We start from the raw sequence: 43,384 nt of genomic DNA on the forward strand, positions 1-43,384 counted from the left end.
CATAAAGCACAAACAAACTTAGAGTTGATTAAGTTTATCGCGACACTTATTGCTGCTGCCATACATCGCAATAGAGCCAATGAACAGCTTAAACTTTACAGTAAAGACATAGAAGACATCATCTTCGATCGGACTCAAAATTTACAAAAAAGTAATTTTAATTTACGCCAACAAGTTGAACAGCGCCGAAAAAGCGAACTTAAACTTTATTACGATGCTCACCACGATGCCTTAACTAAGCTGCCTAACAGAGCAATGTTTACTGATCGTTTAGAGCAATCGATTAAGCATCTTAAGCGCCATATTAACCATCGCTTTGGCGTGCTATTTATCGACATAGATCGCTTTAAAGTGATAAATGATACCTTAGGGCATCACGTTGGTGACGAGTTATTAATACAAATTGCTGACCGTATTTTAGAGTGCATTCGTAGTAACGATATTGTTTCTCGTTTAGGCGGGGATGAATTCGTAGTATTACTTGATACCCTGGCGCATTCTGATGATGCTGAAGATATTGCTAATCGTATTATTGAAACGATAAAACAACCATTTACTATTGATAACCAACAGCTATTTTCAAGTGCCAGTATTGGTATTGCCATTTGTGATCAACACTATAAACAAGCAAGCGATGTACTACGAGATGCTGATGCTGCCATGTACCAAGCTAAATCAATGGGTCGCGGCCGCTTCATGTTCTTTGATGAAAGTATGCGAGAAGAGCTATTGGCGAACCTTTCTCTTGAACAAGACCTGCGTCAAGCAGTAAATAACCAAGAGTTTATTCTGCACTATCAAAAAATTTCAGAATTAATTGGTTCAGATACTATTGGTTATGAAGCTTTATTGAGGTGGCAACACCCAACTAAGGGGTTAATGTCGCCCACCAGTTTTCTTGAACTAGCCGAAGAAACAGGCTTAATTATTGATATTGAAAACTGGGTTGTTGAAAGTGTAGCCAAACAGATAAAACTTTGGGATGAACAACCTGAAGACAAAGGCAGTTTTGTATCGATAAACCTGTCGGGAAAGCACATACTACAAACAAAACCAGTACAGCAGCTTAGCAAATTAATCCAACAGCACTTTAATGAGCCAGAACGATTAATTATTGAGTTTAATGAAAAAGCATTTAATGAACAGTCAGAGCGCTCATTAAAAAACTTAAAAATCCTCAAAAAAACCGGAGTTAAACTCGCTCTTGATGATTATGGTTCAGGTCAATCCTCGCTTAATTACTTAAATAACTACCCATTTGAGTTTATTAAACTGGAGCAAAATTTTGTTCGGTCATTTTCAACCAACATGAAAAACTGGGAGTTGGCAAAAAGCTTAGCTGCGCTAGGGGAGTCTTTTGGTTTTAGATTGGTTGCGGAAGGAATAGAATCCCAAGCTCAATTAGAAAAGGTAATTGCAGCTGGGTGTGAATATGGCCAAGGGTTCTACATTAGTAAACCAAAAGCGATCGAAGCCGACGAACCAGATAATGACGTAAATCATTGCGCGTAAAATACCTGCCTTTTACAACAAATTATATAATTTTTTACATTTAATTAGGCTCTAGCACCTGTCTTTTATATTGTTATGCGCTAATATAAATTAGCTTTTTAATGACCTAGTTGATTTATTTTATATGTCTATTTTTAAAATCATCAATACTGGCGCAGAATTTCAACCGTTTAATGTTGCCAATAAAATAAAAACCAACAACTGGATTACGGTAATTACCGTATTCATCTCAGCGACCTATACCCTTATGTATCTGTTAATTTTAAAAGAAAATGTCGTTGGTTTTTTAAACTTAGGCTTTACAATCGCTTACGCTCTTGGTTATTTGTTTATGCGTTTTAATGCCATAAAGAATGCCAAATTATGGTTTTTTTCGGTGTTAATGTTGCATTTATGGGCCTGTACGAATATTTTTGTCACTAAATTATCGGGGTTTCATTTATTCTACTTTTTAGTACCGGTTGGAGCATTTTTATTATTTGAATTACACCAACAAAAAGAAAAAGTAATACTCTCACTTATTGCTACCGCATTATTTTTCTATTGTGAAAACACCATCAATACCACGCCATTAATCCTCTTGTCACATGAAGCGAACAACACCATTTATCAATCAGTCGTATTTTTCACTATGATTGAATTAGTGGTAATTTCAGCGATGTTTAATCAACAAATATCTCATCATGAGGCACTAATAAACAATCGAGATAAAACAGATAAGCTAACCAATTGTTTGAATCGTAATTACTTTTTTGAAGCTGGCCAAGAGCAATTAGACATCGCAAACTCAAACAATAGACCGTTCTCTTTAATTTTAACTAATTTAGATAATTTCAAACGCATTAACGATAAGTACGGCTATTTAGTTGGTGATGACTATTTAATCCATTTAGCAACGTTATTAAAAAGCTTGTGTAATAAAGGTGAAATGATTGGTCGTATCAGCGGTGAAGAGTTTGTCATTACTCTACCAGAATACACTAGGCTGGAAGCTGAAAAGTTTGCTCAAAAGTTGAGTTATCAAATTGAAAATATGCCTTTTATCAGTGCTGACAAGCAAGCTATTTCCAACACCATGAGTATGGGGGTCGTTGTCCATAATTCGTGTGAAACGATTGGGGAGTTAGTATCGATTGCCGATACAGCCTTATATCAAGCCAAAATTATGGGTGCAGGTAGCATAGACTTTATTGAGCAAATGGCTTAATTAGAAACGAATTTCTTAAATAGAAACGAATCTCGAATACATTGCATTTCGAATTACGAAGTAGCTATCGAAGCGTCAGCATATTCGAAGGTGCAAAGCGCCGAGTTCGCACCTGTTGAACTTAGCTTTTAGCCTGCTTTTTAGCATCTAGCATGGCTCTTAGCCCAGCTACTCCTGCTTTGCCTTTATTTTGCGCTTCTTCTGCGCTCTGCTTACGTTGCCCGCCTTGCTCCCAGGCTAAATCATCTTGCGGCATTTCGTATAAAAATCTTGATGGCTCAGTTCGTATAACCTCACCGTATTGTCTGCGCTCTTGCGCATAAGTAAAAATTAACTCTTTCTGCGCTCTCGTTACACCTACGTAAGCCAACCGTCGCTCTTCTTCAATATTATCTTCATCAATACTGGTTTGATGTGGCAACATACCTTCTTCCATGCCAATAAGGAACACATAAGGAAATTCTAGGCCCTTTGATGCATGCAAGGTCATCAATTGTACTTGATCAGCTTCACCTTCTTCTTCATCTCTTTCCATCATGTCGCGCAAGGTTAAACGAGTAACAATTTGCGCCAATGTCATCGGCTCATTCTCATCATCGCCAGCAAGCATATCGGTAACCCAGCTAAACAGTTGTGTCACGTTCTTCATGCGCATTTCTGCTGCTTTGGCACTCGGAGATGTATCGTACAGGTAATCTTCGTAATTAATGCCTTGAATGAAGCCTCGAAGCACTGCAGCAGTATCACCACGGTTGGCGTTATCTTCTGTTTCGACAATTAAACGGGTAAAACGTTGTACGTGCGCTAAACCTCTACCCGTCAAATGTTGCTCCAAGCCTAATTCGAAACTGGCAGCAAACATGCTTATTTGGCGAATATTGGCGTACGTTCCGAGTTTTTCGAGTGTTGCAGGGCCTATTTCTCGTTTGGGTACATTAACAATGCGCAAAAAGGCATTATCATCATCCGGATTAACAATAACGCGTAAATACGCCATTATGTCTTTAATTTCTGCGCGCGAGAAAAACGAGGTGCCGCCACTTATTTTATAAGGAATGCGATTTTGCATTAACACTTTTTCGATCACTCTTGATTGAAAATTACCTCGATACAAAATGGCGTAATTTTTAAACTGGCTTTTGTTTAAAAAACGATGACCTAGTAATTCACCGGCTACCCGCTCAGCCTCATGATCTTCATTTTTTGTTTTGACCACTCTAAGCTCTGGACCGTAAGCTAATTCACTAAAAAGCGCTTTGTCATACACGTGCGGGTTATTGGCAATAAGAATATTTGCACACTTTAATATGCGGCCACTGGAGCGATAGTTTTGCTCTAATTTAATCAACTTTAATTGTGGAAAATCTTCACCAAGCAATACAAGATTTTGTGGCTTAGCACCACGCCAAGAATAAATAGACTGATCATCATCGCCAACCACAGTTACCCGTGCTCGCTCGCCTACTATATTCTTTACTAATTCATATTGGCTGGTATTGGTATCTTGATACTCATCCACTAACAAGTATTGAATTTTTCTTTGCCAACGCTGACGGACTTCTTCATAGTTTCGTAGTAGCAAGGTAGGGATCATGATCAAATCATCAAAATCTAGGGCATTATAAGCTCGCATATTTTGATGATAACGTTGATAAAACTCAGCAAACATGACTTCATCAGCGCCACGAGCTCGTTTTAATGCACCATCGGGTAACATTAAATCGTTTTTCCAGTTGGAAATCATACTTTGTAAACGGGACAATAGCTCTTTATCGCCATCAAGCTCTTTTTCTGTAAGCTCTTTTAATAATGACAATGTATCTTGGTCATCAAATAAGGTAAAACCTGGTTTAAAGCCCAAGGTTTTAATTTCTCGTCGCACAATATCAAGGCCCAATGAATGAAACGTTGATACCATCAACCCACGAGTCAAATCTTTGCCAAGCATTTTACCGACGCGCTCTTTCATTTCTCGAGCAGCTTTGTTGGTAAACGTTACGGCCGCTATATTGCGAGCTTTATAACCGCACTCTTGAATTAGGTATGAAATTTTCTGACAAATAACCCCCGTTTTACCACTACCAGCACCTGCCAGTACCAGGCATGGCCCACTAACGTAGTTTTTTGCTTCATTTTGTCCAGGGTTAAGTTTCATTTATGAGTAATTACTAGAAAATTTTAAAGTGGCAATTTTACCTGCTTTTTTCAACAATACCAATTCCATTAATTAGGTGATTAACTGAGAATGCTAGATAAAGTGTTATAACAATTGAAATTTGATAGAGATAGTTATTCATATCTTTATTAAATTTCAGGTAGTTAAAACGTTTTAGCTAGGTTCCCAACGGGTAGCATTTATGTCTTTTATAAATGTTACTCAGCAAGCAGGTAATTGTTGGAAGTGGTATAAAACTAATAAGTGTTAACAAATTTATTCAAAGCCTGTGCTTAACAAGCATTAGTAGGTATTATATGCGTTATATATGTACTGATTTAACGAGAACAATATGATTAACGCTAAAAAAATTGAAGATATCGCCAAACAAATTACTGAAGCAATTCCTCCAGGCGTAAAAAATGTGGCCACTGATTTCGAATCAAAAGCGAAGCAAGTATTACAAAGTAAACTATCTCAATTAGACGTAGTTAGCCGTGAAGAGTTTGATGTACAAACACAGGTATTAATCAAAACTAGAGCTAAATTAGATGAAATGGCAGGCAAAATCGCCGAACTTGAAGAGAAAATAAAAACAGAAAGCTAATATTAACTTATGCTTTTGGAATGCCCTGGTTCACATAAACATCAAAACGATTTTTCTTCATTTTGATACTCGTTGATGGTTTTTTACCATTTAACGGCTCTGCATAACTTGGGCGCTTCACCACGACTCTGTATTTTGCCAATGCTAATGCCTGATCCAATAAGTCATCAGCGTCAGGATCACTTCCCACCAATGTTTGAAATACCCGCATCTCCTTTTTAACGGCAGCAGACTTTTCTCGGTGTGGATACATTGGGTCAAGATAAACAACATCGATATCAGTAAGCTTGCTCATTGCATCAATTGAGGAAGCATTTATTAACGTTAAACGCTCAATGAGCCAATCACCAATATCAGCATCTACCTTACCACGCTCTAAACCATCATCCAGTAGCGCCGCAACAGGTAACTGGCGTTCCATCATGGTAACTTTGCAGCCTAAACTCGCTAATAAAAAAGCATCTCGACCAAGCCCCGCAGTTGCATCCAATACATTTGGCTCAAAGCCATGTTTTAAACCAATTGCTTTGGCAATATCTTGACCACGACCACCACCAAATTTACGACGATGAGCGACTGCACCACCAATAAAGTCAACAACAATACCGTCGAGCTTTGGCTCATCTGTTTTGTGCAATTCTAATTGATGATCGGTAGCTAATAAGTAAAAAGGGCTTTTTACTTTTTTTAAATCTCGTAATTCACCACCGTAAGGTAATCCCCATTTTTGTGCAGCATGCTCTGCTCGCATAATGTTGTTAAAACTATCAGCGAAAACTAAACAATGTGGTGATACGTTTGAGTCAGTCATTAATTTGTTGGTACTTGTTCTACATGAAAATGATTATCACCGGTACTTAAAGCAATAAGGCGGCTGATCTTCTTTAAACTATAACCGCTTTGCTCACGCCATTCATTAAAGCATTGTTGAATAGTGTTTAAGCTGGTCTTGCTGGTAAGTCCGCCGGTGATTAACTCATGATTACGAAAATAACTTTCTACATCGCGACTCAACAAGAAGGTGTCCTTCCCTAATGATCTAAGTGCATAAGGCCCGGTATTACCCCCTAAGCGCTGACCGTGCTTTTTAAGGTAACTCCATAAACCGATGATGTCACTTTCAGGCCAGGCAGCAATAAATTCACTAAAGCTGCCCTGCTCAAGTTCAACATCATGGATCATATGGGCATTAGCCTTTATGGTTTGCACTTTTTTGAAATTGCGAATTATTTTTGGATCTTGAGCTTTTCGTTCAAGCATCTCATCGGGCATCATTAATATTTTCTCAATATCAAAATTGAAAAAATGCTCCTCAAAACTAGGCCATTTATTTTCGACCACGCGCCAAACAAAGCCTGATTGAAATACTTTTTTGGTGAATTCAGCCAAAAACCTATCATTACCCAACATTGCTAATTCAGCATTTGAATTTGCTAAGGTTTGATAAGGCGAAAGTAGCAGTTCGACATTATCTGCACCGCCCTTGCGATCGATTGCTCGTTGGTAAATTGACTGAATTTTTTCCATAATTTAAGTTATTTAATCCAATTATTATGCATTAATGCCACTATGACGTAATAACGCATCTACTTGTGGCTCTCGACCACGGAATGCTTTAAATAACTCCATAGGCTCTTGTGAACCACCTTTTTCTAACACACACTCTAAAAAATCTTTGCCGGTACTTGCATTAAAAATACCTTCTTCTTCAAAGCGCGAATAAGCATCAGCAGATAACACTTCAGCCCATTTGTAAGAATAATAACCTGCGGCATAACCGCCGGCAAAGATATGACCAAAGCTGTGTTGAAAACGATTAAACTCTGGCGCCTTAACAACAGCATATTGAGCACGAACCTGATCAAGAATTTGTTGCACTTGATTGTCAGCTTTTGCATCAAAGTCAGCATGAATTTTAAAGTCAAAAATACTGAATTCAAGCTGTCGTAACATTTGCATTGCCGATTGGAAGTTTTTCGCCGCCAACATTTTATCCAACATTTCTTGTGGTAATGATTCACCAGTTTCAAAATGTGATGATAAAAACGCAAGGGCTTCAGGCTCCCAACACCAATTTTCTAAAAACTGGCTTGGTAATTCTACCGCATCCCATGGCACGCCATTAATACCAGCGACACCAGCGGCATTAATTTGAGTAAGCATATGGTGCAAGCCGTGACCAAATTCATGGAATAACGTTACCACTTCATCGTGAGTAAATAACGCCGGTTTATCACCTACAGGCTTGGTAAAGTTACAGGTTAAAAATGCTACCGGTAATTGCACGGTATTTTTGCTTAACTGGCGACGACCCACACAGTCGGCCATCCAGGCACCACCTCGCTTTTTATCACGAGCGTATAGATCTAAATAGAAGCTGCCTCGTAAGTTTTGGGTATTATCATAGACATCAAAAAAGCTAACATCTTTATGCCAAACATCAACGCCCGCTCGCTCTTTAATGGTTAAACCATATAAACGATGTACCACCTCAAACAAACCAGACACAACTTTATCTTCTGGGAAATATGGGCGTAGGTCTTCGTCTGATATAGAGTACTTAGCTTGTTTTAATTTCTCAGAATAATAAGCAAGATCCCATGGATTAAGTTGCTCAATATTAAGTTCGGTTTTAGCAAAGTCGGTCAATTGGTTGAGATCTTCACCACCTTGAGCTTTTGATTTACTAGCCAAGTCTTCTAAGAACCCTAGCACCTGCGTAGTGTTTTCTGCCATTTTAGTCGCAAGTGACTCTTCAGCGTAGTTAGTAAAACCTAAGAGTTGGGCAACTTCATGACGTAGTGCCAATGTTTCTGTGATTAATGCTGAGTTATCAAATTCGCCAGCATTTGGGCCTTTATCTGATGCACGAGTAACATAAGCTACATACATTTTCTCGCGTAACGCTGCATTATCAGCATACATCATTACAGGTAAATAACTTGGTATATCAAGCGTGAATAACCAGCCTTGCTTTTCTTGTGACTCGGCCAATTGTTTAGCGCCGGCTAATGCACTTTCAGGCAAGCCGGTTAACTCACCTTCATTGGTAATATTTATCGTGAATGCACCGGTTGCATCTAATACGTTATTACTAAAGTTAGAAGCAAGTTCTGACAATTTAGTTTGAATTTCACCGTAACGAGCTTTTTTATCATCTTCTAAAGCAATACCTGATAATTTGAAATCTCGTAATGCATTACTAATGACTTTTTGTTGTGCAGCATTCAACGTGGCAAATTCATCGCTATTGGCAAGTTGTTGGTAGGCATTGAATAAACCTTTATGTTGACCAACCCATGTGCCGTATTCAGACAACATGGCTAAACAGGAATCATAAGCATCACGTAGTTCATCACTGTTTACTACTGAGTTCATGTGTGACACTGGTGACCAAATTTTTTCAAGCTGATCATCAACCTCATCGATATAAGCTACCAGGTTGTCCCAGGTAAAAGGTCCATCACTGGCAACGACCTGCTCAATGGCTTTTTTACCATTAGCAATCGCTTGCTCTACTGCAGGTTTAATATGATCTGGTTTGATTTGGGAAAACTCAGGAAGGCCTGTTTGCTCTAGTAATGGATTGCTCATAATGCTGCTTATAATATTAGGGAGATAGTAATACTACTAGAGATAAGTACTTTTAGTTGATTATTCAAGTAACATTCAAAAAAAAGACGCCGTTGGCGTCTTTTCTTGTAGGTAATTAGTATGATGAGTTTAATTATTCTTGCACGAGTTTATTCATGATCACCGCACATACTGCATCACCAGTAATATTTAACGCTGTTCTGATCATGTCAAAAATTCTATCCAAGGCGAATAATAATGGTAAACCTTCAATTGGAATTCCAGCAGCAAGTAACACGGCAACAACGAGGAAGGATGGCCCAGGTACGCCTGCTTGTCCTATAGCACCAATAGTCGATGTAAAGATGATAGCCACATAAGCCCCCATGCTTAATTCAACACCGAACATTTGCGCGAAAAATACCGCTACTAATCCATAATAAATAGCATTACCGCTCATATTTATGGTGGCACCTAAGGGTAATACAAAAGATGCTACCGAGTTTTTCACTTGTAATTCTTCTTCACATACTTCCATCGTTACTGGCAAAGTGGCCATGCTTGAAGCAGTTGATAGTGCTACCGCCTGAGGTTTTTTCATCTTCGATATAAAGTCTTTTACTGGTACATCTGATAAAAACTTCACCATTAGGGGGTACACAATAAAGCCAAAGATAATTATCGCTAGTAAAAAAACCATAACCAACTTAACGATGATACCCAGTACATCAAAACCAAATGTGCCCACGGCATCAGCCATTAAACCAAACACGCCTATAGGGGCAATAATCATCACTTTGTTTATCATCCATACAAACGCGTCAATGATTGTTGTAATTCCCGCTAAAAACGGTTTTGCTCGCTCAACGCCAACCTTAGTAATAGCAATACCAAAAAACATGCAAAATACGATTATTTGTAGAATGTTACTTGAATTTAATGATTCAAAAATGTTTGTTGGGATCATCGCCAAAATGGTATCAAATACACCTGCCACTTCACCTTTATCAGCATAAGTATTGGCAAACATACTAGAAACCGCGGAAGTATCTACTCCTAATCCTGGCTTAAACAGTTCTCCTAGAAAAATAGCTAACAACACTGCAATTGCTGATGTAATCATGAAAAAAGCGATAGTACCAAAACCAACTTTCCCGGCAGAGGGACTAGCCCCTAAATTAGCTGCGCCAGAGATAATAGAAACGGCGACCAAGGGTACGACTAGCATAGTAATTAAATGAATGAAAATAGCCCCTAAAGGAGCAAAAACTGACGCGTCGGCTCCCATAAGTACACCAACAACAGCGCCAATCACCATAGCGATGACGACCTGTAATCCAATATTGTGCTTAAAGCCTTGTTTAACTGATGTCATAAATATCTCTTTGTTAATTTACGCTCGAGGGGAACCCTTAAATGCGCTATACATTTCAATACTGACAAATTTAACGCCCAGCAATTTGATCTAAATAGCTTTTATACATCTTAGATCAAGCTTCTACTATATAAAAACATATGTAATTAGGATGTTAAGTGTATCAACCCTCATAAGCATAGCTTATGCCTCGTTTTGCAACTGAGAAACAGTTCGTTGAAATAAAATCTATGAAACTTCACTCTTATAGTTGAAAAATGTGTTGTTGAGCACAATTATTAAAGCATCTATTTTATTTAGGAATTATTCATGAGCCAACATTTTGACTACATAGCCCTTGGCGCTGGCAGCGGCGGAATCGCATCAATAAACCGAGCAGCAATGCACGGCAAAAAGTGTGCATTAATAGAAGCAAAAGCATTAGGTGGTACTTGCGTAAACGTTGGATGTGTTCCTAAAAAAGTAATGTGGTATGCAGGGCAAATTGCTGACGCAGTACACTACTCTAAAGATTATGGTTTCGATTTAACTGCTGGAAAATTAAATTGGGAAAAACTTGTTGAGAGTCGACAAGCCTATATTTCTCGTATTCATCAGTCATATGACAATGGTTTGGCTAAAAATAACGTCACCGTTATCAATGGATTTGGTAAATTTATTGATAAAAATACCATTGAAGTAAATGGTGAAACCTATACAGCTGACAACATATTAATTGCCACTGGCGGTCGCCCTAGTGTGCCAAACATTCCAGGTGCGGAATATGGCATAACTTCAGATGGATTCTTTGCATTAAATGAACAACCTAAACGCGTAGCCGTGGTAGGCGCAGGCTATATTGCCGTTGAAATTGCCGGCGTATTAAACGCTCTAGGTAGTGAAACGACTTTATTAGTGCGTAAGCATAAACCATTACGTGATTTTGACGACATGATGTCAGATACCTTAGTTGAGATCATGGCGGCAGAAGGGCCAACCCTAAAAACACACTGCACGCCAAAAGAAGTCATTAAAAATAGCGACAACAGCTTAACGCTAGAACTAGAAAATGGTGAAGCTATTACCGTTGATGCAATTATTTGGGCCATTGGTCGCGAACCAGCTACAGATAACATTAATATTAAAGCAACAGGCATAGAATTAAATGCTCGTGGGTTTATCGATACAGACAAATATCAAAACACTAGCGTTGAAAATATTTATGCTGTTGGTGATAACACAGGACGAGCACAACTTACACCTGTTGCAGTCGCTGCAGGTCGTCGTTTATCAGAACGTTTATTTAATGGTAAAACCGATGAGCATCTAGATTACAATCTGATCCCAACGGTAGTATTTTCACACCCAACAATTGGCACTATCGGCTTAACTGAGCAACAAGCTATCGCTTCTTTTGGTGATGAAGACATCACTGTTTATACCTCTCAGTTTACTTCTATGTATACCGCGGTAACACAGCATAGACAACCATGTAGAATGAAGCTTATCTGTCAGGGTAAAAATGAAAAAATTGTGGGTATGCACTGTATCGGACTTGGCAGCGATGAAATGCTACAAGGCTTTGCTGTGGCCGTTAAAATGGGCGCTACCAAGGCTGACTTTGATAACACAATTGCAATACACCCAACAGCTGCCGAAGAGTTCGTTACTATGCGTTAACGGTATTATTCGACAATAAACACCAATACCGGCTTTGTTAAGTTGGTGGTGTGTGGAAAAATCAAATTCGTATCAGCTCAATGACTAGAATTAAATTCGGAAATTGAGCTTTTTTTTGTACTTTTTTTCTTGGCACTTTTGTTAATAAAAAGTGATGACTATAACCAAGTTAGCTGCAAGCCTTTATTTATCTGGGTAATCACTTTTTTACATTAAAAACAAAATTATCAATTGAATTAATTAGTTAATATATTGTTAAAAAACCGTTTGTTTTCGAAAATCTTTCTGCTAGTATCATTATCCCATTTAGGAAAAACTCTTTTCAATATTGTTTACCTTTTGGGATTTATGGAAAAATTATCCACATCTATTTTACCAATAATAATAAATAGAAACGGTCAGTTGTATCTTCCGAACATCATAAACATTAAGCCTTACAGGCATTTTACACTTGCTAATTTTCTTTATAGCAGGTGGACTTAGTAATTCCTTCAACAGACTTATCCACAGAAACGATCCTTTTCCACAGTTTTTCAATACCAAACTAGATCAATCTATGGCATGCTATTGCCAGTAATTTCAAAGATAATAAACTAATACCATGACTCAATCCTCCCCTTATATTCTCGTTGACGGTTCGTCTTACTTGTTTCGCGCTTATTACGTACCATATTTACAAGCACTTTCAACAAAAGATGGCCATCCTACCGGTGCGATCACCGGTGTATTAAATATGATCAAAAGTTTGCAAAAAGATTATCCGACAGGAAAGATCGTTGTTATTTTTGATGCCAAAGGTAAAACCTTTCGTAACGATTTATACCCAGAATATAAAGCAAATCGTCCTCCGATGCCTGATGATTTGCGCAGCCAAATAGCACCGCTGCATAAAATCATTAAAGCCATGGGATTACCATTATTAGTTATCGATGGTGTAGAGGCCGATGACGTTATCGGAACGCTGGCCGACCAAGCGAGTAAACTTGGTTTAGAAACAGTAATTTCAACCGGCGATAAAGATATGGCGCAGTTGGTTACCGAACATGTCACCTTAATCAATACCATGACTAATGTCGCTATGGATGTTGATGGCGTTATTGAAAAGTTTGGTGTTCGTCCCGATCAAATCATCGATTATTTAGCATTAATGGGCGACAAAGTAGATAACATTCCTGGCGTTGAAAAGTGTGGCCCTAAAACCGCAGTAAAATGGTTAACAGAACATGAAAATTTAGACAATGTTATTGCCAACGCTGACTCTGTAAAAGGCAAAATAGGCGAAAACCTTCGATCAGCACTTGATCAATTACCGCTTTCTTATGAGCTTGCAACGATAAAACTGGATGTTGAACTTGAGCAGCCAATTAATGAAATAGAAGCTGTTGATGCTGACACAGATACTTTACGAGAAATGTATACCGAGTTTGAACTTAAACGTTTACTCGCCGAGCTTGATAAAGGTAAGTCTGGCAGCGATACACCCGCAGCAACTGAAGCCCCAGATGCAGAAGAAGATGAAGAATTACCTGCTGCGATTGAAAGTTCATACGACATTATTTTAACCAAGGCTGAATTACAAACCTGGCTTGATAAATTAAATTCCTGTACTGAATTTGCCTTTGATACTGAAACTACCAGTGTCAATTATATGGAAGCTAAGTTAGTAGGGTTATCATTTGCTATTGAAGCTGGCAAAGCTGCTTATGTACCACTTACTCATGATTATATAGATGCACCTGAACAGTTAGATTTAGATTGGGTATTAGCGCAGTTTAAACCACTATTAGAAAGTACCAGCATTTTAAAAATAGGCCAAAACTTAAAATATGACGCTAATGTGCTTAGTCATTATGACATAACCATACAGGGTGTTGGTTTTGATACCATGCTTGAATCGTATTGTTTAAACAGTGTTTCCACTCGACATAATATGGATGCTCTGGCTGAAAAATACCTGGGTTATAAAACAGTGCATTTTGAAGACATCGCCGGAAAAGGAGCAAAGCAACTTACCTTCAATCAAATCGATGTTGAAAAGGCAGGACACTATGCTGCAGAAGATGCTGATATAACTCTGCGTTTACACCAAGCAATTTGGCCTAAACTGAACAAACTGGCAGAGCAAAAGCAAGTATTCTCAGAAATTGAGTTACCGCTTATGCCCGTACTTGCCCGTATGGAGCAAACAGGTGTGCTAATTGATTCTGAACTTCTAAATGAACAAAGTCATCAAATTGGCATGCGTTTAGATGAACTGGAGATTCAAGCACACAACGTGGCAGGTAAAAGCTTTAACTTGAGCTCACCAAAACAACTTCAAACAATTTTGTTTGAAGAGCAGGGCATTCCGGTGATCAAGAAAACTCCAAAAGGTGCTCCTTCAACAGCTGAAGAGGTATTACAAGAGTTAGCTTTAGACTACCCATTACCTAAGTTGATTATTGAGCATCGTGGTTTAAGTAAATTAAAATCAACCTATACTGACAAATTACCATTAATGGTGAGTGAAAAATCTGGTCGTGTGCATACTTCATACCATCAAGCTGTAACAGCGACCGGACGTTTATCTTCAACTGATCCTAACCTGCAAAATATCCCAATTCGCAGTGAAGAAGGTAAAAAAATCCGCCAAGCGTTCATCGCACCGCAAGGTTATAAAATATTGGCGATAGATTACTCGCAAATTGAATTACGCATTATGGCGCATTTGTCGAATGATAAGGGTCTATTAACTGCGTTTGCTGAAGGCCGAGATGTTCATCAGGCAACTGCCGCTGAAATATTCAATATAGAACTGGACCAAGTAACCTCAGATCACCGTCGTAGCGCAAAAGCGATTAACTTTGGCCTTATATATGGTATGTCTGCATTTGGTTTATCTAAGCAACTGGGCATTGCCCGTGGTAAAGCTCAAGATTATATGAATACATATTTTGAACGTTACCCTGGCGTATTAGAGTACATGGAAAATACTCGCCAATTAGCCTCTGAACAAGGCTATGTTGAAACAATATTTGGCCGCCGACTATTTTTACCTGAAATTAAGTCCAGAAATGGGGCAAGACGAAAAGCTGCTGAGCGCGCCGCAATAAATGCACCAATGCAAGGCACGGCCGCAGACATCATTAAAAAAGCTATGATTGCGGTCGATAAATGGCTCGTAGAAAGCAATGATCCACGCATAAAAATGACCATGCAGGTACACGATGAGCTCATTTTTGAGGTTGAAGAAAGCATAATTGTGGAAACAACCGAAAAATTAGTCGAAATAATGAACAATGCCGTGCAATTAAATGTGCCATTAATCTCTGAGGCCGGTACTGGCGACAACTGGCAGCAAGCGCACTAATTGAATATTAATGTAATAAAATTACAAAAGCATTCATTTGGTATAGAAAACACAACAATAAATTGCTATTTTTTTCACTTTTTTTACAAAAATGTAATAAAAATTAGAATAAATACTTTACAAGCTAGAGTTAACACTCTAATATAGCCTCATTCCTAACGGAATTCTTGTTGTAATAACTTTTGTTTTCTAGCTTCCCCATAAGCTTCTAACCAACGTCCTTGACGTTGGTTTTTTTTTGCCTGAAATAAATTTCCACGGTAAAGTTGCATTGCTTCATCCTGCTTTACAAATCTAATGTCATCCCTGACGATTTGCATTGCTTCATCCATGAAGCAAAAACAAAAAACTTGCTCCTCGATAACTGCTCCTGCGTTATTCTACCTACATACGTCCTTGTATTAGTGCATTTTTGTCATATAGGCCTTCCATGGCCAAAAAAAAAGAGCCGTGAGGCTCTTTTTAAGAAATGTGTTTCTAATTACTCGCTTTCTTCGAAAGCCTCATCATCTTCAGGCTCAACTAATTCTTGATGTTCGATATTAATAAACCAGTCACTAATTACAGCTGTTGCTTGTTCTAAACCAACTTTTGTTAATGATGAGAACGCCTGCACCTTTACATTATCATGCATTGCCAGGCATTTTTTGCGAACCTGTAATACTTCAGAGTTTCTTTTACCAGGCTTTAATTTATCTGCTTTAGTGAGTAAAACTAATGTTGGTAACTGACAATCGTTTGCCCAATTAATAAGGTCTACATCTAAGTCCTTCAAAGGGTGGCGAATATCCATTAATAAAACCAAGCCTTTTAAGCTCATGCGCTTTTCTAAATATTCAGCTAACGCTTTTTGCCACTTTTTCTTCATTTCTAAAGGAACTTTAGCAAAGCCGTAACCCGGCAAATCGATTAAGCGTCGATTTTCTCTAATATCAAACACGTTGATAAGCTGCGTACGACCAGGAGTTTTACTCGTTCGTGCCAGGGCTTTTTGATTAGTTAGGGTATTTAAAGCACTAGATTTACCCGCGTTAGAACGACCGGCAAAAGCAACCTCAATACCACTATCAGCTGGGAGGCGACGAATGTCGGGAGCACTTAGCTCAAATTTGGCAACATGTAAATTAACCATAGGAGTTGTCAAAACGGGATCCACCATAAATAAAGACGTAAAAATAAATTAAAATAACTTATTCAATTATATCCTGTTTTTAACATTTTGAGGCAGTGTTTTTTTGTAATCAGGGCTACAAAGGCAATTAATTAATCTTTTTATCGAAAATTAATCAATAACCATTACACGAACACGGGAATTGTGTAAAATAGCGTAAATTTTTATTACTCTGGGTAAAATAAAGCTAATAAACAGTGTTTATCGTTTTATATTATTCAGTAAAAAGCGCTTTTAAAGGGATTAATCAGTAGTAAAACTGAGGTCCATGGTATTAACAGGCAGAACATCTATGAAAAAAATCATTATTTCAGCAATTTTAGGTTTCGGGTTATTAGGCAACGCATTTGCCGCTGGCGATGCAACCGCTGGCAAAACTAAGGCAGCAGTTTGTGCTGGTTGTCACGGAGCAAATGGTATCGGTATCGCTGATGCATACCCTAACTTAGCTGGCCAACACGCTGATTACATTGCTAAGCAATTAAAAGCATTTAAAGATGGTTCTCGCAAAGACCCTGTTATGGCGCCTATGGCTGTTGGCTTATCTGATCAAGATATGAATGACGTAGCAGCTTACTTCGCAACATTCAGCCTTGCAGGTGAAAGTACACAGGCAGCAGCTGATTCTTCATCAGCAGATACTGCAGCAGCACCTGCACCTATCGCAGCACCTGCACCTATCGCAGCACCAACAATGGTAGCTGATGCAGCCGCAGGTAAAGGACTATATGAAAACGGCGATACTGCTCGAGGTATTACCGCGTGTGTTGATTGTCATGGTAAAGAAGGCAACTCAGACGTTCTGATTAACCCTAACCTTTCTAAACAACATCCTGAGTACATTGAAAAGCAATTAAATGCGTTTAAAGATGAATCTCGCACTAACGTTTCAATGAACGTTGTTGCTAAAAACTTAACAGAGCAAGACGTTGCTGATTTAGGTGCTTATTTTAAAGACCCAGCAGCTGTAGCAAGTGTTGTAGCTAAAAAGCCTTCAGCAGCAAAATTAACATTTGTTGGTGATGTTGAAGCAGGTAAAGCTAAAGCGGCGATGTGTGCTTCATGTCACGGCGCAGACGGTAATGCTTTAGTTGCAATGTACCCTAATTTAGCAGGCCAACATGAAAAATATCTAGCTAAGCAATTAGCTGATTTTAAAGCTGGTCCAGAAGGTCGTAACGACCCAGTAATGGCCGGTATGGTAGCAGCTTTATCGCCAACAGATATGCAAGACTTAGCTGCTTATTTTGCTAGCCAAAAGCCGAGAGCAACAACAACGGCAACGAACAACGTTGGCATGAAGCTATATCAAGGTGGTGATGCATCACGTGCAATTACTGCGTGTATCGCTTGTCATGGTACGGATGGTAAAGGTGCTGCATTGGCTGGTTTCCCTGCTGTTAGCAACCAAAGTGCAGATTACTTAGCATCACAACTTGCTAAATTCCGCGATGGTACTCGTCACAATGATATGAATTCAATGATGGCTAACATTGCTGCTAAACTAACTGATGCAGATATTGCCGCAGTAGCTGAATACATGTCTTCTTTAAAATAAGTTAAACTTATTTAAAGGTTTTAGACAGCCTTGAATTAACAGAATTTGTGCCATCCTTGGCAATTCTAAGTTAATTCATCCTTGAATTAAAAAAGCAGCTAAATAGCTGCTTTTTTTTCGTTTGGTGTAATACCAATTAATCTTCCGATGTTTCGGTAGTTTCTTGAGATTGTTCCTGTTCAGGTTTTTTCTCTTCGCCACCACAAGCGCCACAGCAACCCATAATATTCTCCAGTAAGTAAAAGTAGTCGTATATTACTTGATTAAATCAGTCGGGTATTTGATGAAAATCAAAGTCTTTGAATGTTAATTTTTTGTGACCACTCTCTTGACCCCTGTCAATATGTAAAAATTATTAGTAGGTATACTTGCTACTAATAATAAATCCAACATATAGAGGCCTTATGCCAAACAACAAACGTTTTTTACAAAAAGTTTCCACATTCTGCGCTAAGACTTGCTTCGTTATTGCTGCTATTGCAGGGGTAATATTAGTGCTTAATTCCGGCGAGGCAACTGAGGTGTACAAAGCAACTGTAGGTGCAACAACATTCTTTTTCTTTATGGTAGGCATTGTATTACATGCTATAGGTGCTACCGACATCCCCGATTTAAAAATTAGAAAAGATTGAATATTTAGCTAGATAACGCCATGTGCTAATGGAAACACTGATGATTCTGTCGTGTTACTGTATTGAAATTCTGTTTGGCTTTTACTTAGAGAAGAAAAATGGGGTGGCTAATGGGATTTGAACCTCATGGCAATCAAGAATGGAATCACAGGTGATTCTGTCGTGTTACTGTATTGAAATTCTGTTTGGCTTTTACTAAGAGAAGAAAAATGGGGTGGCTAATAGGATTTGAACCTCACGGTAATCAAGAATGGAATCACAGGTGATTCTGTTGTGTTACTGTATTGAAATTCTGTTTGGCTTTTACTTAGAGAAGAAAAATGGGGTGGCTAATGGGATTTGAACCCACGACAACCGGAATCACAATCCGGGGCTCTACCAACTGAGCTATAGCCACCACTGAGGTGTTGCGTGTATGAACTGTCTCAAGCTTTGAAACAGTGCGCGGATTGTATATTAGATAGCAGATTTCTTGCAAGTATTTTTGCAACTTTTTCCCCTAAAATTCAAATACCCCCCGCTAATTTAACCGTTAATTTACATTTGTTGCAAAAGTCTGATAGATTAACTTAAAACGATATTAATAATAAAAAAATTAAACATGGATGTATTGCTATTTAATTTAGAAATAAGCAATAACAGCAAACTGATTTTGCCTTAATGGAAATATTTACTTGAATAATAAAATTTTCAATAACCTGCTAAAAGTAATACTTCTTGCATTTATTTGTCTTACAACGTTGCCTAGCTTTAGTGCTTCAGCACAGCAGGTAATATTAGTTGATGGTTCTGAAAATGGTTCTTCAATTGAGGGTTCTGTTAAGTATTTACTTGATGAGCAATCTAGTCTAACAGCCGAGCAAGCTTGGCAAAAAGAAGACTTTTTTAAAGAAAGTGCTGAAGGTAATTCTTGGTTAGGTAATATTGCCGGTTCCGTTTGGAATAGATTCATTATTAAAAATAATGGTGATGCTGCAATAGTTATTCATATCGAGTACCCATATCATCAACCTTCGACCGTAGTACTGTATCAACGTACACTCGGCAGTGAAGAAAATTTCCATTCAACTAAAGATACCCTTTTTGAAAGCACTTCTGATCGCTCAATCGCTTTTCCACGAGTTGCTTTACCTCTTGAATTGAAACCATTGGAAAGTATCGAGGTATTGTTAGAAACATTCAGTGATGTGGCTACGCCTAGGTTTGTCGAGTTTAGAGTTTGGTCAACCAAGGCAATTGTGAAAGCGTCTAATATTGAGCATGTTATCTTTGCAATAGTTGTTAGTTTTATCATTATTTCAGCGTTGCTCAGCTTCGCGTTATTTAAGTTTTTACAAGAAAAATTCTTTCTCTGGTACAGTTTATTTGCTTTAAGCTCTTTACCTGTCCTAGGGTTAACCACTGGCATTTTAAACTTGTATGTTCCTAATTTGGACTATCACCCGCTTGGTACCATATCAATGATTGTGATGATGGCTGCAGGCTTACAATTTATGCGGGTTTATAGTAATGCCGCGTATCATTCAATAATCGCTGATAAAATTATGCATTTAACCTTAATGCTAGTACTCATTGCATTACCGGTTGCGATTATTGGCTTTCATGAACTGGCTATGCAAATTCAACAACTGGCAATTTTCACTTTCCCGGTAGCAATTATTGCCGCCATATATTGTGGTAGTTTAGGTGAGAAAAAAATCACCACTATGGTATTGGCTAAGTCTTTATTTTTCATCATATTACTAAGCACTAACTTACAAGCCTGGGGCTGGGTATCTCCTTCTTATGGTTTAGTGTTTTTACCCACTATGGGCATGCTCGCCCAGCTCATTTGCCTGCTTTGGGCAATGTACGGCAAAGCAACTACACATTATAAACATGGCTCAACAGAAGATTTAGATACCGTAAGCAATGCTTATGAAAAGGCGTATGCCTTACAGGAGCAAGTTAAGCAACAAAACCAAATGCTTAAGGCCGCGAAAGAACAGGCTGAATTTGAAGCCAGAACCGATATGCTCACTCACTTGCCGAACCGACGTGCATTTATGAATCTCGCTAAAATGGCTATCGCACAAGCTAATCGTCAAGAAAAACCATTGGCATTTATCGCCTTTGATATCGACAACTTCAAACTCATTAACGACCAATATGGTCACCCTGCTGGTGATCAAACATTAAAAGAAGTGGGTGATTTAACGCGCAGTATCATTCGTGCAAGTGACTTTTGTGGGCGAATAGGTGGGGAAGAATTTATGATCGGTTGTCATAATAACTCGTTAGGCGATGCCTATAACTTAGCCGAACGTATCAGAAAAGCGATAGAAGAGTGTGTGATCAAGTTTGATGGCCTGGAGTTTTCTACCACAGTAAGTTTAGGTCTTGCCCAAGTTGAAGAAGGTGATACGTTAGAATCGGTGATCAAGAAGGCCGATGAAGCAATGTACTTATCAAAAACTGAAGGCAAAAATAGAGTGTCTCATTACGCAGCGTAATATTTATTGCGCTAACATATCCACTATTCAATATTATCAACTGCTATACTTAAGCCAATTTTCAACACTTATAAACAGCAACCATGTCTTTAGAACACATTACAAAACAATTAACTGACCTTGAAGGTAAATTACCGCCAGTAGAACTATGGGATCCGCCGTATTGCGGTGAAATGCCAATGGAAATAAAAGCCGATGGTAGCTGGTTCTATATGGGCACTGTAATTAGCAGAGAGCGACTGGTAAAACTATTTTCGACGGTATTAAAAAAAGAACATGATGAGTATTATTTAGTAACCCCTGTTGAAAAAATTAAGCTTACCGTTGTTAATGAACCTTTTGTTATCACTCATTGGCGTTGGTTGGAAGATGTCAGCCCAGCGATAATCGAATTAACCACCAACATTGGCGATAAGCTATTACTCGATAACGAGCACCCGTTGGAAATAAATAAAGCTGGTGATTTAAAAGTGCGAGTAAGAAGAAATCTTTATGCATCTATTCATCGTAATGTATTTTATCAATGGGCAGAAATAGCAGAAATAGTTGAAGATAAAAAAAACCAGCACCTTGTATTAAACAGTGCTGGTATTAATCACATATTAGGAAAGATTTAATCGAAAATTAAATCACTCTGGAGAAGCGTTGCTGATGTATTTTTGATTTCAAATACGCATCAAAAGACATACAAATATTACGAATTAACAATCGGCCTTTTTCTGCAACAACAATCTCTTCAGCGCTATTTGTTAGTAAATCGTCATTGATGAATGTATCCAAACTTTGCAAGTCTTCAGCAAAATACTCATTAAAGTTAATATCAAACTGCTGCTCTATTAGTTGTTTCGACAAACTAAAATTACACATAAGCTCTTTAATCACTGTAGCTCTGATCACATCATCTTTTGTGGTCACAATTCCTTTTTCCAAGGCATGACCTTGCTCATCTACAGCTTGGTAATATTCTTTTAACGTTTTACTGTTTTGGCTAAAACTTTGGCCGATGGCACTTATAGAAGATACCCCCATGGCAAGTAAGTCGCAGTCACCTAAAGTTGTATAGCCTTGAAAATTGCGATGTAATTTACCCGCCTTTTGTGCGATAGATAATTCATCGCTAGGCTTGGCAAAGTGATCCATGCCAATAAAGTCATAGCCAAGATCAATTAATGACTCGATTGCATATTGCATAATGGCAAATTTTTGATCGGCATTAGGCATCCATTCATCTCTGATTTTTCGTTGTGCGGCAAAGCGGCTCGGCATATGTGCATAACTAAATAATGAAATTCTGTCTGGATCCATAATCTTCACAGCTGCTATCGTATTAGCGAATGTTTCAGGGCTTTGATGTGGTAATCCATAAATCAAATCGATATTTACCGAGTTGAAACCAACAGCCTTGGCGTGATGAATTAAATCAGTAACAAATTCTGTACTTTGCTCTCTGTTTATTGCCTTTTGAACTTTTGTATCAACATCCTGAACCCCAATACTTAATCGATTAAAGCCTTCGGCATATAAATGATCGACCAGATCCAGTTCAATTTCTCTAGGGTCAACTTCTATACCCAGCTCAGCTGAATCGGTGAAGTGAAATGATGATTTAAGCTTATTCACTAATCGGCTAATTTGGGATTTAGTTAAAAATGTTGGTGTGCCACCACCCCAATGCAATTGTTTCACTTGGTGATCTTTAAATAACTCGGCTCGAGAATCTATTTCTTTAAATAAATAGTTTAGGTATTCATCAGCTTTATCGCGATGACGGGTAACTATTTTATTACAACCACAGTAATAACAAAGACTATGGCAAAATGGAATGTGGATATATAAAGACAGATCATTTGTTGTTGAATTATTTACGGCTGTAACAAGATCAGCGTCAGTAAATTTTTCATTAAATTCCAACGCTGTAGGATACGATGTATAGCGCGGACCGCTAACATTATATTTAGCTAATAATTCTGGGGAGAACATTTGTGATGACATTAAAACAACCTATTTCTACTGATAGTAACTAGTATAAAAAAGATCAGATTAATTTATGTTGATCAAGCGCAATGTTTTAGCATTCAGTTAACAAATGACGACGATTTAAAGTTCTCTAAATCCGTTAGCTAGGTGTATTTATTTGGATGTGTATTATTCGGCACACTGAATACATTTAGTTGCTGCTGGTTGAACTTTTAAACGACCTGTAGCTATGTCTTCACCACATTCTGCACATATACCATACGAACCGTCTTCAATACGAGTGATTGCATTTGATAGTTGCTGAATTTCTATCTTAGCTTCTGATTCCAGCGCATTAAGCACTTCATCATTTTCTCGCTCGCAAGCTTGTTCGGCCCAATCGGCTGCACGACCATCGGCAAAGTCACCATGGATCGAATCTACGCGCGCCTGTAGGGCTATTATACGTTGGGTAAAATTTGCTATTAGCTGTTCAGACATAATTCAGCCTCGCTTTCTATTTTTTTTGTTGGTTTAGCTCTTTTTGCAGTGATTTAACAAATGGTAGTAAATCTGCTACATCCGAATATACAGCAGGCTCTAATTCTTGTTCAATTCCCATACGCTCAAGATCTAACGCTAACCTATCTTTCTTTGATAGTTGCTTGCGTGCTTCAAGTATCGGCATGTGACTAATTTTGCTGTATAACTTAAATATAGCAGGAAATTTGGTTTTTAACTCTTCACTATACTTCGGCAATGATTCCATCAACACCGAAAGGCGCCAGCAGCCTTCCGATATTTCACATTGCTTTTCACTAATAGCCTTAGTTATCAATACGATAGAATCAACAGCTTTCAAATCTCGAACAATTTGTTGCTGCTTATGTTGTTCTTCAATAAGCTTTGTTTTTATCGTTTGGCTGCGTAATTTAAACATCAAAAAAGAAGCATAACTCGCCAAAGCCAGAAGAAATAACGAAGCAAAAATAAGGAGTAAAAGGGTACTAACTGACACGATTAAATCTACTCTTTAAATTCAGAAAAATCAGTATCGTCTAATTTATCCCAAAGTTTATCTTCTGAGTCTTCTGATACTTCGTCTTCATATTCTTCATCGTCATCTTCGGTTTCAATGCCTAAAGCCTCTAACAGCTCTTCGTAGCGATCAAAACTATCAGATAAGGTCTGTGCTTCATTTTCAGTTAACTCTTCACCAGCTTCAGCTCTTGCGGCTAATATTTGCAGTTCTTCATTATCTTCAATGGCGAATAATTCTTTTTCTAAAAGCTCTATTTCCGTGGTATCCACTTCAACATCTTTAATCGGAGCAATTGGTTGTTGAACAACTTTAGCTTTTGGTTTGGCCTGTTTAACTGGAGTAGTTGGGGCACCAAGATCGATAGGCTTCTTACTGCCAATACGTGGATCTTTATCTTTTACATTTTCCGTTTGAGTGGTTTTGGTAAAAGCAACTTGTTGACGAGTTCCAGCTTTGTTACCTGAAGTTTTACGAGCTCTTGGCTCTTTCTCTTCGATAACCTTATTTCTTGGTTCGCTTATTGTTTTAGCGCGACCTGGCTTGCGAGATTTTTTAGTTCTGCTCATAGTGTTCTTAAATAAATAGTAATTATCTCTATTTTACGCGATCTGATACCAGTTAGCATAATTATTTGGTCTTTTAGTGATAATTAAATGGCTTATAGGCAAGGCATTAATTGCTGATAATGGTTATTCCCTTGTCAAAATTAATAACGCCGCTTATGGGCCATTTAAACTCACCCTTCGGGAGCGCTGTAACATCATGATAACGGCACAAGATTTCTTTAATGTACGAAAGCATGGATGCTGCAGATAGAGCGACGCAGGATGCCAAAGCCTAGAATGACTATATTTACAAAAATTTTATTTGTTCTAATGCCGTTACAGCGTTCTAAATAATCAGATAGTTAAGCTAAATGGTATACACATAAACTGTTAGTTTTTGAGCAAAAAAAAACGATAGTCTGATGACTATCGCTTTTCGACAAATACTTTTGTCATTGTTCTGGTTAATCCAGCCCTGAACCTATCCTTGAAATACTATCCCTATATTTGAATCGTTTCCGTACATTGTTTTTTATTTTCGGTCATCCTGACACCTTATTTGCTATCCATAAACCCTAAGGGTAAATCATCCAATGATAAATGATCTTCCTGATCAACTTAATAATCCATTAAGTATATCCCTGTAGCATCCTTACCAAATTTCCACTTCTTGATTTCTAACACGCTACATCCTGTAACTGATATAAAGTCTAAACCTTCACTTTATTATTACAATGCATTTACAAAACAAACTAGTGAACACTAAATAATCAAACCATATAAGTGATTGTTTTTACAATAGTAATTAAATTCAAGGTAAGACTTTTCCGTTAATGTCTATTGTAGGTATGGTCAATGTCGCACATAAATATAAGATTATTGAGTGATAGTTATTTTGACTTGGGAGAAGTTATTTTCTGTGATTTACTTTTAATGTTTTTTTATAAGCACGCTATAACCGAAAGTAGATCATTCAGCGGTCTGTGACTGAATTAAAACTAAACTCTTCTTAAATCTAAATTTCAGGCAACGCTTAACCTCATAGACGCCGACTTAAATGCCATCCATGGCAAGTCGGCATTCCATCATCCATGATGTAAAAAAAAGACACGCATTGCGTGTCTTTTTGTAGATAAGTAATTAGTTAAACTAACTATTATCTCTTATGTTTACTTGCTTCCTGGATAACACGTAATTGCGCTACCGCTCTGGCTAGCTCAGCAGCAACTTCAGCATAATCTACATCGCCTGAGGCGTTGTGAATATGATCTTCTGCACGTTGCTTGGCATCTAAAGCAGCTTGCTCATCCAAGTCATCGCCACGTACAGCCACATCGGCTAATACAGTAACGCTGTTTGGTTGAACTTCCAACATACCGCCGGAAAGGTAAATTACCTCTTCGCCGCCATGTTGTTTAACAATACGCGCCATTCCTGGTTTTAACGCAGTTAGTAATGGTGCATGGCCAGGCATAATACCTAGTTCACCTTCACTACCTGAAATTTGCAATGATTCGATGCGGCCAGAGAATAAACTCTCTTCTGCACTTACTACATCCAAATGTGTCGTCATGGCTGCCATATTAGTCTCCTGTACCTTTATAGGCCAAATTACATTTTGCTGGCTTTTTCAGCCGCTTCTTCGATTGCACCAACCATGTAGAACGCTTGTTCTGGTAGTTCATCGTAGTCACCCGCTAGGATGCCTTTGAAGCCTGCAATTGTATCTTTAAGAGATACGTACTTACCTGGAGAACCAGTGAATACTTCAGCAACGAAGAACGGTTGAGATAAGAAACGCTCAATCTTACGGGCACGGGCAACAGTTTGCTTATCTTCTTCAGAAAGCTCGTCCATACCTAAGATAGCGATGATATCTTTAAGTTCTTTATAACGTTGTAGAGTCGACTGTACGCCACGAGCAGTTTCATAGTGCTCAGCACCAACTACTAATGGATCAAGTTGACGTGAAGTAGAATCTAGTGGATCGATTGCAGGGTAAATACCTTGCGATGCGATATCACGAGAAAGTACAACAGTTGCATCTAAGTGAGCAAACGTAGTTGCTGGAGATGGATCCGTTAAATCATCCGCTGGTACGTATACCGCTTGGATTGATGTAATTGAACCATTCTTAGTAGATGTAATACGTTCTTGAAGTACACCCATCTCTTCTGCAAGAGTTGGTTGGTAACCTACCGCTGATGGCATACGACCTAGAAGTGCAGATACCTCAGTACCAGCAAGTGTGTAACGATAGATGTTATCTACGAAAAATAGTACATCACGACCTTCGTCACGGAACTTCTCTGCCATTGTAAGACCAGTCATGGCAACACGTAAACGGTTTCCAGGAGGCTCATTCATTTGACCGTATACTAACGCTACTTTATCAAGTACGTTTGATTCGCTCATCTCGTGGTAAAAATCGTTACCTTCACGAGTACGCTCACCAACACCAGCGAATACAGAATAACCACTGTGCTCGATAGCGATGTTACGGATAAGCTCCATCATGTTAACGGTTTTACCAACACCAGCACCACCGAATAAACCAACTTTACCACCCTTAGCGAATGGACAAACTAGGTCGATTACTTTGATACCTGTTTCTAGTAACTCATTTGATGCAGCTTGCTCTTCATATGACGGAGCTTCACGGTGGATAGTCCAACGCTCTTCTTCACCAATAGGACCTGCTTCATCAATAGGCTCACCCAATACGTTCATAATACGACCAAGTGTTTTCACACCTACTGGTACTTGAATATTGGTGCCTGTATTTTCTACATTCAGACCACGACGCAAACCGTCAGATGAACCCATGGCAATAGTACGAACTACGCCACCACCAAGTTGTTGTTGTACTTCTAGTACAAGACCACTTAGATCACCTTCTGTAATTGTTAATGCGTCATATACCTGAGGTACAGCATTTTGTGGAAACTCAACGTCCACAACTGCGCCAATGATTGACACTACCTTACCTGTACTCATGTTTATTCCTCTAAACTATTAATTAAACTTTGCCTATACCGCAGCTGCGCCAGCTACAATCTCACCCAATTCTTGGGTAATACTTGCTTGACGTGCTTTGTTGTATATCAATTGTAAATCATCAATTAAGTCACCAGCATTGTCGGTTGCTGCTTTCATAGCAACCATACGTGCGGCTTGTTCACTGGCTAGGTTTTCAACCACGCCTTGATATACTTGAGATTCCACATAACGAACCAATAATTGATCAAGCAAAGCTTGAGCATCTGGTTCGTAAATGTAATCCCAACGATGCGAGATAGCGTCATCATCTGACTTAGGCAAAGGTAACAATTGATCGATTGTTGGCTGTTGCGTCATAGTATTTACAAACTTGTTGCAAACTACGAACAACTTATCGATTTCACCGTTGTCGTAAGCGTCTAACATAACCTTCACAGAACCGATTAAATCGGTAACAGAAGGTGAGTCGCCTAAACCTGATTTTTGTGCAACTATATTTGCGCCAATAGTACCAAAGAATGCAGAGGCTTTAGAGCCCACTACAGCTAAGTCTACTTCAGCGCCTTGTTCTTGCCATTTGGCTGAATCTTTTAACACAGATTTGAACAAGTTAATATTTAAGCCACCACAAAGACCACGGTCGGTAGAAATAACGATATAGCCTACACGCTTAACTTCACGCTCTTCCAAATAAGGATGGCGATATTCAAGTTGGCCGCGTGCAATGTGACCGATCACGTTTCTAATGTTTTCAGCGTATGGACGTGAAGAAGCCATCAAATCTTGCGCTCTGCGCATCTTTGAAGCTGCAACCATTTCCATTGCGCTAGTGATCTTCTGTGTATTTTTTACACTTCCGATCTTAGTTTTTATTTCTTTACCACCGGCCATGACTATTCACTCCGAAACTATTAATTACCAGGTTTGAGTTGCTTTGAAATTTTCAAGCAATTTAGTTAAACCCGCTTCGATATCTTTATCGTAGTTACCAGTTTCGTTGATGGTAGCCATAAGCTCAGCATGCTCATTAGTTGCATAAGTTAATAACGCAGCTTCAAAGTCTACAACTTTGTTGATTGCGATATCATTTAAGAAACCTTTTTCAGCTGCAAATAATGAAACACCAGTTTCAGCCACTGACATAGGGCTGTACTGTTTTTGCTTCATTAATTCAGTAACGCGTTGACCGTGCTCTAATTGTGCACGAGTAGCGTCATCTAAATCAGATGCGAATTGAGCGAAAGCCGCTAATTCAGCATATTGAGCTAATGCTAAACGGATACCACCACCAAGTTTCTTGATGATCTTAGTTTGTGCCGCACCACCAACACGAGATACCGAGATACCAGCGTTAACAGCTGGACGGATACCTGAGTTGAAAAGGTTTGACTCTAAGAAAATCTGACCATCAGTGATAGAGATTACGTTTGTTGGAACGAATGCAGATACGTCACCAGCTTGTGTTTCAATAATCGGTAATGCCGTTAATGAACCAGTTTGGCCTTTAACTTCACCGTTAGTGAATTTTTCAACATAAGCTTCGTTTACACGAGCAGCACGCTCTAGTAGACGAGAGTGAAGATAGAAAACGTCACCTGGGTATGCTTCACGGCCTGGCGGACGACGTAAAAGTAATGAGATTTGACGGTAAGCAACAGCTTGCTTAGATAAATCATCATATACGATTAGTGCATCTTCACCGCGGTCACGGAAGTATTCACCCATAGTACAACCAGAGTATGGTGCTAAGTATTGTAATGCTGCAGCTTCAGAAGCTGATGCTACTACAACGATAGTATTTGATAACGCGCCGTGCTCTTCAAGAGAACGTACAACGTTAGCAACAGTTGACGCTTTTTGGCCAATTGCTACGTAAATACTCTTAATACCAGTATTCTTTTGGTTAATAATTGCGTCTAGTGCGATCGCAGATTTACCAATTTGACGGTCACCGATGATAAGCTCACGCTGACCACGACCGATTGGAATCATTGAGTCAATTGACTTGATACCAGTTTGTACTGGTTGGTCAACTGATTTACGATCGATAACACCTGGTGCTTGTACTTCAACAGGAGAGAAACCATCGTTTTCGATTGGTCCTTTTCCGTCGATAGGCTCACCAAGAGTGTTAACAACACGACCTAATAGGCCACGTCCTACTGGTACTTCTAAAATACGACCAGTACTTTTAACTTTTAGACCTTCGTATAAGTCCTGGTAAGGACCCATTACTACCGCACCTACCGAATCACGGTCTAGGTTTAACGCGATAGCGTAACGGCTGCCAGGAAGTTCGATCATCTCACCTTGCATTACATCAGCAAGGCCATTGATGCGAATGATACCATCTGTTACAGAAACGATAGTACCTTCGTTACGAGCTTCACTAACAACGTCAAATTGATCAATACGATTTTTGATCAATTCAGCGATTTCAGTGGAATTCAGTTGCATGCTCTGTTCCCCAATTAGGATTGTAATGTAGTTGCTAAACGGTTCAGTTTACCACGAACTGAGCCATCGATAACCATATCACCAGCCTTGATAACAAGACCAGATACTACGGTAGCATCTACTGTACAATTAAGCTTAACTTTACGTGCCAAACGCTTTTCAAGCGCGGCGCTTAATGTTTTAACTTCTGCTGCTTTCAATTTATTAGCAGATGTTACATCTACAGAAACTTCTTGTTCGTAATCTGCTTTTAATTCAACAAATTGTACAAGAATTTCTGGTAACGCCAACAAACGTTGATTTTCAGCCAATAACTTAACAAAGTTTTGGCCCTTGTCGTTTAATTGCTCACCACAAACACCGATGAATAAGTTTTTCACTTCTTCAACGCCTTTGTCACCACTAAGGTAACTGGCTACGGTTTCGTTTTGAGCTACTTCAGCTGCAAACACTAGCATTTCTAACCAAGTGTCTACTGCGTTAGCTTCAACGGCATAATCAAACGCTGCTTTAGCATAAGGACGAGCAACGGTAGTCAATTCAGACATAGCTCATATCCCCTTAAAGTTCAGCGACTAGTTTATCTAAGATGTCGCTATGTGCTGCGGCATCAATAGAGCGTTCAAGAATTTTCTCTGCACCAGCAACGGCAAGAACAGCAACTTGTTTGCGTAATTCTTCACGTGCGCGGTGACGCTCTGATTCAATTTCTGCGTGTCCTGAAGCGATAATTTTATCACGTTCAGCAATTGCTTTGCCGGCAGCTTCTTCAATCATTTGAGTTTCGCGCTTTTTAGCACCTTCAACGATTTCAGCAGCTTGAGCTTTAGCTTCTTTTAATTGTGCTTTTGCATTGTCTTGAGCAAGCTCTAGATCTTTAGCAGCACGTTCAGAAGCAGCAAGTCCGTCAGCAATAGTTTTTTGACGGTCTTCGATGGCGCCCATTAATGGTGGCCATACGAACTTCATGCAGAATATTACGAATACGACAAATGCGATTAATTCACCAACAAGAGTAATATTAATATTCATTTGTGTACCTCCTTTAAGTTATTCAGGTTTAATAAATAATGGTGTTTATTAAAGAGCGAATAACATGTATAGACCAATACCTACACCGATCATCGCGATAGCATCGATAAGACCCGCTACGATGAACATTTTTACTTGAAGTTGTGGTGCTAATTCAGGTTGACGAGCAGCTGATTCTAGGAATTTGCCACCAAGTAGACCGAAACCAATCGCAGTACCTAAAGCACCTAAACCGATTAGTAAAGCAACAGCAATATATAACATGTGTATCTCCAGTTATTATTTAGTTAGTTAAGTTAAAAATTAAAGTATTTAATAAAATTAAATTTTGTACATTTGGGCTTCCTGCCCTAAACCATTACAGTTCGACGTCCTGTCGTACTAAACATTACTTATATAAGTAATGCTTAGTGATCTTCATGCGCTAAGCTTAAATACACGATGGTTAACATCATGAAAATAAACGCTTGAAGAGGAATTACTAGTAAATGGAACGCTGCCCATAAAAAGTGTACCGGCAATTGGAATAAACCAATTGTGGCGATCAAAATAAAGATCAACTCACCAGCATACAAGTTACCAAACAAACGCAGTGCCAACGATAATGGACGAGCAAGTAAGGTTACTGTTTCTAAGATGAAGTTTACCGGGATAAAGGCCCAGTGGTTAAACGGTTGTAGTGTAAGTTCCTTCATGAAACCACCAAAACCTTTTATCTTGATTGAGTAGTATATGACTAGGAAGAACACACCTAAAGAAAGTGCGAAAGTCATATTTAAATCAGTAGTTGGTACTGATTTAATGTAAACATGTTCAGGATCAACGCCCATAAAGCCACCAATAAATTGGGCAATAGTAGGAATTAAGTCAACCGGAACCCAGTCCATTGCATTCATCAATAAAACCCATACAAAGATGGTTAAAGACAATGGTGCAATTAAGTTGTTTTTGCCGTGGAATGTTTCTTTGACTGAGCTATCTACAAAGCCAATGATCATTTCCACTGCACATTGCAGCTTACCTGGAACACCTGTGGTCGCTTTTTTTGCTACCGAGCGGAATGTTAAGAGAAAAACCAAACCTAGAAAGATTGACCAACCTAATGTATCCACATTAAGCGTCATGAAACTTCCTTCACCCAAGCTAACTTGCCAGTTAGTAAGGTGATGTTTGATATAAGAGCCTGTATCTGCAGCCATCTTCTATCCTAATTATTGTTGATTAAAGTTAAATTTATTAACAACACTTGCCAAAAACGGCGCAAGCATTGTTAAGGAATATGTTGTAAAAAATGCTATCGGCGCTAAATCGAGAAATTTAAAACACAAAACAAATAAGATTGCCGTTAGTATCATTTTTAATTTTACGCCTTTGTAAAACGAGTCTACGACTTGTTGTGAGGCGCTTGCTCCAGCAAATTTAAATGCTTTATGAGCAAATACAAAATTAGGGATAATACTTACTGCACCACCAGCTAATGCTGACTGGGCCATAGTAAATCCCCAATTAAAATAAACAGTTATAAAACTTAGTAGCGTTACTATCAACTGCATTATCAGCTGAATGTTGGCAACCTTTTTACCGGGCTTAGTTAAAATATTTGTCACCGGTAACTCCTAAGAAACACTGTCAAAAAACGTATTTTTTAAGCGAATGTTTTTTTTATAGTCAAACGCGTGCGCAAGTATACTGATTTACAGCACTTTTGCAACTTTTAAGCCCACTACAATACATTAATACAATAATTATTTAACTAGACATTTGGCTAAGAATGTCAGGCATATGTAAAAATATCTAAACAGGAAAATCTAATGTCCAAAAAGTCCAATTTAGCAAAAAACTAAAATTATTGAATCTTTGCCAAAATGCCTTCTAGCTCATCGAGAGATGCGAAAGAAATTTCCATTTTTCCTTTGCCTTTTTTATTGTGCTTAATTTGTACAGGCGAGCCAATGCGCATGGCTAAGTTATCTTCAAGTTTTAATGTATCAGGGTCTTTAACATCAGGCTGTTTTTCAACTACCGGTTGTTGGGCCTTTTTTACTAACTTTTCGGTTTCACGAACGGTTAACTCTTTAGCAGCCACAGTGCGAGCAGTGGTTGTTTGTAAGTCACCTTGTAAACTTAACAGGGCCCTTGCATGGCCCATTTCAATATCGCCATTTTCGAGGAAGGTTTTTACGTCATCATTTAAACTATTTAAACGTAATAAGTTGGTTACCGTGGTGCGAGATTTACCTACAGCAGTAGCAACTTCTTGGTGGGTGAGTTCAAATTCACTTAATAAGCGTTCTAATGCAATGGCTTCTTCCATGGCATTAAGATCTTCACGCTGAATGTTTTCAATTAAGGCTATCGCAACCGCCGATTCATCGGGTACATCTTTAATTAAACATGGGATCATATCTAATTCAGCTAATTGCGATGCTCGCCAGCGACGTTCACCGGCAATTATTTCGTATTTATCAGTCCCAACAGGACGAACGACAACAGGCTGAATAATACCTTGTGCCTTAATTGAGTTAGCAAGTTCTTCAAGAGCACCTTCAGACATATCCTTGCGTGGTTGATATTTACCTGGTTGTAATTGTTCAATCGGTAACTTTTGCAACTCACTTTTAACAACGACAACGTCATTATCAGGAATGTCTTGCTCAGATTTATCTGTTTTTCTAGGTGCTGAGGTTAATAGGGCATCTAAGCCTCTACCTAAGCCGCGACGTTTCGACGTGCTCATGAATATCCTTGCTTATTATTCGCTAACCGTAGCCGGTTGCGCCTGTTTTTTTAATACTTCACCAGCTAAAGCTAAATATGCTTTTGCGCCAGTTGCTGATTTATCATAATACATTGCAGGGGTACCAAAACTTGGTGCTTCTGCTAAACGTACATTACGAGGAATAACGGTTCGATAAACTTTGTCGCCAAAATGACGTTTTAATTGTTCTGACACATCGTTAGCTAAACGGTTACGAGGATCATACATAGTACGTAAAATACCTTCAATATGAAGGTCTTTATTTACCACCGAAGATAGTTTAGAAATGGTATCCATTAATGCGGTCAAACCTTCAAGGGCGTAATACTCACATTGCATAGGAACTAACACTGAATCAGCGGCAGCCATGGCATTAACGGTGAGCATATTTAGTGAAGGTGGGCAATCGATGATGATAAAATCATATGTGTCTTTAAATGGTGCTAAGGCATTTTTTAAGCGTTGCTCACGGGCAAACACTTCCATTAATTTAATCTCAGCAGCAGTAACATCTGTATTTGCAGCAATTAAATCATAATGACCGGTAGTTTCAGTGCAGATGACTTCATTAAGGGGTAATTCATCAATCAATAACTCGTAGCTGGTTGCATGCACGTCGTATTTATCAACACCACTGCCCATAGTGGCATTACCCTGTGGATCAAGGTCAATAAGTAATACTTTACGTTTGGTTGCAGCCAAAGAGGCCGCTAAGTTAACCGACGTAGTTGTTTTGCCTACACCACCTTTTTGGTTGGCAACTGCTATAATTTTTCCCACAATGTCCCCGCGCCAATAAATATTTTCAAGTTCAGCTATTATTTTTTCTCTGGCTGATTTGCTAATTTAGCAAAGAATTACAAGATTAGCTTTTAATTATTTTATTTTCTTCAATTCAATTAAATGTCGTTGCCCTTCAAGTTCAGGAACAGTAAGGGTAAAACTCTCTACTAATTCAATTCCTGCAGGCATAGAATCCAGTTCATCTGCAGGGTACAGGCCTTTTAACGCGTAAAAGCGGCCTTTGTCATCAATTAAATGCTGACACCAAGTGATCATATCTTCCAGTGAAGCAAAGGCTCTGCTTAACACACCATCAAATGGCACTTCTGGTAAATATTTTTCAACCCGAGATTGAACAGGTGTTACGTTTTCCAGTTTTAATTGATAAACCACTTGTTTTAAAAACGTTACTCGTTTGCCCAAACTGTCTAATAAAACAAAATTTTTGTTCGGGTACAAAATCGCTAAAGGTATACCTGGTAAGCCTGGGCCAGTGCCAACGTCGATAAAACTATTACCATTTAAGTGAGGTCCATTAATTAACGAATCTAAAATGTGTTTAACCAACATTTCACTTGGATCGCGAACCGACGTTAAATTATAAGCTTTATTCCATTTATGCAGTAATTCAACATAACCGACAAGTTTACTAACTTGCTCGTTACTTATAGTTAAATCAGTTTTGTTCAATAACGCAGTTAGTTCTGATGTTAGTTGGGCAGTTAAATCCATGGATATGATTGGCCGTTAATTATTTATTGAAAAAGTAAATCGACTTAAGCCGATTTACGTAATAGTCCGTGTTTTTTCAAGTAAACCAACAACAATGAAATTGCTGCAGGAGTTATTCCTGAAATACGTGAAGCCTTGCCTAACGTTTCTGGACGAGAATCGGTTAATTTGGCAACAACTTCATTTGATAAGCCAGAAATTTTAGAGAAATCAAAATCAACAGGGATCAGGGTATTCTCATGTCGTTTCTTTTTCTCAATCTCGTCAAGTTGACGATCAATATAACCTTGATATTTAGTTTGGATCTCTACTTGCTCTGATGCTTGTTTATCAGCAATACCAGGACCAAACTCTTCAATAGCCATTAAATCATCATAACGGGTTTCTGGACGACGCAGTAATTCTTCTAAATTTGCTTCTTTGCTTAATGGGTTTTTAAGCATTGGATTCAGTTTATCTACCGCTGGATGATCTTTTTGTACCCATAGTGCACGTAATCGTTGGCGCTCTTGTTCTACGTTTTCCATTTTGTCACAAAAACGTGCCCAACGCGCATCACCGACTAGACCTAACTCTCGGCCTTGTTCAGTTAAACGAATGTCAGCATTGTCTTCACGTAATAACAAACGATATTCTGCACGTGAGGTAAACATACGGTACGGTTCTTTGGTGCCTAAAGTAGATAAGTCATCAATTAACACGCCCATGTACGCTTGTTCACGACCAGGTGTCCATGTTTCTTTGTCCATGCTGCGACGGCCAGCATTTAAACCGGCAATCAGTCCTTGCGCTCCAGCTTCTTCATAGCCAGTAGTACCATTAATTTGACCTGCAAAGAATAGGTTTTCAATAAACTTGGTTTCTAATGTTTGTTTTAAATCGCGAGGATCGAAAAAGTCATACTCGATGGCATAGCCAGGGCGAGTAATATGCGCGTTTTCAAAGCCTTTAATTGATCGTACCAAGTCCATTTGAACATCAAACGGTAAGCTTGTAGAAATACCGTTTGGATAAATTTCATGTGTGGTTAAGCCTTCTGGTTCAACAAAGATTTGATGCGAGTCTTTATCACTAAAGCGCATAATTTTATCTTCAATTGAAGGGCAGTAGCGTGGACCAATACCTTCAATAACACCAGTATACATTGGAGATCTATCTAAACCGCCACGAATAATATCATGGGTATTTGTATTGGTATGAGTAATGTAACAAGGGATCTGCTGTGGATGATGTTCAGATTTACCCATAAATGAAAACGTTGGTACCGGAGCATCACCTGGCTGCGCTTGCATTACCGAAAAATCTAGAGTTCTGGCATCTAAACGAGGTGGTGTACCTGTTTTTAAACGATCGATCCTAAATGGCATATCTCGCAAACGATCTGCTAAATTTACTGACGCAGGATCACCTGCACGTCCGCCTTCATAGCTATTTAAACCAATGTGTATTTGGCCTGCAAGGAATGTACCTACGGTTAATACTACCGTTTTACCTTTAAACTTAAGACCCATTTGCGTAGAAACACCGGCAACACGATCCCCATCCATGATCAAGTCATCACATGCTTGTTGGAAAATGGTTAAATTTTCTTGGTTTTCCAGGTAGTTACGTACATATGCCTTATACAACAAACGATCCGCTTGTGCTCTTGTGGCACGAACAGCAGGGCCTTTAGACGAGTTTAATGTACGAAATTGGATCCCGGCATGATCGGTCGCTTCAGCCATTAAGCCGCCAAGCGCATCTATCTCTTTTACCAGATGTCCTTTACCTATGCCACCAATTGCTGGATTACATGACATAGCACCTAAGGTGTCAATGTTATGGGTAAGCAATAATGTTTTACAACCCATGCGAGCTGCTGCTAAAGATGCTTCTGTGCCTGCGTGTCCGCCCCCGACAACAATTACGTCAAAGGATTCTTGATACAACATGCTTAAGCACCTCTAAGTTTATTAATGAAAATTCTAAGGTGTGTATTCTACCGTTATTTTTAGCTGAGGGAAATGATCAAAGTGTTAAAAAGATCGAAGTGTAGATCCTTAAATAATATATAAAGATCTATATATAGATCTTATTATTATTACTATTAAGGATCCTTTATTCTGTTGATAAGTGTAATTTTGCTATATATAACAGGTTGTTGTGTTAGATCGGATCCTGTGATCAAAGCTTGATCAACAAGCTTATAACCTTTGATCAAAAAGCCTATTTATCCACAAGTGGTTTTAAATTTATTTATGTACACTGAATAATAATAGAAAATTAATATGTTTTACCCAGACTTATCCACAATAGGTTTGTTTTATGAGTAAATATGTGTATAAGTCTTTATAAGTGATCGATTATTGATCGTATCCAATTTGCAGCGGCTTCTTCTGGATCATCAATATCGATCATATCAATGGTGAACATATCAACTAATTGTTTCGACCCTTTACCTAACATTATGTTTTGTATAGACTTTCCTGCCTGACAAAAAGTGTCGTAGTTACTATCACCTACCGCGATCACTAAAAATTGTAGATCGTTAAAGTTATGATCAGCCACTTTTAGATCGTGTATAAAATTTTCAATGTTTTCTGGAAAATCGCCGGCTCCATGTGTTGAAGTACAAATCAACCAGGTTTGGTTTTGTTGATTTATTTCTGAATAATTAGGCTTAAAATGGATTTTTGTGCTGTGACCATGTTCTTTTAATACTTCTTCAGCTGCCTCGGCAACGTATTCTGTGCCACCTAACATGCTACCAACTATGATTTGAAATGAAGACATTAATACATCCTATTTGGGTAAATAATGGTGATCTTATCGATCCGTTAATATAGCGGAAGTATATAGGAATGTGGATTAATAAACGAGAAACGAGAGGCTAAAATCAGGTATGTAAATATATTTAAGCTATGGCCGTAATAGTGGAATTATCTAAAATACTGTAGGTATAGGGTTATTTATTAGTCGTATAAAAGTAATGAGCCTTACATCAGCGAATGTATGGCTCTTCGTTCCTAGTTTCTAGCAGTCTCGTCTCTATCATTTCCCAATACAGAACGATGAGAATATCTGGCCAAGCAAGTCATCGGAGGTAAATTCACCGGTGATTTCATTCAATTCTTGTTGGCAAATGCGTAGTTCTTCAGCCAAAATTTCGCCAGCTACATAGGATTCAAGTTGATCAAGTCCGCTAATTAAATGTTGGTGAGCATTATTTAATGCCACTAGATGGCGACGACGCGCCATAAAACCGCCTTCTATATTACCTTCATAGCCCATACATTCTTTTAAATGATCTTTTAAATTAGCAACGCCGGATTCAGTTTTAGCCGATAAAGTAACGGTTGGTGTGCCGTGATCAATGGTTAAACCGGTAGTTATGCCACTAACATCAGCTTTATTTTTTACAATGGTAACGCCCATATTGGCTGGTAGTTTTTCAAAAAATTCGGGCCAAAATGCTTTTGGATTATCACCTGTTTCTTTGGTTGAATCGATCATCAATAAGACTCGGTCTGCTTGTGTTATTTCTTTCCAAGCGCGTTCTATTCCTATTTGTTCAACTTTATCCGGACTTTCTCGTAATCCTGCGGTATCAATAATATGCAACGGCATACCATCAATGTGAATTTGTTCGCTCAACACATCACGGGTTGTACCTTCAATGTCGGTTACTATGGCAGAGTCTTTACCACTTAATGCGTTTAATAAGCTAGATTTACCTGCATTAGGACGACCTGCGATAACAACCCGCATGCCTTCTCTTATAATGGCTCCTTGCTGGGCTTTTGCCATTACATCGTCTACTTGATTGATTAGCGCTTTCAAATCTGTATTAATTTTTGTGTCAGCTAAAAAATCAATTTCTTCTTCAGGAAAATCTATGGCCGCTTCAACATACATGCGTAAATGAATCACATCATCGACAAGTTGATGAACAAGTTTTGAAAAATCACCTTGTAAAGAATGCAAAGCACAACGTGCAGCTTGCTCTGAGCTTGAGTTGATTAAATCGGCAATCGCTTCGGCTTGAGTTAAGTCAAGCTTATCATTCATGAACGCTTGCTCTGAAAATTCACCAGGGCGAGCCATACGAACTGACTTTAAACTTAATATATGCTTTAACAGCATGTCTAAAATAACCGGACCACCATGGCCCTGTAATTCTAAAATATCCTCGCCAGTAAACGAATTAGGGCCTTTGAAATAAATTGCGATACCTTGATCAATCACTTGTTTATTTTGATCATAAAATGGTAAATATTCAGCTTTTCTTACTTCAGGCACTTTACCTAATAAATGCTCTGCAACCATTTTAGCAAGCGGGCCGGAAACGCGAATTATACCAACACCTCCACGTCCTGGAGCTGTTGCCTGGGCGGCTATGGTTTCAGTATTGTGGCTTAGAGTACTAGTGTTTGACATTGGTTAATTCGCTAATAGGTTTAAATTTGATAATAGGTTGTATTATAAACATAAAAGAGACGAGAAACGAGAAAACTAGAAACTAAGAGCTGGTTATGTTTTATGGAGTTGATTACTTACAAGCACACAGTCAAGCAGGGAGGTCCCTGATGTCGCTAGTGCTCGACAATTGCTCCTGCATTGTTCTACCTACATGCATCAATGTACTAGTCCTTTGAGATGACGTGGTGTAAGTTAACTGACATTGCGTATACCCAAACATGCTTTTCGTTTCTCGTTTATAGAACTCTTTTATCTTCTCACATAAAAAAGGGTAGCTATTTAGCTACCCTTGTTATTTGATTTTTGCAACCAGCTACTTCTTAGCTAACTTCGCTTTTTCTTCGGCTTTATCAATACCTCTGAAAATAATTAACATTTGTACGATAGTAATTACGTTTGAAATAAACCAGTAAAGTACTAATCCTGATGGGAACCATAAGAAGAAGAAGGTAAAGAACACTGGCATCCATTGCATCATTTTTTGTTGCATTGGATCTTGGCTCATTGCCGGTTGTAATTTCTGCATTAACAACATCGAAGCACCCATCAAAATAGGTAAGATGAAGTATGGGTCTTTTGATGATAAATCAGTTATCCATAAACCAAACTCGGCATGACGTAATTCCACACTTTCCATAAACACCCAATAAAGTGCTAAGAAAATAGGCATTTGTAGAAGAAGAGGTAAACAACCACCAGCAGGATTAACTTTCTCTTTCTTATAAAGTTCCATCATCGCTTGTGACATCTTTTGTCTGTCATCACCGAAACGTTCTTTCAATGCAGCCATTTTAGGTTGGATCTTACGCATTTTCGCCATTGACGTGTATTGCGTTTTAGTAAGAGGGTACATTAATGTTTTCACAACAATAGTGATACAGATAATTGCCAAGCCCCAGTTTACAACGATATCTTGGATAAAAATTAGTAACCAGAATAATGGTTGGCTGATCATCCAAAGGAAGCCGTAATCTACTGTTAGGTCTAAACCTTCAGAAATTTTCTCTAATTTATCTTGGTCTTTAGGGCCAACATAGAATGTAGAAGAAGTCATTGCAGAGCTACCTGGAGCAATGTTCATTAACGGTTCTTTGAAACCGATTACCGCTTGACCGTTATTATCTAGGTAACGTGTGTATAACTGATTGTTCGTTTCATTACTTGGTACCCATGCGGTAACAAAGTAATGTTGAAGCATTGCTACCCAACCAGCTTTAGTAGACTCTTTTAAGTTAGCGTCTTCAATATCACCGAAATCATACTTTTCGTAACGAGTTTCGCTTGTTGAGTATGCTGCGCCACGATACGTTGGCATCATCATTGAAGAGTCTTCATCTACATTAGTTGACTGCTTAAGCTGACCATATAATTGTACAGAGGCAGCAACAGATGAATTGTTGATTATTTTATAGTCAACAGCTACATCGTAGTTACCCTTAACCAAGGTAAAGCTTTTCACGTAAGTGATGTCATTTTCTGTAAATGACAGCTCTACTACCAGGTTGTCGCTTCCATCTACTAATGAATAGCTTTGCGCTGCAGTAGAATAAATAGGACGACCAGCAGGGTTAGCATCAGGACCTTGAGAACCAATTAAGCCACTTTGAGCCACAAAGGTAAAACCTTGGGTCGTTAGAATTGGCATTGGGATGCCACTACCTTGCTCTGTTTCAAAGGCTAGTAAATTAGCTGCAACAATATCACCACCTTGTGTATTAACTTTAAGTTCTAATACATCTGAAGTAATGGTAATTACGCCACCTTTAGTTTCTGTTTGTGGCACTGAAGCTTGCTCGCCAGTTGCTGCAGGAATAAATTCACCTGACTCTGAAGAACTACTAGTTGGTACTGAAGACGTTTCTGCCGCTTCTACCGGTGTTTGAATAGGGGCATTATCCATTTGCCATTGGTTGAATAGTAAATAACTAACAACTAACAATGCTACAAATAGCAAACCGCGTTGTGATTCCATAATGTGCTAATTCTCTTGTTTAGATTTTGGTACGGGATCTTCTCCACCCGCATTCAGTGGATGACATCTTAATATACGTTTGCTTGCTAACCAACCACCTTTTAACACTCCAAAGCGATTAATTGCTTCAATAGCATAAGTAGAGCAGGTTGGATTGAATCGACAATTATTACCTAAAAGCGGGCTAAGCCAGCGTTTATAGGCATTTATGGGGGCAATAATTAACTTTTGTGCCGTTGAATTATTTTTCGCCATATTTTTTCCAATTGCTGATTAATCGCGTCGTTATCGAGTTTATCAATGCCTGACTTTACCATAACAACCAGATCGACTGCAGGTAATTTATGCTGATTTAAACGAAAACTTTCTCGAGTAAGACGTTTTAAACGATTTCTTTGCACAGCTAATTTAACTCGCTTTTTAGCGATTGCCATACCTAAACGATTATTGTCGTCTGAATTTGAAGTAATTAAGATGGTGAAATGGTTAGAACCATAACGAGTGGGGTTGTCGAAGACTTGTTTAAAATGACCGGGAGTCAACAAACGTGACTCCCGATTAAATTCGTAGTTACCCATTTGGGTTACTTATCCTTATTTTGCAATAAGAATTAAGCGCTAAGCTTAGCACGACCTTTTGCACGACGACGTGCGATTACTGCACGACCGTTTTTAGTTGCCATGCGAGCACGGAAACCGTGGTTACGTTTACGCTTTAAGTTACTAGGTTGAAATGTTCTTTTCATTACGCTAATCCGTCTGTTTGTTTGCTTTGCGAAAACAAACGTTTTCGAGCAGGGTGATAAAATTTGAGGCCGAATTCTAAGTTTAATTACAACTAAAGTCAACGATAATTATAAATTAATAATAGAAAAGATCCTTTTAGCTAAAGATCAGGATCTTTTTGATCGTAAAAAGCGATCATCATCTATATATAGCGGGGCTTAATTGCCGTTAAAACAATAATGTCCACAGTTTTATAACAATTGTAAATTTAGGTTTTAATAACTCTATATTCAACGAGGTTTATTATAGTTTATTTTATTGTTTAATTAATAGCCTTAATTACATTTTAATGCATTTATTATATTGTTTATAATCAACGAGTTATATTTAAAGTTAACCTGTGGTAAAAGTTTTTTTTGATTAAATGCAATTGCTGTATTGCACTTGTGGATAAGTAGGGAGATAATGACTTTAATCTAACAATTATTATTATAACTTAGATCGTTTCTGACCATTGTTTTTTAGCACTTAATTAGCCTCGTAATTTATTGTTTTTATCAATATTTTTCATTTGGCTGATTCTTTTCTATTTGTGCCATCAGATAAAACGATCTATTACGGGAGTTTTTGA

The 43,384-nt window shown here is 38.5% G+C and carries 39 protein-coding genes and 1 tRNA gene (1 of these 40 cut by a window edge); 9 read left to right on the forward strand and 31 right to left on the reverse strand.

The genetic code is table 11. The features are described 5' to 3' along the window. Window positions 1-1,512, forward strand: the 3' portion of a protein-coding gene (locus RI845_RS18595) for a putative bifunctional diguanylate cyclase/phosphodiesterase (protein ID WP_348387667.1). 495 nt of this gene lie to the left of the window's left edge; 1,512 of the gene's 2,007 nt are visible here — the last part of the coding sequence; its start codon lies off the left edge, out of view; the stop codon is at window positions 1,510-1,512. A 124-nt stretch (window positions 1,513-1,636) separates the two neighbouring features. Further along, complete coding sequence (locus RI845_RS18600; RefSeq protein WP_348387668.1) at window positions 1,637-2,719, forward strand: GGDEF domain-containing protein; 1,083 nt, start codon at window positions 1,637-1,639, stop codon at window positions 2,717-2,719. Between the two features lie 121 nt (window positions 2,720-2,840). Here the strand turns inward: RI845_RS18600 and rep are convergent, their stop codons facing one another. Beyond that, window positions 2,841-4,874: a DNA helicase Rep gene (rep, locus tag RI845_RS18605; protein WP_348387669.1), complete on the reverse strand. Its 2,034-nt coding sequence runs from the start codon at window positions 4,872-4,874 to the stop codon at window positions 2,841-2,843. 352 nt (window positions 4,875-5,226) lie between these two features. Between rep and ubiK the strand changes: the two genes are divergently transcribed. After that, on the forward strand, window positions 5,227-5,481 hold the full coding sequence (gene ubiK, locus RI845_RS18610) for a ubiquinone biosynthesis accessory factor UbiK (protein WP_348387670.1): 255 nt from the start codon (window positions 5,227-5,229) through the stop codon (window positions 5,479-5,481). A gap of 7 nt (window positions 5,482-5,488) precedes the next feature. Here ubiK and RI845_RS18615 read toward each other — a convergent pair whose 3' ends face one another. From RI845_RS18615 to RI845_RS18630, 4 genes are all read right to left on the reverse strand, one after another. Beyond that, window positions 5,489-6,232: a class I SAM-dependent methyltransferase gene (locus tag RI845_RS18615; protein WP_405054136.1), complete on the reverse strand. Its 744-nt coding sequence runs from the start codon at window positions 6,230-6,232 to the stop codon at window positions 5,489-5,491. Between the two features lie 59 nt (window positions 6,233-6,291). Next, a complete protein-coding gene (locus RI845_RS18620) occupies window positions 6,292-7,008 on the reverse strand; it encodes a DNA-3-methyladenine glycosylase I (protein WP_348387672.1) in 717 nt (238 codons plus the stop codon). A gap of 24 nt (window positions 7,009-7,032) precedes the next feature. Continuing rightward, window positions 7,033-9,075 (reverse strand): oligopeptidase A, encoded by a 2,043-nt coding sequence (gene prlC, locus RI845_RS18625; protein ID WP_348387673.1) that lies wholly within the window; start codon window positions 9,073-9,075, stop codon window positions 7,033-7,035. A 133-nt stretch (window positions 9,076-9,208) separates the two neighbouring features. After that, on the reverse strand, window positions 9,209-10,429 hold the full coding sequence (locus RI845_RS18630; protein ID WP_348387674.1) for a dicarboxylate/amino acid:cation symporter: 1,221 nt from the start codon (window positions 10,427-10,429) through the stop codon (window positions 9,209-9,211). A 309-nt stretch (window positions 10,430-10,738) separates the two neighbouring features. Here RI845_RS18630 and gorA point away from each other — a divergent pair, with 309 nt between their 5' ends. Beyond that, window positions 10,739-12,088 (forward strand): glutathione-disulfide reductase, encoded by a 1,350-nt coding sequence (gorA, locus tag RI845_RS18635; protein WP_348387675.1) that lies wholly within the window; start codon window positions 10,739-10,741, stop codon window positions 12,086-12,088. A 601-nt stretch (window positions 12,089-12,689) separates the two neighbouring features. Then, the gene (gene polA, locus RI845_RS18640; RefSeq protein ID WP_348387676.1) at window positions 12,690-15,437 is read left to right on the forward strand and encodes a DNA polymerase I; all 2,748 of its coding nucleotides are present in this window, start codon (window positions 12,690-12,692) and stop codon (window positions 15,435-15,437) included. Window positions 15,438-15,592: 155 nt separating this feature from the next. On the opposite strand, the gene RI845_RS18645 is transcribed toward polA, so the two are convergent. After that, on the reverse strand, window positions 15,593-15,769 hold the full coding sequence (locus tag RI845_RS18645) for a hypothetical protein (RefSeq protein ID WP_348387677.1): 177 nt from the start codon (window positions 15,767-15,769) through the stop codon (window positions 15,593-15,595). A gap of 149 nt (window positions 15,770-15,918) precedes the next feature. Next, entirely contained in the window at window positions 15,919-16,596 is a 678-nt protein-coding gene (gene yihA / locus RI845_RS18650; protein ID WP_405054060.1) for a ribosome biogenesis GTP-binding protein YihA/YsxC, read from the reverse strand. 304 nt (window positions 16,597-16,900) lie between these two features. On the opposite strand from yihA, the gene RI845_RS18655 reads away from it, so the two are divergent. Both RI845_RS18655 and RI845_RS18660 read left to right on the forward strand, forming a co-directional pair. Then, the gene (locus RI845_RS18655; RefSeq protein WP_348387678.1) at window positions 16,901-18,166 is read left to right on the forward strand and encodes a c-type cytochrome; all 1,266 of its coding nucleotides are present in this window, start codon (window positions 16,901-16,903) and stop codon (window positions 18,164-18,166) included. A gap of 404 nt (window positions 18,167-18,570) precedes the next feature. Then, window positions 18,571-18,798, forward strand: a complete 228-nt coding sequence (locus tag RI845_RS18660; protein WP_348387679.1) for a hypothetical protein — start codon at window positions 18,571-18,573, stop codon at window positions 18,796-18,798. A 321-nt stretch (window positions 18,799-19,119) separates the two neighbouring features. Here the strand turns inward: RI845_RS18660 and RI845_RS18665 are convergent. Further along, window positions 19,120-19,195 (reverse strand) — tRNA-His (locus tag RI845_RS18665). A gap of 277 nt (window positions 19,196-19,472) precedes the next feature. Between RI845_RS18665 and RI845_RS18670 the strand changes: the two genes are divergently transcribed. After that, on the forward strand, window positions 19,473-21,290 hold the full coding sequence (locus RI845_RS18670; RefSeq protein WP_348387680.1) for a diguanylate cyclase: 1,818 nt from the start codon (window positions 19,473-19,475) through the stop codon (window positions 21,288-21,290). An 83-nt stretch (window positions 21,291-21,373) separates the two neighbouring features. After that, window positions 21,374-21,907, forward strand: a complete 534-nt coding sequence (locus RI845_RS18675) for a DUF1285 domain-containing protein (RefSeq protein WP_348387681.1) — start codon at window positions 21,374-21,376, stop codon at window positions 21,905-21,907. Between the two features lie 7 nt (window positions 21,908-21,914). On the opposite strand, the gene hemN is transcribed toward RI845_RS18675, so the two are convergent. The 23 genes from hemN to rpmH all read right to left on the reverse strand — a co-directional run bounded on the left by hemN (window position 21,915) and on the right by rpmH (window position 42,773). Beyond that, window positions 21,915-23,282: an oxygen-independent coproporphyrinogen III oxidase gene (gene hemN / locus RI845_RS18680; RefSeq protein WP_348387682.1), complete on the reverse strand. Its 1,368-nt coding sequence runs from the start codon at window positions 23,280-23,282 to the stop codon at window positions 21,915-21,917. A 153-nt stretch (window positions 23,283-23,435) separates the two neighbouring features. Continuing rightward, window positions 23,436-23,747: a TraR/DksA family transcriptional regulator gene (locus RI845_RS18685; protein ID WP_348387683.1), complete on the reverse strand. Its 312-nt coding sequence runs from the start codon at window positions 23,745-23,747 to the stop codon at window positions 23,436-23,438. Window positions 23,748-23,763: 16 nt separating this feature from the next. Then, a complete protein-coding gene (locus tag RI845_RS18690; RefSeq protein WP_348387684.1) occupies window positions 23,764-24,264 on the reverse strand; it encodes a DUF2489 domain-containing protein in 501 nt (166 codons plus the stop codon). A gap of 8 nt (window positions 24,265-24,272) precedes the next feature. After that, window positions 24,273-24,854 (reverse strand): Der GTPase-activating protein YihI, encoded by a 582-nt coding sequence (yihI, locus tag RI845_RS18695; protein ID WP_348387685.1) that lies wholly within the window; start codon window positions 24,852-24,854, stop codon window positions 24,273-24,275. Between the two features lie 1,135 nt (window positions 24,855-25,989). Next, window positions 25,990-26,415, reverse strand: a complete 426-nt coding sequence (locus tag RI845_RS18700) for a F0F1 ATP synthase subunit epsilon (RefSeq protein ID WP_348387686.1) — start codon at window positions 26,413-26,415, stop codon at window positions 25,990-25,992. 29 nt (window positions 26,416-26,444) lie between these two features. Then, entirely contained in the window at window positions 26,445-27,830 is a 1,386-nt protein-coding gene (gene atpD, locus RI845_RS18705; RefSeq protein WP_348387687.1) for a F0F1 ATP synthase subunit beta, read from the reverse strand. Between the two features lie 33 nt (window positions 27,831-27,863). After that, window positions 27,864-28,724 carry a F0F1 ATP synthase subunit gamma gene (gene atpG / locus RI845_RS18710; RefSeq protein WP_348387688.1) on the reverse strand — a complete coding sequence of 287 codons (861 nt, stop codon included), beginning with the start codon at window positions 28,722-28,724 and terminating at the stop codon, window positions 27,864-27,866. A 24-nt stretch (window positions 28,725-28,748) separates the two neighbouring features. Then, a complete protein-coding gene (gene atpA / locus RI845_RS18715; protein WP_348387689.1) occupies window positions 28,749-30,290 on the reverse strand; it encodes a F0F1 ATP synthase subunit alpha in 1,542 nt (513 codons plus the stop codon). Window positions 30,291-30,304: 14 nt separating this feature from the next. Beyond that, window positions 30,305-30,838 carry a F0F1 ATP synthase subunit delta gene (gene atpH / locus RI845_RS18720; RefSeq protein ID WP_348387690.1) on the reverse strand — a complete coding sequence of 178 codons (534 nt, stop codon included), beginning with the start codon at window positions 30,836-30,838 and terminating at the stop codon, window positions 30,305-30,307. Between the two features lie 13 nt (window positions 30,839-30,851). Beyond that, entirely contained in the window at window positions 30,852-31,322 is a 471-nt protein-coding gene (gene atpF / locus RI845_RS18725; protein WP_348387691.1) for a F0F1 ATP synthase subunit B, read from the reverse strand. A 48-nt stretch (window positions 31,323-31,370) separates the two neighbouring features. Continuing rightward, on the reverse strand, window positions 31,371-31,586 hold the full coding sequence (atpE, locus tag RI845_RS18730; RefSeq protein WP_143582908.1) for a F0F1 ATP synthase subunit C: 216 nt from the start codon (window positions 31,584-31,586) through the stop codon (window positions 31,371-31,373). 143 nt (window positions 31,587-31,729) lie between these two features. Then, window positions 31,730-32,521, reverse strand: a complete 792-nt coding sequence (gene atpB, locus RI845_RS18735; RefSeq protein WP_348387692.1) for a F0F1 ATP synthase subunit A — start codon at window positions 32,519-32,521, stop codon at window positions 31,730-31,732. 12 nt (window positions 32,522-32,533) lie between these two features. After that, entirely contained in the window at window positions 32,534-32,929 is a 396-nt protein-coding gene (locus RI845_RS18740) for an ATP synthase subunit I (RefSeq protein ID WP_348387693.1), read from the reverse strand. A gap of 239 nt (window positions 32,930-33,168) precedes the next feature. Continuing rightward, the gene (locus RI845_RS18745) at window positions 33,169-34,059 is read right to left on the reverse strand and encodes a ParB/RepB/Spo0J family partition protein (RefSeq protein ID WP_348387694.1); all 891 of its coding nucleotides are present in this window, start codon (window positions 34,057-34,059) and stop codon (window positions 33,169-33,171) included. Between the two features lie 15 nt (window positions 34,060-34,074). After that, window positions 34,075-34,860: a ParA family protein gene (locus tag RI845_RS18750; RefSeq protein ID WP_348387695.1), complete on the reverse strand. Its 786-nt coding sequence runs from the start codon at window positions 34,858-34,860 to the stop codon at window positions 34,075-34,077. Window positions 34,861-34,956: 96 nt separating this feature from the next. After that, entirely contained in the window at window positions 34,957-35,595 is a 639-nt protein-coding gene (rsmG, locus tag RI845_RS18755) for a 16S rRNA (guanine(527)-N(7))-methyltransferase RsmG (protein WP_348387696.1), read from the reverse strand. A gap of 44 nt (window positions 35,596-35,639) precedes the next feature. Continuing rightward, window positions 35,640-37,529: a tRNA uridine-5-carboxymethylaminomethyl(34) synthesis enzyme MnmG gene (mnmG, locus tag RI845_RS18760; protein WP_348387697.1), complete on the reverse strand. Its 1,890-nt coding sequence runs from the start codon at window positions 37,527-37,529 to the stop codon at window positions 35,640-35,642. Between the two features lie 397 nt (window positions 37,530-37,926). Further along, window positions 37,927-38,370, reverse strand: coding sequence for an FMN-binding protein MioC (gene mioC / locus RI845_RS18765; protein WP_348387698.1), 444 nt, complete (start codon window positions 38,368-38,370; stop codon window positions 37,927-37,929). Window positions 38,371-38,628: 258 nt separating this feature from the next. Then, entirely contained in the window at window positions 38,629-40,014 is a 1,386-nt protein-coding gene (gene mnmE, locus RI845_RS18770; protein WP_348387699.1) for a tRNA uridine-5-carboxymethylaminomethyl(34) synthesis GTPase MnmE, read from the reverse strand. Window positions 40,015-40,369: 355 nt separating this feature from the next. Then, window positions 40,370-42,028 (reverse strand): membrane protein insertase YidC, encoded by a 1,659-nt coding sequence (gene yidC / locus RI845_RS18775; protein ID WP_348387700.1) that lies wholly within the window; start codon window positions 42,026-42,028, stop codon window positions 40,370-40,372. A gap of 6 nt (window positions 42,029-42,034) precedes the next feature. Continuing rightward, entirely contained in the window at window positions 42,035-42,283 is a 249-nt protein-coding gene (yidD, locus tag RI845_RS18780; RefSeq protein WP_348387701.1) for a membrane protein insertion efficiency factor YidD, read from the reverse strand. Next, a complete protein-coding gene (gene rnpA / locus RI845_RS18785; protein ID WP_348387702.1) occupies window positions 42,250-42,606 on the reverse strand; it encodes a ribonuclease P protein component in 357 nt (118 codons plus the stop codon). The genes yidD and rnpA overlap by 34 nt, the downstream gene beginning before the upstream one ends. A gap of 32 nt (window positions 42,607-42,638) precedes the next feature. Further along, window positions 42,639-42,773: a 50S ribosomal protein L34 gene (gene rpmH / locus RI845_RS18790; protein WP_348387703.1), complete on the reverse strand. Its 135-nt coding sequence runs from the start codon at window positions 42,771-42,773 to the stop codon at window positions 42,639-42,641. Window positions 42,774-43,384: the final 611 nt, after the last annotated feature.

This window comes from Thalassotalea nanhaiensis, assembly GCF_031583575.1.
In the GTDB taxonomy this organism is placed as follows: domain Bacteria; phylum Pseudomonadota; class Gammaproteobacteria; order Enterobacterales; family Alteromonadaceae; genus Thalassotalea_A; species Thalassotalea_A nanhaiensis.

Bases quoted from the DNA above. Each gene is read 5' to 3' on its own strand.
- RI845_RS18615 (WP_405054136.1), bottom strand. From the start codon at position 6,232: ATGCGAGCAGAGCATGCTGCACAAAAATGGGGATTACCTTACGGTGGT.
- RI845_RS18655 (WP_348387678.1), top strand. From the start codon at position 16,901: ATGAAAAAAATCATTATTTCAGCAATTTTAGGTTTCGGGTTATTAGGC.
- atpA (WP_348387689.1), bottom strand. From the start codon at position 30,290: ATGCAACTGAATTCCACTGAAATCGCTGAATTGATCAAAAATCGTATT.
- mnmG (WP_348387697.1), bottom strand. From the start codon at position 37,529: ATGTTGTATCAAGAATCCTTTGACGTAATTGTTGTCGGGGGCGGACAC.
- RI845_RS18675 (WP_348387681.1), top strand. From the start codon at position 21,374: ATGTCTTTAGAACACATTACAAAACAATTAACTGACCTTGAAGGTAAA.
- hemN (WP_348387682.1), bottom strand. From the start codon at position 23,282: ATGTCATCACAAATGTTCTCCCCAGAATTATTAGCTAAATATAATGTT.
- rsmG (WP_348387696.1), bottom strand. From the start codon at position 35,595: ATGGATTTAACTGCCCAACTAACATCAGAACTAACTGCGTTATTGAAC.
- mioC (WP_348387698.1), bottom strand. From the start codon at position 38,370: ATGTCTTCATTTCAAATCATAGTTGGTAGCATGTTAGGTGGCACAGAA.
- yidD (WP_348387701.1), bottom strand. From the start codon at position 42,283: ATGGCGAAAAATAATTCAACGGCACAAAAGTTAATTATTGCCCCCATA.
- ubiK (WP_348387670.1), top strand. From the start codon at position 5,227: ATGATTAACGCTAAAAAAATTGAAGATATCGCCAAACAAATTACTGAA.
- atpG (WP_348387688.1), bottom strand. From the start codon at position 28,724: ATGGCCGGTGGTAAAGAAATAAAAACTAAGATCGGAAGTGTAAAAAAT.
- RI845_RS18620 (WP_348387672.1), bottom strand. From the start codon at position 7,008: ATGGAAAAAATTCAGTCAATTTACCAACGAGCAATCGATCGCAAGGGC.
- yidC (WP_348387700.1), bottom strand. From the start codon at position 42,028: ATGGAATCACAACGCGGTTTGCTATTTGTAGCATTGTTAGTTGTTAGT.
- atpH (WP_348387690.1), bottom strand. From the start codon at position 30,838: ATGTCTGAATTGACTACCGTTGCTCGTCCTTATGCTAAAGCAGCGTTT.
- RI845_RS18700 (WP_348387686.1), bottom strand. From the start codon at position 26,415: ATGGCAGCCATGACGACACATTTGGATGTAGTAAGTGCAGAAGAGAGT.
- RI845_RS18600 (WP_348387668.1), top strand. From the start codon at position 1,637: ATGTCTATTTTTAAAATCATCAATACTGGCGCAGAATTTCAACCGTTT.
- RI845_RS18645 (WP_348387677.1), bottom strand. From the start codon at position 15,769: ATGGATGAAGCAATGCAAATCGTCAGGGATGACATTAGATTTGTAAAG.
- RI845_RS18685 (WP_348387683.1), bottom strand. From the start codon at position 23,747: ATGTCTGAACAGCTAATAGCAAATTTTACCCAACGTATAATAGCCCTA.
- rep (WP_348387669.1), bottom strand. From the start codon at position 4,874: ATGAAACTTAACCCTGGACAAAATGAAGCAAAAAACTACGTTAGTGGG.
- yihI (WP_348387685.1), bottom strand. From the start codon at position 24,854: ATGAGCAGAACTAAAAAATCTCGCAAGCCAGGTCGCGCTAAAACAATA.
- RI845_RS18630 (WP_348387674.1), bottom strand. From the start codon at position 10,429: ATGACATCAGTTAAACAAGGCTTTAAGCACAATATTGGATTACAGGTC.
- polA (WP_348387676.1), top strand. From the start codon at position 12,690: ATGACTCAATCCTCCCCTTATATTCTCGTTGACGGTTCGTCTTACTTG.
- atpD (WP_348387687.1), bottom strand. From the start codon at position 27,830: ATGAGTACAGGTAAGGTAGTGTCAATCATTGGCGCAGTTGTGGACGTT.
- atpF (WP_348387691.1), bottom strand. From the start codon at position 31,322: ATGAATATTAATATTACTCTTGTTGGTGAATTAATCGCATTTGTCGTA.
- atpE (WP_143582908.1), bottom strand. From the start codon at position 31,586: ATGTTATATATTGCTGTTGCTTTACTAATCGGTTTAGGTGCTTTAGGT.
- yihA (WP_405054060.1), bottom strand. From the start codon at position 16,596: ATGGTGGATCCCGTTTTGACAACTCCTATGGTTAATTTACATGTTGCC.
- atpB (WP_348387692.1), bottom strand. From the start codon at position 32,521: ATGGCTGCAGATACAGGCTCTTATATCAAACATCACCTTACTAACTGG.
- prlC (WP_348387673.1), bottom strand. From the start codon at position 9,075: ATGAGCAATCCATTACTAGAGCAAACAGGCCTTCCTGAGTTTTCCCAA.
- gorA (WP_348387675.1), top strand. From the start codon at position 10,739: ATGAGCCAACATTTTGACTACATAGCCCTTGGCGCTGGCAGCGGCGGA.
- mnmE (WP_348387699.1), bottom strand. From the start codon at position 40,014: ATGTCAAACACTAGTACTCTAAGCCACAATACTGAAACCATAGCCGCC.
- rnpA (WP_348387702.1), bottom strand. From the start codon at position 42,606: ATGGGTAACTACGAATTTAATCGGGAGTCACGTTTGTTGACTCCCGGT.
- rpmH (WP_348387703.1), bottom strand. From the start codon at position 42,773: ATGAAAAGAACATTTCAACCTAGTAACTTAAAGCGTAAACGTAACCAC.
- RI845_RS18660 (WP_348387679.1), top strand. From the start codon at position 18,571: ATGCCAAACAACAAACGTTTTTTACAAAAAGTTTCCACATTCTGCGCT.
- RI845_RS18745 (WP_348387694.1), bottom strand. From the start codon at position 34,059: ATGAGCACGTCGAAACGTCGCGGCTTAGGTAGAGGCTTAGATGCCCTA.